Source organism: Phragmitibacter flavus (genome assembly GCF_005780165.1).
Classification (GTDB): domain Bacteria; phylum Verrucomicrobiota; class Verrucomicrobiia; order Verrucomicrobiales; family Verrucomicrobiaceae; genus Phragmitibacter; species Phragmitibacter flavus.
In genome coordinates this window covers 1-49,234 of the sequence record NZ_VAUV01000027.1, presented here as the reverse complement: position 1 = coordinate 49,234, position 49,234 = coordinate 1, and the positions used below count along the sequence as shown (strand labels likewise).

At 55.9% G+C, this 49,234-nt stretch carries 48 protein-coding genes and 1 tRNA gene; 30 read left to right on the top strand and 19 right to left on the bottom strand.

Translation table 11 applies throughout. The annotated features are described in order from the left end of the window. The first annotated feature begins 128 nt into the window (after positions 1-128). Positions 129-596, top strand: a complete 468-nt coding sequence (locus tag FEM03_RS23370) for a hypothetical protein (protein ID WP_138088744.1) — start codon at positions 129-131, stop codon at positions 594-596. 230 nt (positions 597-826) lie between these two features. Here FEM03_RS23370 and FEM03_RS23365 read toward each other — a convergent pair whose 3' ends face one another. Then, entirely contained in the window at positions 827-1,570 is a 744-nt protein-coding gene (locus tag FEM03_RS23365; protein ID WP_138088742.1) for a polysaccharide deacetylase family protein, read from the bottom strand. A gap of 87 nt (positions 1,571-1,657) precedes the next feature. Between FEM03_RS23365 and cdaA the strand changes: the two genes are divergently transcribed. The 6 genes from cdaA to FEM03_RS23335 all read left to right on the top strand — a co-directional run bounded on the left by cdaA (position 1,658) and on the right by FEM03_RS23335 (position 6,759). Beyond that, positions 1,658-2,443: a diadenylate cyclase CdaA gene (gene cdaA, locus FEM03_RS23360; protein ID WP_138088740.1), complete on the top strand. Its 786-nt coding sequence runs from the start codon at positions 1,658-1,660 to the stop codon at positions 2,441-2,443. Further along, a complete protein-coding gene (locus FEM03_RS23355) occupies positions 2,443-2,670 on the top strand; it encodes a hypothetical protein (RefSeq protein WP_138088738.1) in 228 nt (75 codons plus the stop codon). The genes cdaA and FEM03_RS23355 overlap by 1 nt, the downstream gene beginning before the upstream one ends. Before the next feature lie 23 nt (positions 2,671-2,693). Next, positions 2,694-4,112, top strand: a complete 1,419-nt coding sequence (gene glmM, locus FEM03_RS23350; protein ID WP_240772886.1) for a phosphoglucosamine mutase — start codon at positions 2,694-2,696, stop codon at positions 4,110-4,112. Positions 4,113-4,141: 29 nt separating this feature from the next. Beyond that, positions 4,142-4,609 carry an EVE domain-containing protein gene (locus tag FEM03_RS23345; protein ID WP_138088734.1) on the top strand — a complete coding sequence of 156 codons (468 nt, stop codon included), beginning with the start codon at positions 4,142-4,144 and terminating at the stop codon, positions 4,607-4,609. Between the two features lie 17 nt (positions 4,610-4,626). Continuing rightward, on the top strand, positions 4,627-5,250 hold the full coding sequence (locus tag FEM03_RS23340) for a LamG domain-containing protein (RefSeq protein ID WP_138088732.1): 624 nt from the start codon (positions 4,627-4,629) through the stop codon (positions 5,248-5,250). Positions 5,251-5,340: 90 nt separating this feature from the next. After that, positions 5,341-6,759, top strand: coding sequence for an MFS transporter (locus tag FEM03_RS23335; RefSeq protein ID WP_138088731.1), 1,419 nt, complete (start codon positions 5,341-5,343; stop codon positions 6,757-6,759). 41 nt (positions 6,760-6,800) lie between these two features. On the opposite strand, the gene FEM03_RS23330 is transcribed toward FEM03_RS23335, so the two are convergent. The 6 genes from FEM03_RS23330 to FEM03_RS23305 all read right to left on the bottom strand — a co-directional run bounded on the left by FEM03_RS23330 (position 6,801) and on the right by FEM03_RS23305 (position 13,796). Next, entirely contained in the window at positions 6,801-8,372 is a 1,572-nt protein-coding gene (locus FEM03_RS23330) for an ATP-binding response regulator (protein WP_138088730.1), read from the bottom strand. Position 8,373: 1 nt separating this feature from the next. Continuing rightward, positions 8,374-10,602, bottom strand: a complete 2,229-nt coding sequence (locus FEM03_RS23325; RefSeq protein WP_138088729.1) for an ATP-binding protein — start codon at positions 10,600-10,602, stop codon at positions 8,374-8,376. 30 nt (positions 10,603-10,632) lie between these two features. Further along, positions 10,633-11,232, bottom strand: a complete 600-nt coding sequence (locus FEM03_RS23320; RefSeq protein ID WP_138088728.1) for a biliverdin-producing heme oxygenase — start codon at positions 11,230-11,232, stop codon at positions 10,633-10,635. Between the two features lie 107 nt (positions 11,233-11,339). Beyond that, on the bottom strand, positions 11,340-12,023 hold the full coding sequence (locus FEM03_RS23315; RefSeq protein ID WP_138088749.1) for a DedA family protein: 684 nt from the start codon (positions 12,021-12,023) through the stop codon (positions 11,340-11,342). Between the two features lie 50 nt (positions 12,024-12,073). Further along, complete coding sequence (locus FEM03_RS23310; RefSeq protein ID WP_138088727.1) at positions 12,074-12,661, bottom strand: HAD family hydrolase; 588 nt, start codon at positions 12,659-12,661, stop codon at positions 12,074-12,076. Positions 12,662-12,701: 40 nt separating this feature from the next. After that, entirely contained in the window at positions 12,702-13,796 is a 1,095-nt protein-coding gene (locus tag FEM03_RS23305; protein WP_138088726.1) for an MGDG synthase family glycosyltransferase, read from the bottom strand. Positions 13,797-13,891: 95 nt separating this feature from the next. Between FEM03_RS23305 and FEM03_RS23300 the strand changes: the two genes are divergently transcribed. Genes FEM03_RS23300 through FEM03_RS23290 form a run of 3 tightly spaced genes read left to right on the top strand, consistent with a single transcriptional unit; the run spans position 13,892 to position 18,076 of the window. After that, complete coding sequence (locus tag FEM03_RS23300; protein WP_206171124.1) at positions 13,892-14,791, top strand: TIGR01777 family oxidoreductase; 900 nt, start codon at positions 13,892-13,894, stop codon at positions 14,789-14,791. Positions 14,792-14,829: 38 nt separating this feature from the next. Then, entirely contained in the window at positions 14,830-17,145 is a 2,316-nt protein-coding gene (locus FEM03_RS23295; protein WP_138088725.1) for an exo-beta-N-acetylmuramidase NamZ domain-containing protein, read from the top strand. A gap of 52 nt (positions 17,146-17,197) precedes the next feature. Beyond that, positions 17,198-18,076, top strand: coding sequence for an HAD family hydrolase (locus FEM03_RS23290; protein ID WP_138088724.1), 879 nt, complete (start codon positions 17,198-17,200; stop codon positions 18,074-18,076). A gap of 80 nt (positions 18,077-18,156) precedes the next feature. Here FEM03_RS23290 and FEM03_RS23285 read toward each other — a convergent pair whose 3' ends face one another. Further along, complete coding sequence (locus FEM03_RS23285; protein WP_138088723.1) at positions 18,157-19,224, bottom strand: lipid A deacylase LpxR family protein; 1,068 nt, start codon at positions 19,222-19,224, stop codon at positions 18,157-18,159. Between the two features lie 238 nt (positions 19,225-19,462). On the opposite strand from FEM03_RS23285, the gene FEM03_RS23280 reads away from it, so the two are divergent. Next, positions 19,463-20,662 carry a pectate lyase family protein gene (locus FEM03_RS23280; protein ID WP_138088722.1) on the top strand — a complete coding sequence of 400 codons (1,200 nt, stop codon included), beginning with the start codon at positions 19,463-19,465 and terminating at the stop codon, positions 20,660-20,662. 37 nt (positions 20,663-20,699) lie between these two features. After that, entirely contained in the window at positions 20,700-21,113 is a 414-nt protein-coding gene (locus tag FEM03_RS23275) for a hypothetical protein (RefSeq protein ID WP_138088721.1), read from the top strand. Positions 21,114-21,165: 52 nt separating this feature from the next. On the opposite strand, the gene FEM03_RS23270 is transcribed toward FEM03_RS23275, so the two are convergent. From FEM03_RS23270 to FEM03_RS23260, 3 genes are all read right to left on the bottom strand, one after another. Next, positions 21,166-22,485 (bottom strand): S41 family peptidase, encoded by a 1,320-nt coding sequence (locus FEM03_RS23270; RefSeq protein WP_138088720.1) that lies wholly within the window; start codon positions 22,483-22,485, stop codon positions 21,166-21,168. A gap of 30 nt (positions 22,486-22,515) precedes the next feature. Further along, positions 22,516-22,761, bottom strand: coding sequence for a hypothetical protein (locus tag FEM03_RS23265; protein WP_138088719.1), 246 nt, complete (start codon positions 22,759-22,761; stop codon positions 22,516-22,518). Between the two features lie 103 nt (positions 22,762-22,864). Beyond that, positions 22,865-23,488 (bottom strand): YMGG-like glycine zipper-containing protein, encoded by a 624-nt coding sequence (locus tag FEM03_RS23260; RefSeq protein WP_138088718.1) that lies wholly within the window; start codon positions 23,486-23,488, stop codon positions 22,865-22,867. Between the two features lie 229 nt (positions 23,489-23,717). Between FEM03_RS23260 and FEM03_RS23255 the strand changes: the two genes are divergently transcribed. Beyond that, positions 23,718-25,421 (top strand): ABC transporter ATP-binding protein, encoded by a 1,704-nt coding sequence (locus tag FEM03_RS23255; RefSeq protein WP_166443097.1) that lies wholly within the window; start codon positions 23,718-23,720, stop codon positions 25,419-25,421. 92 nt (positions 25,422-25,513) lie between these two features. On the opposite strand, the gene FEM03_RS23250 is transcribed toward FEM03_RS23255, so the two are convergent. Then, positions 25,514-25,981 (bottom strand): hypothetical protein, encoded by a 468-nt coding sequence (locus FEM03_RS23250; protein ID WP_138088716.1) that lies wholly within the window; start codon positions 25,979-25,981, stop codon positions 25,514-25,516. Positions 25,982-26,481: 500 nt separating this feature from the next. On the opposite strand from FEM03_RS23250, the gene FEM03_RS23245 reads away from it, so the two are divergent. Continuing rightward, on the top strand, positions 26,482-27,924 hold the full coding sequence (locus FEM03_RS23245; protein ID WP_138088715.1) for a neutral/alkaline non-lysosomal ceramidase N-terminal domain-containing protein: 1,443 nt from the start codon (positions 26,482-26,484) through the stop codon (positions 27,922-27,924). 198 nt (positions 27,925-28,122) lie between these two features. Then, positions 28,123-29,073 carry an alpha/beta hydrolase gene (locus FEM03_RS23240; RefSeq protein ID WP_206171123.1) on the top strand — a complete coding sequence of 317 codons (951 nt, stop codon included), beginning with the start codon at positions 28,123-28,125 and terminating at the stop codon, positions 29,071-29,073. Positions 29,074-29,242: 169 nt separating this feature from the next. Here FEM03_RS23240 and FEM03_RS23235 read toward each other — a convergent pair whose 3' ends face one another. Both FEM03_RS23235 and FEM03_RS23230 read right to left on the bottom strand, forming a co-directional pair. Further along, on the bottom strand, positions 29,243-30,289 hold the full coding sequence (locus tag FEM03_RS23235; protein WP_138088714.1) for a transposase: 1,047 nt from the start codon (positions 30,287-30,289) through the stop codon (positions 29,243-29,245). A gap of 215 nt (positions 30,290-30,504) precedes the next feature. Further along, positions 30,505-31,629, bottom strand: a complete 1,125-nt coding sequence (locus FEM03_RS23230; RefSeq protein ID WP_138088713.1) for a toll/interleukin-1 receptor domain-containing protein — start codon at positions 31,627-31,629, stop codon at positions 30,505-30,507. Positions 31,630-31,705: 76 nt separating this feature from the next. On the opposite strand from FEM03_RS23230, the gene FEM03_RS23225 reads away from it, so the two are divergent. Next, entirely contained in the window at positions 31,706-32,344 is a 639-nt protein-coding gene (locus FEM03_RS23225; RefSeq protein WP_138088712.1) for a hypothetical protein, read from the top strand. A gap of 116 nt (positions 32,345-32,460) precedes the next feature. Further along, positions 32,461-32,727 carry a hypothetical protein gene (locus FEM03_RS23220; RefSeq protein WP_206171122.1) on the top strand — a complete coding sequence of 89 codons (267 nt, stop codon included), beginning with the start codon at positions 32,461-32,463 and terminating at the stop codon, positions 32,725-32,727. A 453-nt stretch (positions 32,728-33,180) separates the two neighbouring features. On the opposite strand, the gene FEM03_RS24600 is transcribed toward FEM03_RS23220, so the two are convergent. The 4 genes from FEM03_RS24600 to FEM03_RS23205 all read right to left on the bottom strand — a co-directional run bounded on the left by FEM03_RS24600 (position 33,181) and on the right by FEM03_RS23205 (position 36,083). After that, a complete protein-coding gene (locus FEM03_RS24600) occupies positions 33,181-33,351 on the bottom strand; it encodes a hypothetical protein (RefSeq protein WP_166443093.1) in 171 nt (56 codons plus the stop codon). 321 nt (positions 33,352-33,672) lie between these two features. Further along, positions 33,673-33,747, bottom strand: a tRNA-Arg gene (locus tag FEM03_RS23215). Positions 33,748-34,020: 273 nt separating this feature from the next. Next, positions 34,021-35,448: an ATP-binding protein gene (locus FEM03_RS23210; RefSeq protein ID WP_138088710.1), complete on the bottom strand. Its 1,428-nt coding sequence runs from the start codon at positions 35,446-35,448 to the stop codon at positions 34,021-34,023. 59 nt (positions 35,449-35,507) lie between these two features. Next, positions 35,508-36,083: an anthranilate synthase component II gene (locus tag FEM03_RS23205; RefSeq protein WP_138088709.1), complete on the bottom strand. Its 576-nt coding sequence runs from the start codon at positions 36,081-36,083 to the stop codon at positions 35,508-35,510. A gap of 312 nt (positions 36,084-36,395) precedes the next feature. Between FEM03_RS23205 and mpl the strand changes: the two genes are divergently transcribed. From mpl to FEM03_RS23170, 6 genes are all read left to right on the top strand, one after another. Further along, the gene (gene mpl, locus FEM03_RS23195) at positions 36,396-37,778 is read left to right on the top strand and encodes a UDP-N-acetylmuramate:L-alanyl-gamma-D-glutamyl-meso-diaminopimelate ligase (RefSeq protein ID WP_138088707.1); all 1,383 of its coding nucleotides are present in this window, start codon (positions 36,396-36,398) and stop codon (positions 37,776-37,778) included. Positions 37,779-37,808: 30 nt separating this feature from the next. Next, on the top strand, positions 37,809-38,582 hold the full coding sequence (locus tag FEM03_RS23190) for a M14 family metallopeptidase (RefSeq protein WP_166443096.1): 774 nt from the start codon (positions 37,809-37,811) through the stop codon (positions 38,580-38,582). A 100-nt stretch (positions 38,583-38,682) separates the two neighbouring features. Further along, on the top strand, positions 38,683-39,576 hold the full coding sequence (locus FEM03_RS23185) for an alpha/beta fold hydrolase (RefSeq protein WP_166443095.1): 894 nt from the start codon (positions 38,683-38,685) through the stop codon (positions 39,574-39,576). Between the two features lie 97 nt (positions 39,577-39,673). Next, a complete protein-coding gene (locus FEM03_RS23180) occupies positions 39,674-40,030 on the top strand; it encodes a hypothetical protein (protein ID WP_138088704.1) in 357 nt (118 codons plus the stop codon). A gap of 37 nt (positions 40,031-40,067) precedes the next feature. Further along, complete coding sequence (locus FEM03_RS23175) at positions 40,068-41,051, top strand: endonuclease/exonuclease/phosphatase family protein (RefSeq protein WP_206171121.1); 984 nt, start codon at positions 40,068-40,070, stop codon at positions 41,049-41,051. A gap of 50 nt (positions 41,052-41,101) precedes the next feature. After that, complete coding sequence (locus FEM03_RS23170; RefSeq protein WP_138088702.1) at positions 41,102-42,034, top strand: S1 family serine peptidase; 933 nt, start codon at positions 41,102-41,104, stop codon at positions 42,032-42,034. 25 nt (positions 42,035-42,059) lie between these two features. Here the strand turns inward: FEM03_RS23170 and FEM03_RS23165 are convergent, their stop codons facing one another. Beyond that, complete coding sequence (locus FEM03_RS23165; RefSeq protein ID WP_138088701.1) at positions 42,060-42,386, bottom strand: DUF4282 domain-containing protein; 327 nt, start codon at positions 42,384-42,386, stop codon at positions 42,060-42,062. A gap of 329 nt (positions 42,387-42,715) precedes the next feature. On the opposite strand from FEM03_RS23165, the gene FEM03_RS23160 reads away from it, so the two are divergent. Genes FEM03_RS23160 through FEM03_RS23130 form a run of 7 tightly spaced genes read left to right on the top strand, consistent with a single transcriptional unit; the run spans position 42,716 to position 49,089 of the window. Next, the gene (locus FEM03_RS23160) at positions 42,716-44,002 is read left to right on the top strand and encodes an NAD(P)/FAD-dependent oxidoreductase (RefSeq protein ID WP_138088700.1); all 1,287 of its coding nucleotides are present in this window, start codon (positions 42,716-42,718) and stop codon (positions 44,000-44,002) included. Then, positions 43,999-44,799 carry a DUF1365 domain-containing protein gene (locus tag FEM03_RS23155; RefSeq protein WP_138088699.1) on the top strand — a complete coding sequence of 267 codons (801 nt, stop codon included), beginning with the start codon at positions 43,999-44,001 and terminating at the stop codon, positions 44,797-44,799. Before FEM03_RS23160 ends, FEM03_RS23155 begins: the two co-directional genes overlap by 4 nt. 3 nt (positions 44,800-44,802) lie before the next feature. Further along, positions 44,803-46,101 (top strand): SAM-dependent methyltransferase, encoded by a 1,299-nt coding sequence (locus FEM03_RS23150; protein ID WP_206171120.1) that lies wholly within the window; start codon positions 44,803-44,805, stop codon positions 46,099-46,101. Further along, on the top strand, positions 46,098-46,433 hold the full coding sequence (locus FEM03_RS23145) for a DUF1475 family protein (protein WP_138088698.1): 336 nt from the start codon (positions 46,098-46,100) through the stop codon (positions 46,431-46,433). Before FEM03_RS23150 ends, FEM03_RS23145 begins: the two co-directional genes overlap by 4 nt. Then, positions 46,423-47,232, top strand: a complete 810-nt coding sequence (locus FEM03_RS23140) for a DUF1295 domain-containing protein (protein ID WP_138088697.1) — start codon at positions 46,423-46,425, stop codon at positions 47,230-47,232. The genes FEM03_RS23145 and FEM03_RS23140 overlap by 11 nt, the downstream gene beginning before the upstream one ends. Before the next feature lie 48 nt (positions 47,233-47,280). Beyond that, on the top strand, positions 47,281-48,324 hold the full coding sequence (locus tag FEM03_RS23135) for an SAM-dependent methyltransferase (RefSeq protein WP_138088696.1): 1,044 nt from the start codon (positions 47,281-47,283) through the stop codon (positions 48,322-48,324). A 12-nt stretch (positions 48,325-48,336) separates the two neighbouring features. Next, positions 48,337-49,089, top strand: coding sequence for a tetratricopeptide repeat protein (locus tag FEM03_RS23130; RefSeq protein WP_138088695.1), 753 nt, complete (start codon positions 48,337-48,339; stop codon positions 49,087-49,089). The last annotated feature ends 145 nt before the right edge of the window (positions 49,090-49,234 follow it).

Sequence of the window (49,234 nt, the reverse complement as noted above, 5' to 3'; positions counted from 1 at the left end):
TTCTTCTCGGACTTTTTGACTCATCGGCATGGGTATGGGTTGCCGGTGTCATCCTTTTTGAGTCAACGACCTTTTTTCCTCCGCCCATCCACCCCGCCCCCGGTGTCAAAACTTTTGAGGCAACAGGCATGGTGGCATCGTTCGAACGTTTTGTAGACGGAGATGAGCATTTGTGGGAAAATGCTGAAACCAAGATTAGCAGACCTATGAATAAAACATTTTCGAGGGCAAAACATTCAAGCATTCAACGCCCTATTGTGGTGGGGCTCAGTTCACTGATGCTGATGTTATTGGTGTCAGTTGCCTCTACTTCGCCGATTCAAGCGGAGCAGAAGTCTGACGGCACGGAGGGGGTGGGGCAACAAAAAGCCCTGCTCGGTCGGTTGGTGACTGAACTTCAAATCAGTCCGAGGTCGTTCGTCTATTTGCGTTCCAAGGGTTTTACCCAAACGGATCAAGAGTTCGAGCAGATCATCGCGAAGAACGACACGATGTTTCGCCGGACGCGAATTGTTCGGCGGGGTGAGGATGGCGTCAGGCAAATCCCCGGCTGGCCCGGCATTGCGGTGACGGCGGCCTATAAAGCGTCCAAATGAAGTCAAGTCGCCAAGTCTAAGGTTCGAGATGAAGTCCGAAGGGGTTGTGTAATTGAGCCCAGGGTTCGATACAACCCTGGGATTCAGTGGCCGATGAACATATCCCCGATGGATTGCGGATGATGGTGAGAATGATGACCCAGGGTTCAAGAACCCTGGGCTGGAAAATGTGAGATGAATTTCACTTTAAGGAATCTTCCCGTTGGATGGTTGGGATTCTTTTTGGATGCTTATGAAGCGGGCAATTGCGACAGGAGTTTTTGGTCTTTTAGATGCTTCAAAAGTTGTGCGAGAACGTTGGGGGCGAGGCGATTGCCATCAAGGTCGAGGCGGGATTCGTGAAGGAGGATGATGGAGCTGGGACGAATTTGGGATTTGAGTCGGGTGAGGATTTTGTCGGGGTCGCGTTCGGTGCCGTCGAGACCGCGGGCGTTCCAGCAGGCGAGGGTGAGGTTTTGTTGTTTGAGGATGGCGTGGATGAAGGGGTTTTTGAATCCGGCGGGGGCGCGGAAGAAAGATGGGGGATGATCGGGGGCGAGGGCGGTGAGCGTTTTTTGGCAGTCGATGATTTCGCGGCGGAGGAGATGAGGTGGATAACACCAGAACCAGTATTGGGGATGGGTCATGGTGTGGTTGCCGAGGGTGTGGCCACGACGAATGACTTCTTCAACGAGGTGGGGGTATTGTCGGGCTTTGGCACCGATAAAGAAGAAGGTGGCTTTGGCGTGATGAGTATCGAGGAGGTCGAGCAGGATGGGGGTGTCGATGGGATCGGGTCCGTCGTCGATGGTGATCCAGACAAAGCCGGAGGTGGAGGCGGGGAGTTGGGTGAGGACGGGGCCGCACCAGGCATTTTGGGGAATGAGGGTGGGGATGAGAAAGAGGGAGTGGGCGGTGACGAGCGTGGCGAGGGCGAGCCAGGGGTGCCCGGTGAGGATCAGGCAGAGGGCAGCGAGCGGGGCGATCGCGTTCATCGTGAGGATCGAGCGACGGATAAGGCGCTGCCATTTTGATTCCGCATGGTTGCGTATTCCCAGTGACTGGCTAGGTTGGGGAAAACCATGTGGGAGTTCATTACATTGCATTGGAAGGACGGGATTGAGATCCTGATTCTGGCGGTGCTATTGTATCAGGGCTACCGGTTTCTGAAAGCGACTCGTGGCGCGCGCATTCTGACGGGGTTGCTGACTTTGATGCTGGGGCTGACGTTGATTTCGCAGCTATTGGAGCTGGATGTGATGAACTGGTTGTTGAGCCATTTCTCGGTGTTTCTGGCGGTGGGCTTGGTGGTGATTTTCCAGCCGGAGTTGCGAAGGGTATTGGCGGAGCTGGGGTCGCACCGATTTTTTTCGCTGAACTCGGCGGAGGCGGCGAATGTGGATTTGCTGTTGGAGACGATGGTGGAGCTTTCGCACAAGCGGCATGGGGCTTTGTTTGCGTTGCAGCGGGGGATCGATTTGAAGCAGTTTGCGGAGAGCGGCGTGATGATGGATGCGAAGTTGTCGTCGGAGCTGATCCGGACGGTGTTTTTCCCCAAGACGGCGTTGCATGATGGGGGGATGATCGTGGAGCAGGGGCGGATCGTGGCGGCGGGATGTGTGTTTCCGGTGAGCCAGAAGGAGATGTCGGATCGGAGCATTGGCTTGCGGCACCGAGCTGGCCTGGGGGTTTCCGAGGAGTCGGATGCGGTGGCGCTGATTGTAAGCGAGGAGACAGGTGCGTTGTCGATGTGTTATCGCGGGAAGCTGGAGCACGATCTTGAGTTGAACAAACTGAAGTCGCGGTTGCAGCAGATCCTGATGTTTGGGGATGATGAAGACGCGGATAGCGAGGAGGGGGCGAAGTGATGTCGACGGAATCGAAATGGAAGCGGCTGATCACCCATGACTGGGAGGCGAAACTGATCTGCCTGGTGCTGGCGATGTTGCTGTGGTGGGTGGTGTCGGAGGAGATCAATCGCGGCAAGGGTCCGACGAGGAAGCCGGAGATGCCTGCGGGATGGCCGATGCAGACATTGCCGGTTCCGGATAGTCCGCCGACGCCGACGCCATTGCTGCCGCGCATCGGACAGTGAGGATGATTGATGATTGATGGTTGATGGTTGCAGTTGAATCGGTGGCGCATCCGCGTTATGGGCGCAGCTTCATGGCTGCAAAAAAGAGAAAATACTTTGGAACGGACGGGGTGCGTGGCGTGGCGAATCAAGTGCCGATGACGCCGGAATTTGTGCTTCGATTGGGACAGGCGGCGGCGCAGGTTTTGGTGACCAAAACGAGAGGTGAGGGAAGATCGCGGCCACGGTGTGTGATCGGCAAGGACACGCGTTGTTCGGGGGGGATGCTGGAGGCGGCTTTGACGGCAGGATTGAATTCGGCCGGAGTCGATGTGGTGTTGTGCGGGGTGTTGCCGACGCCGGGCGTGGCGTATTTGGTGACGCAGGAGAAGGCGGACTTCGGCGCGGTGATTTCGGCTTCACACAATCCGTTTTATGACAACGGCGTGAAGTTTGTTGGTGGTGATGGCTACAAACTGACGGATGAGCAGGAGCTGGCGATTGAGGCGGCGATGGAAGTGGAACTGACGGACCGGGTGCGGAATGGGGAGGTGGGCGGAGTGAGTGTGCTGGCGGATGCGCAGGAGCGGTATATTCAACTGGCGATTGGCAGCATGCAGGGTCGGAGACTGGACGGTTTACGCATTGCTTTGGACAATGCCAACGGGGCGGCCAGTGTGACGAGCACGGAGGCGTTGCGTCGTTTGGGAGCGGAGGTGCAGGTGTTTCATTCGTCGCCGGACGGGGTGAACATCAATGAGAATTGTGGTTGCACGCATGGGGAGATCATTGAGGGGATTGTGAAGTCGACGGGAGTGCAGGTGGGGGTGTCGCATGATGGGGATGCGGACCGGGTATTGCTATGCGATGAGACGGGCTCGCGCTTGAGTGGGGATGAGTTGATTGCGGTGGCGGCGGCAAGCATGTTGCGGAAGGGGACGCTGAACCAGAATACGGTGGTGGCGACGGTGATGAGCAACTACGGGTTGGATGAGTTGATCAATGGATTGGGTGGGCGGGTGATCCGCACGGGCGTGGGGGATCGGTATGTGATCGCTGCGATGCGTGCACAGGATCTGAATTTTGGAGCGGAGGAGAGTGGGCACATCGTTTTTCGCGATCACGTGACGACGGGGGACGGGTTGATTGCGGCGTTACAGGTGCTGCGGATCATGATGGAGACGGGCGAGCCGTTGAGTGAACTGCGCAAGGTATTGACGCCGTTTCCGCAGGTGAAGCGCAATCTACGGGTGAAGGCCAAACCGCCGGAAGAGGAGCTGGTGAAAGCGCAGGCGCTGGTGGTGGAGACGGAGCAGAAGTTAGGCGGCCTGGGGAGGGTTTTGTTACGATACTCAGGGACGGAACCGTTGATCCGGTTGTTGGTGGAGGGGCGAGATCCAGAGTATATTGAGCGTCAGGCGGATCGGATTGTGGAGGCGATTCGCGAGCAGATTGGGGAGTAAAGTTTGAATTTTTGCAAGGGAGACGTGTGATGAAATATTGGTTACTGAAGTCGGAGCCGGATGTGTTTTCGTTTGATGATTTGCGCAAGCTCGGGAAGAAGACCGAGCCGTGGAGTGGAGTTCGCAATTACCAAGTGAGGAACATGATGCGCGATGAGATGAAGGAGGGGGATCTGGGTTTGTTTTACCATTCCAGTTGTCCGCAACCGGGGGTGGCGGGAGTGTTAAAGATCGCGAGTGAGGCGAAGGCGGATCCGACGCAGTTTGATGCAAAGTCGGAGTATTATGACAAGGGCAGCAAGAAGGAGGAACCGCGATGGTTGCTGGTGGATGTGGCTTGGGAGAAGGATTTTAATGAGTTCGTGACGCTGGAGGCGTTGCGTGGGGAGCCGAGGCTGGCGGAGATGCTGATTTTGCGGAAGGGCAATCGGTTGAGCATCACGGCGGTGACGAAAAAGGAGTTTGATATCATCTGCAAGATGGGTGGCAAGGCATGAGGCACTTTTGCTTTTCGATGCTGATCCTGCTGCTGATTTCCGGTTGCAGGGAGGCTCGGGTGACGGAGTGGCGTTTGTTTGATGAAGAGTGGCGGGGTATTTGGGTGGATGCGGCGTTCGAGGGGAATGGTGGGATGGAGGCGATGGAGGATGGGTTTGTCTTGAAGGAAGGCAGGCCGATGACGGGGATGGTGTTGAAGGCGTGGTTGGAGAAGGGACTGCCGGTGGTGGATTACTCGATTGAGTATGAGGCGATGCGGGTGGGCGGAACGGATTTTTTTGGAACGGTGACGTTTCCCGTGGGGAGTGCGGAGCAATGCGTGAGTTTTGTGTTGGGAGGCTGGGGTGGCGGGCAGATGGGGATTTCTTCGGTGGATGGTCAGGATGCGGCGGGGAATGAGACGGGGAGCAGTCGGGTGTTTGAAAATGGGGTTTGGTATCCGGTGAAGATCGTGGTGCGCGCCGGGCTTTTGCAGGTGTGGGTGGACAGGGCACCAGTGGTGCATTTGATGACGAGGGACCGGATTTTGGGCCTGCGGGCGGGGATGGAGGTGTGTGCGCCATTTGGATTTGCGACTTATGGGACGGAGGGGCGGATCAGGAACGTTGTGGTGAAGGTGCTGCCGGTGGAGGGATGGTGAAAGGCTCCTGGTTCCTGGTTCTTGGTTCTTGGTTCTTGGTTCTTGGTTCTTGGTTGATTGGGAGAGGGTTTGCTTTAAGGAATGGGGTTCATGTCTGTGCCTCCTCAACGTGCTCTGGGAATGACCTTGCTGGTTGCGGGCACGTTTTTCATGCAAATCCTGGATGGCACGATCATCGCGACGGCGTTGCCGTTGATGGCGAAATCGTTTGGGGTGGAGGCGGTTTCGATGAGCATCGGGATGAGTGTCTACATGTTGACGCTGGCGGTGTTCATTCCGGTGAGCGGGTGGTTGTCGGATCGGTATGGCGTGCGGACGATTTTCTGTTCGGCGATCGCGATTTTCACGCTGGCTTCGATGTTGTGCGGGTTGAGTGAAAGTCTGGCGCAGTTCACCGGGGCGCGGATTTTACAGGGATTGGGTGGGGCGATGATGGTGCCGGTGGGGCGGCTGGCGGTGTTGCGCAACACGGAAAAGAAGGACTTGGTAAAGGTGATTGCGTTGCTGACATGGCCAGGGTTGGTGGCGCCGATTTTGGGTCCGCCGTTGGGTGGGTTCATTGCAACGACGTGGTCGTGGCATTGGATTTTTTTGATGAATGGTCCATTGGGCGTGCTGGCATTGGGGATGTCGTGGTGGTTGTTGCCGAGGGAGTTTGAGCGGGTGGAGCAGCGCTTTGACTGGTGGGGTTTTGTGTGGAGTGCGCTGGCTTGTGGCGGGTTGGTGATGGGGATTGAGATGTTGAGCGAGGGCTCGGACGGGAGGGTGTTGATCGCGATCTGGCTGGTGGGAATGGTGGCCGGGGTGCTGGCGGTGCGGCATGCGCGCCGAACGGCGGAGCCGCTGCTGGATTTGTGGGCGCTGCGGGTGAAGACGTTTGCGATTTCGTTCTGGGGCGGGTCGCTGTTTCGGATGGCGATTGGGGCGACACCTTTGCTGCTGCCGTTGATGTTTCAGGTGGGGTTTGGACTGGATGCGTTTGAATCGGGCAAGCTGTTGCTGGCGGTGTTTGTGGGGAATCTGGCGATGAAGCCGGCAACGACGTGGGTGTTGCGGCGCTTTGGGTTTCGCGGGGCAATGGTGGGGAATGGCATCCTGGCGGCGGTCAGCATGGTGGCGTGTGGGTTTTTGACGCCGGAGATGCCGCGCTGGGGTTTGCTGACAGTGCTGTTTGCGGGCGGGCTGTTCCGCTCGATGCAATTCACCAGTTTGAACACCTTGGCGTTTGCGGATGTGCCGAAGGAGAAGATGAGCGGAGCAAACGCGCTTTACAGCACGGTGCTGCAACTGACGTTTGGAATGGGGGTGGCGATGGGGTCGATGTGGCTGCGATTGGGATCGTGGTTTTACGGGGAAGGATCGCAGGCGGCTGTGCTGGGGGCTTTTAAGCTGGCGTTTTTTGGCGTTGGGGCGGTGGCGCTATTGTCGGCGCTGGACTGTTTGAGGCTGGCAAGGAACGCGGCGGCTGAAGTCAGCGGGCACGTTGAAAGAATGAAGGATGAAGGATGAAGGATGAAGGCGAAAGGATAAAGGCTAAGGGCTAAAGAGCTTCATTTGGTTTCGGCGAGGACTTCGGCGAGAATTTTTTTAAGTTTGTCCCACTGGACGGGTTTGGTGAGGTGGTGTTTGAAGCCGGCGCTGCGGGAGCGCTGGATGTCTTCCTCCATGCCGTAGCCACTGAGGGCGATGGCGGGGACGGGACGAATCTGGGCGAGCTTTTTCATGAGGTCGGTGCCGCTGCCATCCGGGAGGCCGATGTCGCTGACAACGCAGTCGATGGATTCTTTTTCAAAGATGGCTAGGGCTTCGGCGACGTTGGGGGCAATGAGGACGCGGCAGCCGCTTTTCTCCATGATCTTGGCGAGGAAAAAGGCGCTGTCGGCATGGTCTTCGACAAGAAGGATGGTGGATGAAAATTGAGTTTTAGGGGTGATGGCGGAAGCGGGGTTATGGGTGGGCAGGGAAACAGTCGGGCCTTTTTTGAGGGTGACGATGAAGGTGGCTCCAGGAGTTTCGGGGGAGCTTTGGGCGCAGACAGTTCCGTGATGAGCTTCAATGAGGGCTTTGGAGATGGCGAGACCAAGACCGAGTCCGCCGAAGCGGCGGGTGATTTCTGAGTTGCCCTGTTCAAAGGCATTAAAGATCTTGTCGAGATGAGCAGGTTCGATGCCGATGCCGGAGTCGGAAACGCGGACTTCAATCTGGTGGCTCTCGGTGTCGCGGGTGTTGAGGGTGATATGGCCGCCGACGGGAGTGAATTTGACGGCGTTTTTGAGGAGGTTCCAGAAGACTTGCTGAAGGCGGGCGGCGTCGACCTGAACGATGGGGGTGGCGGCGTTGAGCTGCCAGTCGAGGGTGAGCTGTTTTTGCTGGATGTCTTCGCGACAGGTTTCAACGGCGTGGGTGAGGATGCTGTGGAGGTCGGCGGGATGGAGGTCGACTTCGAGTTTGCCTTTGGAGATGCGGGTGAGGTCGAGGAGGTCGTCGATGAGTCGTGCTTCGAGTTCGATGTTGCGACGGACGACGGCGACCATCTCGCGGAGGTCGGTTTCGTCGGCGGTTTCAAGGTCGATGGAACTAACGGCGGCGAGGACGGGGGTGAGGGGGGTGCGGAGTTCGTGGGAGAGGGCGGCGAGGAAATGATCTTTGCGGGCGTTGGCTTCGTGGGCCTGATGGAAGAGGCGTTCCATTTCGAGACGCTGCTGGTCGAGGAGCCGCTCGGCCTGGGCTTTGTAGATGGCGGCTTCGACGGAGCGCTGGAGGACTTCGGGGTTGAGCCCGTCCTTCATGAGGTAGTCCTGGGCTCCAAGTTTCATCACTTCGACGGCGATGGCTTCATTGCCGGTGCCCGTGAGCATGACGACAGGAAAGATGCGGGGGCCACCGATGCTGACGAGTTCGTTGAGGAATTCAAGGCCGTTGCCGTCGTGGAGATGGTAGTCGAGGAGAATGCAGTCGGGTTTTTCGGCGCGGACCACATCGAGTGCGCCTTCGACGGCGTTGTGCTCGACGAAGCGATATTCGTGAGTGCTGCTTCGGGAGAGGTAGCGCTGGCAGGTTTCGCGGTCGATGTCGTTGTCATCGAGGATGAGGATGTGGCGCGGGCCGGGGATGGGTTCCATGTTATTGGAGAGTGAAGTAGAAGGTGGTGCCCTGGCCGGGGGTGGACTCGAGCCAGATGCGACCGCCGTGTCGTTCGACGATGGATTTGGTGATCGCTAGTCCGGCGCCGGTGCCGGTTCCGAAGTCGCCATGGGCATGGAGGCGGCGGAAGATGTCGAAGATGTTATGGAAATGTTTCGAGTGGATGCCGATGCCATTGTCGCGAACGTAGAAGGCACCGCCGGGGGCGTTTTCGGGATCGGCTGTGAGGTCATGACCGATTTCGACCCACTTTTTGGTGCTGGTGTTGTAACGAATGGCGTTGGCGACGAGATTGAGGAGAATTTCGCGAAGCAGGATGGGATCGCAGTTGATGATCGGGAGGGGGTGCGGGCGGATGACTTGAAAGTGATTTTCGCGGATGGTCACTTCGAGCAGGGCGAGGACTTTGTTGAGGATGTCGTCGAGCGAAGTGGGTTTGCGGTGGATGTCGATGCGGCCGAGTCGGGAGAAGCGGTTGAGGGCGTCGAGGAGTTCGCTGGAGTGGATGGCGAGGTCGCCGATGGTCTCGAGTTTCTTGATGGCGTCGGGTTTGAGCGTGTCGGCGTGGTCTTCGCGGATGAATTTGCTGTAGTGGGCGATGCCGCGGAGGGGTTCCTTGAGATCGTGGGCGGCGATGTAGGCGAAGGAGTTGAGGTCGGTGTTTTTGCGTTCGAGTTCTCCGTTGAGACGGATGAGGCGTTCGGTGCGACGCAGGACGAGGGCGTTGAGGGCGGTGAGGAGTTCGGTGGCACCTTGAAGCTCGGGGGAGGTCCAGGGGAGGGAGTGACCGGTGACTTCCTGCTTCCAAGCGCTGAAAGATTTGCGCGGGTGGAGGGTGGAATCCGAGGCGATGATTTTTTCGGGGTTACCGGCCCAGGTGACGGTGGTGATGATTTCAGGTCGGAACCAGAGGACAAAATGGGGATCGACGCGGGAGAGTCGCAGGGCAAGGAGGCCGCTGGCGGTGGCGGTGAATTCGGCGGCGGCGGGGGGGAGGTTGCTGAGGTGGTCGGGGGCGAGGTGGGGGTTGACGGACTCGTCGCGGAGCCAGTCGATGATTTCGTTGACCTGCGCTTTGGAGGGGGTGGTGCCAAGGAGGTTGAGCTGGTCGTTGACGTAGATGGCGGCACCGTCGGCGCGCATGAACTCAAGGAGTTCGGGGGTGTATTTGATGAGGGCTTCGACGAAGTTTTGCTCGCGTGAGATGACGTCGAAGAAGCGGGTTTGGATGCGGGTGGCGTGATTGAGTTCGCGGAGGCGCACGGCGTCCTGATGGCGGGCGATTTCGAGGGAGGCGACCTGGCCGAAGATTTCGCAGGTGGAACGGACGGAATAGGGCAGGGGACGCGGCGTGCGGTGGTGGCAGGCGATGAGGCCCCAGAGCTGCCCGTCGATGATGAGCGAGATGGACATGGAAGCTCCCACTTCCATGTTGCGGAGGTATTCGAGGTGGAGGGGGGAGACGCTGCGCAGGACGGAGTAGCTGAGGTCGGTGGGGCGTTGGGTGAGGGGGTTGATGGCGGGGAGGAGCTGGACGGGGGTGTAGGTGGAATTGGGGATGATGCGCAGCCAACTGCGTGTGTAGAGGGCGCGCGCCTGGGCGGGAATGTCGTTGGCAGGGAAGTGGTGGCCGAGGTAGGAGTCGACAGGGGAGAGGAGGCTCTCGGCGACGACTTCGCCATGCCAGTCGGCGTCGAATTTGTAGACCATCACCCGTTCAAAACCGGTGAGGGTAGAGACGAAGGTGGCAATGGTTTGGTAGAGATCCTTGAGCTGCAGGGTGCCGCGCAATTCGCCGATGGCGCTTTGGAGCAGCCGGTGGTGTCGGGAGAGGGGGGCGTGGGTGGCAGATTCAAGTTCGGCGATGAGGACGCCGTCGTGACGGTGAAGGAGGCAGTCGAAGCTGCGTCCGTCGATTTCCAAGTAGAGGGGGGATTCGGTCGCGGGATCGCCGCTGGCGATGGCGGCGAGGATTTTGTTGGTCTCGGTTTCGGATTCGCTGCCGAAAAGGGCGCTGATGGGCTGGTTGAGGATGGCGGCGGGGTCGCGTCCGGTGATCTCACGGAGGTTGTTGCTGGCCTGGAGGCAGATGAGGTCGGGTTCTTGAAGGACGAGCATGGCACCATGGGGTTGGATGGCGCCGGGGATGTGAATGGGTTCTGAGTGGCAGCTGTTGAGGGCCGCCGAGTCCAGCGTTGATGGGTTCATGCGTTGTTTGGTCCTGTCCTAGTCCTAATCCTAATCGCGATCTCGATCCCGGTCCATCCAGCGCTGGAGGTGCGCGAAGGTTTGATTGGCGGCTCCGATAAGTTCGTCGGTTTGTGAGGTGGATGCGTTCAAATTGAAATTTTCCATGGCGGAACAGAAGGCTTTCCACATGGGCAGGACCTGGGCTCCGTGGCTGAGGAAAAATCGCCGGGCCCCAGGAGGAACCGGGCTGCCGTCGAGCATCACGGAGATGTGGCGTCCGCCGAGGGTGGAACCTTCGAGGACATAAGCGCAACCGAACGCCTGGGCAAGGCTGCGGGTTTCTGGGAGCAGAGAGGGCGGGCAGCGGGGGAGGTGACGGATTTCTTCCGGGGAGAGGCCGAGGGCGGAGAGGTCGTGCTGAATCCAGGGGGCTTTGCGACGTTGGGAGAGGTCGATGTCCCAGTCTTCCCAGCCGGACACGTTTTCCAGGGCGGTTTCCAGGGGCTGGTAATAGCCGAGGAATTGTTTGAGCAGTTCGCGGTAGCAGTCGAGATCTTTGATGCAGTCTTCGATGAGCACGGTGGCCTCCAACCGGGCATGGGCCTGTGCAGTTTCTCGGCGGAGGCGGGGTAGGAGCGGTAAAGGCATGGTTCAACGATGATGCTTCGCCTGCCGTGGGGGCAAAACGTCGTCAAAGGTTCGCATGTAAAGATGCGAAAGGTTCTTTTTTTCTCAGTTTTGGTCCCCGGGCTTTTTCAGAGACTGGTCTGAGCGTCGGCACGGTCCTTGGCGCTTTCTTTGCGTGCTTTCCACCATTCGAAAACGATCGGCAGGATGGAGAAGATGATGATGAGGATGATGACGGCTTCGAAGTTGTTTTTGATGATCGGGATGTTGCCGAGGAAATAGCCGAGGAGGGTGAGGCTGACGACCCAGATGATGGCACCGCTGATGTTGTAGTAGGCAAATGAGGCGTAGCGCATTTTGCCGATTCCGGCGACAAAAGGGGCGAAGGTGCGGACGATGGGGACGAAGCGGGCAAGGACGATGGCTTTGCCGCCGTGTTTTTCGTAGAAGGCCTGGGCCTTGAGGAGATAGTCTTTGCGGAGGAAACGACCGTCTTCGCGGTTGAAGATGGCGGGGCCGACACGTCTGCCGATGGAGTAGTTGACGGCGTCTCCGATGATGCCGGCGACGATGAGAAGGGGGATGATGTATTCGAGGCGGAGGGTGTTGCCGAAGGCTTCATTGGCGGCGATGGCTCCGACGGCGAAGAGAAGGGAGTCGCCGGGGAGGAAGGGAGTGACGACGAGGCCGGTTTCGCAAAAGATGATGATGAACAGCAAGGCATAAATCCACACCCCGTAGTTTTCGATGAAGGCGGGCAGGCTCTCGTCAAGCTTGAGCACGAAATGGAGAAATTGATTGAGAAGGTCCATCATGAGGCGGGGAGGCTAGAGGCGATTGGTCGGGGGCGAAAGCTGAAATTTTAGGGGTTGCCGAGTTGGGCGAGAAGAACTTGATGATTTTCGTGGTGGTAATGATGGGCGACAAAGCCGAGGCGTCGGGCAGTGGCGATGTTGTCGGCGAGGTCGTCGATAAAAACGGTGCTGGCGGGATCGAGGTCGAAGGTGACGATGGCGCGCTGGAAGATGGCCTCACCGGGTTTGGCGCAGCGCGCTTCGTGGGAGAAGATGCCGCCTTTGAAGTGGCTGAAGAAGGGATATTTGGCGAAGAAATAATCTTTGTGCAGGCCGCTGGTGTTGGAAAGAAGGTAGAGCGGGTGTTGTTGCGCGAGGGCTTCGATGAGGGGGATCATCGGTTCGTTGGGCGTAAAGATGTCGTTCCAGATGGCGGCAAACTCAGCGCTGGTGCCCCGAAAGCGGATGAGATCGGAACTTTGCTGGATGAAGTCGGCGTCACTGATGCGACCGGATTCGAGATCGTCCTTGAAGGGGGCGAGAAGGGTAAGGATTTCTTCGGTGCTGGCTTCGCTTAGGAGGGCGAGCTGCCGGGCGGCAGGGGTGAAGTCGAAGCGCAGGAGGACGTTGCCAATGTCGAAGAGATAAGCGGTCAAAACTTGGGATTTGAAATTTGAAAATTTGAGATTGGAACCTTCAGAGGGTGTCGAGGACGTGCTGGGCGATCTTGAGCGCGGCGTCGGGTTCGCTGAGCTTCTGCATGTTGCGCTTCATGTTTTTGGCGACTTTGCGATCGTCGGCAAGGAAGCGGGCGGCTTGTTCGCCGGTTTCTTGAGGGGTTTTGGTGGTGATGCCGCAGCCGTGATGGGTGAGAAGTTCGGCGTTGCCCTCTTCCTGACCGGGCACGACGTAGTCGATGATGGCGGGACAGGTGGCGGCGAGGGCTTCGTGGAGAATGGCTCCTCCGGCTTTGCAGATGACCAAATCGTGGGTTTGGAGGAGATGCGGGATGCGGTTGGTCCAGCCGATGATCTCGATGTTGGCACCGGGCAGGGAGTCGATGTAGCGGGTGATGTAGAGGTAGAGACGGGAGGCGTGTTTGCCGACGGGAAGGGTGAGTTTGACACCGCTGGCGATGAGAGGGCGGAGGGCTTCGAGCGTTTGGGCGAAATGACGAGCATTGGTGGAGGGAAGATAAAGGATCTGACCGTGGGGCGTGGTGGCGTCGGCGGGATCGACCGGATTCATGAAGTCGAGACTGACGGGAAAGCCGCTGGTGTGAATGAGGTCGGCCTGGGCACCGACGGAGATGGCGCTTTTGCGGGAGTCGGCATCGGCGACGAAGTAACCGTCGCTGGGGCTGACCATCCAGATGGGATGGATGCTGATGGAGTCGGTGATGACGGTGTAGACGGGTGCCGTGGGAAAGCCTTGGTCGGCGAGTTCACGGATGAGCTTCGGATAGATGGGGTAGGTGCAGATGATGGCGCTGGGCCGGGTGCGTTTGAGGACTTCACCAAGGGCGCGACGCAGGGCGATGAGAATGTCGGGTCCGGAATCGAAGTCGGCGGTGGCGGCTTTTTTGTAGATGCCGGCCCAGATCGAGGGCGCGCGGGTGATGAGCATCTGATAGCCCTGCTTGAGAGCGGGGGCGAGCAGTGGATGGGCGAGGTCGAAGAGGTCGACGACTTCATTGGGCATGTCGGGACGCAGGCGGCTGAGCGCCTCGGACACATTGCGGGCGGCGGTGTTGTGGCCGTCGCCAAATCCAGCTGTCAGTATGAGTATCACAAGTAAGTGTCATAGCTTTCATCCACGTCTGCGCGAACGGAAAATGACTTTTCTGTAAGGCTGCGTTGCGGACGAGGGGCGTAAGTTTAGGTTGAATGATGCGAATTGGGATTACTGGAGCGACAGGATTTGTGGGCCGGGCACTGGTGGCCGGGGCGCTGGCGCGCGGTCATGAGGTGGTGGCTTTTTCACGGGGCAAGGACGTGTCGATCCCTGGAGTTAAGGAGGTGCGGCCGATTTTGACCGAGGGAGCAAAGGCTTTGGATTTGGCGGGATTGGATGCGCTGGTGCATCTGGCGGGAGAGAATGTTTTTGGCGTGTGGACGACGGAGAAGAAACGACGGATTTACGACAGCCGGGTGGATTTGACGCGGCGCATTGCGGCGGATGTGTTGAAGGCGGAGTCGTTGAAGGTGTGGGTGAGCGGATCGGGTTCGGGAGCTTATGGGGATCGTGGTGATGAAATTTTGACGGAGCAATCGTCGGCACCTGGGGCGGGATTTCTTGCCGAGGTCTGCCGTGACTGGGAGGGCGCGGCCTTGGCGGTGGCAGCAGATTCGGAAAAGACGCGGGTGGTGGTGATTCGGACCGGGATGGTATTGGGCAAGGATGGCGGGGCGTGGCCGATGTTACGAAAGGTGTTTGCGATGTTTTTGGGTTCGCCATTGGGCAGCGGCAAACAGTGGGTGCCGTGGATTCATCTCGACGATGAGGTGGGGATGATTTTGCACGCGCTGGAGCATGAAGGGTGCAAGGGCCCGATGAATTTGGGATCACCGAATCCGGTAACAAATGAGCAGATGACTCGGGAGATGGCGAAGCGGATCAAACGTCCCGTGATGCCGAAGGTGCCCAAGTTCATGCTGAAGCTGGTGATGGGCGATTTGTCCGAAGTGGTGCTGGCGAGTCAGCGCATGGAGCCGAAGCTGGCGCTGGAGACCGGGTATCAGTTCAAGCATGTGCGGCTGGCCGATGCGTTGGCGACATTGGATTAATGCATTGATGGATCGTTGGGTTTCCTGTTGGATGAGGGATGCTGAGGGCCTGCGCGATTTTATTTTGGGTTGCACTGTTTGAAAGCCAATCATTGGCGGCGGGCGCCTTTCGTGATGATGTGATCGAGTTGATGAAGAAGGCCGTCCAGCGGGCGATGGATGAGGGGGAAGCTCCTGGGGCGGTGGTGGTGGTGGGATTGGGGGAACAACGGGAGATGCTGGTCATGGGGCAACGCGCGGAGCAGCCGCAGAAGGCGTTGATGAGCGCGGATACGATTTTTGATGTGGCTTCGCTGACGAAGGTGGTGGCGACGACGTCTGTTGTGATGAAGTTGCTGGAAGCGGGCAAGTTGGAGTTGGAGTTGCCAATCAAGACATGGTTGCCGGAGTTTGTCGGGGAGGGACGGGATGAGGTGAAGCTGCGGCATCTGTTGACGCATACTTCCGGGCTGGCGGCGGGAATTGCGTTGAATCCGGGGTGGATGGGACGAGAGGCGGGAAGGAATCTGGCGTTGACGGCGCGGCCTCTGCGGGGAGTGGATGAGGTATTTCGCTACAGCGATCTGAACTACCTTTTGCTGGGGGAGATCGTGGAACGGGTGAGTGGGGAACGATTGGACAGGTTTGCGGAGAAAGAAATTTTCGCACCGCTGAAGATGAATTCGACGGGGTTTGTTCCCGCAGAGTCATTGAGGGGAAGGATTGCACCGACAGCGAGGGATGAGGCGGGAGATTGGTTGCGCGGGGTGGTGCATGATCCGACTTCACGAAGGATGGGCGGGGTGACCGGGCACGCAGGTTTGTTCTCGTGTGCGGAGGATTTGGCGAGGTTTGCACAAATGCTGGCGAATGGCGGGGAGCTGGATGGGGTGCGGATCTTTAATGAGGAGACGGTGAAGCTAATGACATCGGTGCAATCGCCGCCGACGATTTTCGCGCGACGTGGATTGGGCTGGGATCTGGATTCGGCCTACAGTCGTTCGAGAGGGAAAATTTTTCCGTTGGGGACTTTTGGCCACACGGGTTTTACCGGGGTGAGTTTTTGGGTAAATCCGGCGACCAAAAGTTATGTGGTCGTGCTAGCCTCAAGATTGCATCCGGATGGAAAGGGGAATGTGATTCCGTTGCAGGAGGAACTGGCGACGCTGGCAGCGGAGAGCTTGTTGAATGTGGATTTCGAGCGGGTGGCGGATGCTTTTTCGCCGCGATTAAGCGAGGATGAAGTGCCCACGGTTTTGAATGGGATTGATGTATTGCGCCGGAGGGATTTTGCTGAGTTGAAGGGATTAAAGGTGGGGTTGGTGACGAATCACAGTGGCATTGATAACGGAAGGCGGTCGACGATTGACTGGATGCATGAGGCGAAGCACGTCAATCTGGTGGCGTTGTTCAGTCCGGAGCATGGGATTCGCGGGATGGAGGATCGGGACAAGATCGCGGATGGTCGGGATGCAAAAACGGGGCTGCGGGTGTTCAGCCTTTATGGGGAGAGGCGGGGTCCGTCGGCAGAGCAGCTGGCGATGCTGGATGTGCTGGTGTTCGACATTCAGGACATTGGTTGCCGGTTTTACACTTACATTTCAACGTTGCAAAAATGCATGGAAGCGGCGGCCAAGGCGGGGAAACGGGTGCTGGTGTTGGATCGGGTGAACCCGATTGGTGGCGAGGTGGTGGAGGGTCCGGCGGTGTTGGATAAGGAAACCTTTGTGGGGTGCCATCCGATGGCATTGCGTCATGGCATGACGGTCGGCGAGCTGGCGATGATGATGAATGCGGAGCGTGGGTTGGGCTGTGACCTGGAAGTGATCAAAGTGGAAGGGTGGAAACGCGGCATGGAATTTGACCGCACCGGACTGCCGTGGTTGAATCCGTCGCCGAACATGCGGTCATTGAATGCCGCGTTGTTGTATCCGGGCGTGGGTTTGCTGGAGAGCGCGGTGAGTGTGGGACGCGGGACGGATACGCCGTTTGAAGTCATTGGAGCACCGTATGTTGATGATGCGCGACTGGCGTTTGAGTTGAATCAGGCGGGATTGAAGGGAGTGAGGTTTGTGCCGGAGAGGTTCACGCCAAAGGCAAGTGTGTTCAAAGACCAGGTCTGCGGTGGGGTCCGAATGGTGATCACTTCGCGGGAGGATTTGAGGTCGGTAGACGTGGGCATGGCGCTGGCTTGCACCTTGCAGAGATTGTATCCGAAAGAGTTCAAGTTGCAGGCGATGGGGACGTTGCTGCTGCATCCCACCACGTTGAAGGCAATCAAGGAAGGGCAAAATTGGAAGGCGATTGATGCGGGTTGGAGTTTGGAACTGGAGGCGTTCAAGAAACGGCGCGAGGCGTTTTTGCTTTATCCATGAGCTGTCCCTTTCAAAGCGGGGCGGGTTGCGCTAACGTCGAGTCCGCTTAATTATGTCTTCCGCACAAACAATCATCGGGCTGGTTTATGATTATGATCAGACGCTAAGTCCGAGCTACATGACGGATGAGGTGGTGTTTCCTCATTTTGGGATCAATGGGGCGCAGTTCTGGAAACGGACGAAGGAGCTGGTGGATGAGCAGGGCTATGACAACGAACTGGCGTATCTGAAGGCGTTGCTTGACTACCTTTCACCTGATCGACCTTCGAATGCCGAACTGCGGACGCTGGGGGCGAAGCTGCAATTTTATCCGGGACTGCCGGGGATGTTTGATGAGATGGAAAAGGTGTTGAGGCCTGAGCATCGGGCCTTGGGGATCCGGCTGGAGCACTACATCATTTCGGCGGGATTGAAGGAGTTGCTGGAAGGGAGTGCGCTGAGGCCGCATGTGAAGGCGGTGTTCGGCAGCGAGTTTGCGGAGGATCGTGAAGGGCGCATCAGCTTTCCAAGACGGGTGATCAGTCACACCACGAAGACGCAATTTTTGTTCCGGATCAACAAGGGCATGCTTCTGCCGCATGAGGATGTGAATGACCACATGCCATCGGAGTTGAGGCCGATCCCGTTCAAGCACATGATTTATATCGGCGATGGTCCGACGGATGTTCCGTGTTTCACGTTGATGCGCCGGTATGGCGGGAACGCGGTGGCGGTTTACAATCCCGAGGATCAGACGCGTGGCAGTTTCCGCAAATGCTGGCAGTTGAGTGGTCAGGCCGACCGGGTGCGCCACATTGCTCCCAGTGATTACCGGCCGGGCAGCCATCTTCGCCTTTTGGTGGAGGAGATGGTCGAGGAGATTGCCGACGGGATTTTGCGACGCCAGCGCGATGAGGTGGAGAATGCCACCATCAGCGCTCCGGGGTATTAATGGGAAAGTAGAAGGCTCGTCTCGAGCCTTGCTTGAAATTGGAATGAAAGGCTCGGGACGAACCTTCTACTTTGCTGGGATCAGAAATTGACCGTCAGCGTCATGGAGCCGAAGACCTGTTCGTCCTCCTGTTGTTTGAATTCCTTGGTGCGGTAGATGTAGGCGTAGGTGAGTTTGGTGTTGCGCCAGTTGAGCGAGGCACCGAAGACGGCATCGGCGACGAAGTGTTCCTTGTCGACGGAGTGGCTGTCTTCAAAAGTGTTGCCATCAAGGAAGATGTCGCGGGCGACGGCGCGGCCTTCGATGCGGGTGAACAAATGGAAACCCATGTTGCTGTGCCAGCGTTTGGCGGTGTGGTCTGACTCAACCGGCGTCGAGGCAACGGCGGCGGCGTTGATGGCGGCGGTGCCAAAGTCATCGGGCAGGTTGTAGCCGAGGCGGAATTCGGCACCCACACGGGCGTTGATGGCGACGTTGCCGAGTTCGGCTCCGGCATAAGGGAGCACGTCCCAGTCGATCCCGCCTTGGTCAAATTTGCGCAGACGCCACATGCGTTCATAGGCAAGCACCACGCCAAGTTCGTTGTCGAGCTGATTGTTCCATCCGTTCGGCATGGGGATGTCGCGGGCTTCGTGGACCAGGCGCTGAGTTTCTTCGGCAAATGACCAGGGGCCGACGACGCCGATGTTGATGATAAACGTGTTGCGCACTTTTTCGTTCTTCCACACGAGGCCGATGCCGCCGTAGAGCCAGCCGGCATACGGGCGATCGTCTCTTACGAGATCTTCACTGACCGTGTCGCTTGGGGTATACATGTTTTGGCCGAGGCTGATGGCGACGTTGCGTTCGTAGCCTGGTTCGCCAATCCACGGAATCTCATCGAATCCACCAACAAAACGACCGACGTTGGCATCGTCAGCGAAGGAATCGAGCTTGGGTGAGGTGATGGTGATTCGGGCACCGTTGGTGTATTGCTGGTCGGTGTCGGCGAACAGGTCGTTTTCAAAATAGAAGGAGATCACGCCGAAACGCGGCACGCTGGTTTCGACGGGCTCTTGAGACGCAGCAGGGGCAGGGGCGGTATTTTGGCCGGAAGCAAGATTGACCAGACCGAGGGAGAGCAGCAGAGCGGCTAGTTGAAGTTTCATTTTAGGTTGGGTGGTGATGGGAGCAGGGGGGATGAGGTGAAGTGAAGGGATGGATTTGGAATGAGTGTGACGAAGTGGACGGATCAATTCAATGCCGAATCGTGGGGGCCGGTTTTTTGGCCGGGTATTGTTGGGACGGATTTAAAAGGTGGTGCAAGCGCGGGAGATGAGGCGATGTTGCTACGTGGTAAGACTGTTTTTCGTTGCTGTTGTCTGGCTGATGTTTGGCCATTTGGAATTGAGTGCATTTCCTGGAGCCGTTGGTTTTGGAGAGGTGACCCAGGGTGGTCGCGGGGGCGTGTTGGTGAAAGTCACCAATTTGAATGCCTCAGGCAAAGGGTCGCTGGCGGCGGCTTTGGCGATGAGGGGCAAACGCATCGTGGTGTTTGAGGTTGGAGGGGTGATTGATCTTCGCGGGAGATCGCTCAAGATCAGTCAGTCGCAGGTGACAGTGGCAGGTCAGACCGCCCCTTCGCCTGGCATCACATTGATTCGCGGTGGCTTGTCGGTGGAGGCCAATGATGTCATCGTGAGGCATCTGCGGGTGCGCTCGGGCTCGCTGGGACGGAAGAAGGGGAGTGGTTGGGAGATCGATGCCATCGGGATGAACGGCGCGGCGCGGGTGATCATTGATCAATGTTCGGTGAGCTGGGCGACGGATGAAAATCTGTCCGCATCGGGTCCACGATTTCAGGGGAAAACGCTGCGTGACTGGCGGCGCAACACCTCTCGGCAGGTGACCATATCCAACTGCATCATTGCCGAGGCGTTGTCGGATTCCACCCACAAAAAAGGCGAACATTCGAAGGGGACGTTGATCCATGACAACACCAGTGACATCGCCATTGTCGGCAATCTTTATGCCAGCAATGTGGATCGAAACCCGCTGGCGAAGGGCGGCGTGCAGGCGGTGATCGTGAACAACTGGATCTCCAATCCGCAACGTCGCGCAGTGCATCATTCGCTGAATCCGAAAGAATGGCGGGGGCACAAACTCGAAACGAGCGAGCTGGTGGTGGTGGGCAATGTGTTGGAGCATGGTCGCGATACCGATCCCAATCTGGCGTTGTTTGAGAACAGTCCTGGCAGTCCGCTGCGGCTGTTCTTCAAAGACAACCTTGCCTATGATCGTGAAAACCGGCGCAAACCGCTGTTGAAAGAAGAGGGGGCGATGATGGCGGACGAGCCAGGTTTGTGGCCGGGGAAATTCAAGGCGATACCGGTTGGGCAGGTGCGTGATTCAGTATCGGCTAATGCAGGGGCGCGTCCGTGGGATCGCGATTCGGTGGATGAACGCATCGTCAAGGAGGCAATGGACCGGACGGGACGGATCATTGATCGCGAAAGTGAGGTGGGGGGTTATCCGAAGATGAAAAGTCGGCAAAAGGCGTTCAACCCTGACGAATGGAACATGGAGACCATGGAACCGAAGCGCTGACTTGAGTTGAGTCCTGAACAGCACCATGCAATGCGCAATGGCCAAGGCCAAAAACCCACGCGTTTTGCATCAAAACGTTCAGCATTACCAGGAATCGGATGGTGATATTTTGTTGATGATCAACGGCTTGCGCAACATTGGGGCGCGCTGGCCAGGATCATGCACCTATACGATGACAACCTCCAGACTAAACACATCAAACACTTCCAATCCTATGAAAAATACTATCTTCTCTGGTCTCCTTTCCACCACTCTTGTGTTCAGCGCGATTGCCGCCACCTCGCTGATGACCAGCTGCGAACGCAAGCCTGAAACCGTCGGCGAAAAAATCGATGACGCTCTCGACAACCGCCCTGCAGAACCTGCCAGAGATGCGGCTGAAGACGTCGGTGATGCCGTGAAAGATGCGGCTGAGGATACCAAGGACGCGGTGAAAGACGCGACCAATTGATCCGGGACGGCTTAAAATCCCTGAACTTCCCCGAATCGGAACTGCCAAAGATCTAAGGCAACCCGGCCTCGGGGAAAATTTTGCCGTTGTTTTCGAGGGAAGGCAGGAGACCGATGCCGTCCCAACCACGGCCTTGAGGTGCGATCATTTCGGAGCTGGTGACGAGCAAAGAGCCGCCGCCTTTCAGTTCGAGAGAGGTGAGAACAACGCCTTTCCCGAATGTTTTGGAGCCCTGACTGGTGGCGCGCTGGGCTTTGGTATTGATGAGCGCGGCGATGACCATTTCAGCGGCGCTGGCGGTGCCTTCGTCCTGAAGCAGGATGATCGCGGCCGCCTTAAATTCCGGGGCTTTGGTGGCTTTGAAGATTTCATCCGAGGCGTCGCGCATGCGCAAACGGACCACTTCTTCGCCGCTGTTGAGGAACAGCTCGGCAAAACCCACGGCGACGGACACCTTGCCGCCTGCGCAACCGCGAAGGTCGATGGTCAGGGTGCTGCTGGGCTTTAAGGAGGCAAGGGCTTTACGGGTGACTTCGAGTAAATCGTCATCGAAGCGGCGCACGCGTAAAACGAATCCGGTGATCTTTTTTTCCACCGTGACGGATGGCATTTCGAGGGTTTCGCGGGTGACGGTGATGGATTCGGCACGGCCAAAGCGGTGTTCGACACGCAGGGCGACTTTGCTGCCGGGAGCACCGCCTTTGATGAGGCTGGCGATATAGAGCAGAGGTCGACCATCAATGGCGCGACCATCGACCGAGATCAAACGGTCACCGGCTTTGATCCCGGCAACCTCAGCGGGGCTTTGGGGCATCGGGTAGCAGAAGTAGGATCCATCTTTTTCGTGAATGGACATGCCGACCTGACTGCCTTTGCCTTTGTTGAGCAGGTTGATTTGATGGTATTCCTCGGAGCGGGTGTAGCGGGTGTAGGGGTCGTGCTGGCGGCAGTAGCGTTGCAGGGCGCTTTCGGCCAGTTCGCGCAGAGAACGCCGCTGGCCCGGGGCTTTGGCGAGTTCGTTGATGGCGCTGATGAAGGTTTTGAGGGATTGCGCGCTGGACATGACGGTGAAGTCATGTTCTGCGGCGAGTTCGGATCGACCCATTTCCAGCAGCAGGCCAAGCCACGCTTTCTGATAAATGACAGGTTTGGGCTGGGGATGGAGGGCGTGTTCGTCCAGTTTGTCGACGACCTCCTGCACCAGCTTGGTCACTGCGGCCAAATCCTGGTCCGACTGCGCCTCTGGTTGCTGAGCCAGGCTGGCGGAGGATGAAAACGACAGCCAAAGTCCGCAGGCCAAAAGATGGGAGGCACTTCGCCGTAGCAGGTTCAGCACTGCTGATGGAATCGGAAACGACGAGGTGCTGGTCATGCAGGGGAGCGGGGCGCGGCGCGGCGGAAATTAATACTTCCGCAACTGCCGCCGTTGGTAGGCTTCTTCATCGCGCAGGGCGCTGGTGCGACCGCGCTGGTAGGCGTTTTCGCGTTCAAGGTCTTCGAGATGATCTTCGCGGTCGGCGATGCGATCGTCGGCCATGGACTGGGACCAGCCAAACAGTCCGCCTTCGTTGGGGTCACCAGTGTAGGCGCAGGAACTGAGGCTGAGCAACGAGGCGGAGATCGCCAAAAGTAGCAGGGAGCGGATCATAAGATGAATGGGAGAAAAAGGGATTTGGAATTTAAGAGAAAGCGGAGGCCAATGGCCAAGAGGACTGGCCCCCGCTGGGATCTTTGATTAGACGATCATCAACTTAGACGTCGATTTGGTTACCAAGGTCGGCGAGGCGTTCTTCGTTGCTGCGCAGCGAGGAGCGGGTGCTCTTCAGGCTGCTGACGCGGGAACGAAGGTTGCTGCTGCCGGTTTCGCTGACCACTTCGCCCTGGGCGTCGATCTCGGTGTCCACCAGCTCCACCTGTTCGCGGGTCTCCCTGCGAAGGGTAACCACGGTGGTTTGAAGGCGACGAAGTTCGCTGCGGTTGTTGCTGGCGCGGGCGGCGGCGACCTGCGAGCGGAGGCTGGCGATGCGGTTGCTCAGGCGGTTGTTGTAAGCGACGGCGTCACGGTTGACCTGGGTGGCCCGGGCAATGCAGGCGTCGAGCCAGGCTTCTTCGTCGCGATAGGCGGCTTTTTTGTTGGCGACGTGGTTGCCAATGGCGAGTCCGGTGAGTCCACCAGCAGCGGCACCGATGGCGGCACCTTCCCAGCCGCGTCCGCTTTGGTGTCCGATGATGCCGCCGGCGATCCCGCCGAGAACGGAACCGGCGAGTGCGCCTTCGGTGCGGGTGCGGGTGCCGTCATCCTGAATGTTGGCGCACCCTGACAGCAGGGTGAGTGCGGTGACGGCGGCGATGGTCTTTGGCAAACAGATATTCATGATTCGATAAGCTAGGATGATTTTACTAACCTGCTAATGTGGGGGACAGCCGCAGTGTGACAAAAATACCTTTGTGGCCCGGGGTTGTGCAAACGATTTCCTTGTCAAGTTCGCCAAAAGTAGGGAATGGGCGTAAGTGGCGGTTGTTTCAAAGGTGGATTCGGAGGATGCTGGGCGACTGATGTCTGATTCTCCTGTTCCCACGCCCTCCCGGGCATTGCTGCGGTTCATGAAACGTTATCCCTGGCGGGTGGGTGCCGGACTGGCGATGGCCATCGCGGGCACTTTGCTGGGTTATGTGTTTCCCGGGCTCACGCAGTGGTTTCTGGATGACATCATACCCAACCGCAAGGTCTCTGCCATCATGGGCGTCTCGTTGCTGGGCTTGGCGGCGTTTGGATTGCGACAGGTTTTTTATTCGATCCGCACCCTGGCGAACAACGCGTTTGAATTGCGCATGACCTATGACCTGCGCAGTGAGTTGCATCACAAGATTCAGCATCTGCCGTTGAAGTGGTTTGACCGACAAAGCACCGGCGACATCCTCACCCGCATGGCGGATGATGTGCCGGCGACCCAACGCATCATCATCGACAGTGTGGATCAAGGCGTGCCGGCAGTGTTACAGATCGTGTTGACGGCATCGGTGATGTTCTGGTTGCATCCAAAACTGGCGCTGATCACCCTGTTGCCGGTGCCTTTTATCATCATGGGCGGCTGGATTTATGCCAAGTGGGTCTCACCTCGTGCGACCCAGGCTCGGGAAGCGGCCAGCGGGTTGAATTCGATTCTGCACGACAACGTGGCGGGCATCCGTCAGATCAAGAGCTACACGTTGGAGGACGAAACCCAGCAGGATTTTGACAAATCGAGCAGTCACTTCCGCGCGCAGCAAACCAAACTGCAAAAGGCGTGGGCGGTCTATGGACCCGGTATGGGATTTTTCGGGGACACCGGGCTGATTCTGCTGATGGGCTTCGGGTCCTACTGGTGCATTCAGGAAGAATTGAGCATTGGTCAGCTCGCCCAGTTTTTGCTGTTCATCGGCATGTTGTATGAACCGATGGGAAGACTTCACGGCATCAACCAGACGGTGCAAACCGGGCTCGCATCGGCGAAACGCATTTTTGAGGTGTTGCAGACCGAGGGGGCGGAGGAACTGGAGCAGGGCGAGACGCTAACAAACGTTCGCGGCGAGATCCGGTTTGAGAAAGTCAGTTTCCGTTATGATGAAAATCGTCCGACCTTGAACAACGTCAGCATTCTCATTGAGCCGCAACAAACCGTCGCGATTGTCGGCGCGACCGGCGCCGGGAAAAGCACCTTGTTTCAACTGCTCACCCGGTTTTATGACCCTGAGTCGGGCGACATTTTTCTGGATGGTGAATCGATCACCCGATTCAGCAAATCCAGCCTGCGCGACAGTCTGGGATATGTGACGCAGGAGAGTTATCTGTTTAATCAGACCATTCGCGAGAACCTGAAGCTCGGCAATCCGAACGCCACGGATGAAGAGTTATGGCATGCATTGAGTCAGGCATGTGCCAGCGATTTTGTGCAACGCATGGAAGGTGGACTGGATGCCATGGTCGGCGAGCGGGGTGGGAGGCTTAGCGGCGGTGAAAAACAGCGAATCTCCATCGCACGTGCTTTCCTGAAGAACGCCCCGATTCTGCTGCTCGATGAAGCCACCAGTGCGGTCGACAACAAGAGTGAGAAGCTCATCCAGCAAGCCATTGATCAGCTTCGCCACAATCGCACCTGTCTGGTGATCGCCCACCGGCTCAGCACCATCATCAACGCCCATCAGATTTATGTGATGAAACAAGGCGAAGTGGTGGCGCACGGCACCCATACGCAATTGTTGGCGGAGAATGGCTATTATGCCGAGTTGGCGAAACTCAGTTTCCAGGAAGAAAAGGTGAAGGGGTAGGTAGGAGCACGGACATTCGCTTCACGGCTGCGCAGCTTGTCCGCTTGGTTGGTGAGAGATGCGGACAAAAGTGTCCGCGCTCCTTTTCATCATCAAATCTTCCCACAGTAAACCGATTTAATGAGCGGTTTTTTTGGTTTCGATTCGAGGATCATCAAGTCCGTTTCGCGTCCTTTGACGAGCCCAAAAACAAACCCTGAGTTCGGGATTTTGAGCTTAATTTTTTGGTCCGCACCGCGCCAGGAGTAGCTGAGGCGCACATAATAAGAGCGACTGTAGGTGGTCGTCGAAGGCGTGTCAGTGTCGCTTTCATTTTCCCGAAGATGAACATCCAAGGATTCGACCATCCCTTTGACGGTCTCACCGTGGGTGAGGATTTTTTTGACCAGCAGGTAGCGCCGCACCAGGAAAAGCAGTGCGAGCGCCGAGAGAACGAATCCACCCATGGTGATGTAAGGGACCAGGGACATGTCGAACGCCACATTTTCTGGAACCGGCATATCGGCGGGCATATTGGGGTGTGGGTGGGGGGCCCATTGGATGCCAGCGGCCAGGAGCAATCCAAAAACAACTGCGTTGGCGGAGCGTCGGATGGTGAAGTCGTTCCAGTAAAGCGTTTTGAGACTGGGCAGGGATGGGGAGGGTGAGTTCATGAAAAGGAGTTGATGAGGATGATTTAAACGGTGATGAGATGCGATCCGATGTGATCGTTTGGTCCATGAAAGCAAAGAATCGATATGAGGTGGAGTCGAGCAAACTCTTCGTCCAATTCATGGAAAAATCAACGATAGGTGACGCTGCGCTGCGTCGCGTCCGAAGAAAATGGGGAGGCGAGCTCGAAGGGGACTGGGTCGAGTGTGCGGTTTCAATCTTTTTGCATTTCCCGGACGTTTGGGCCACCACCTCCGCCCCGAATAAATGGGACACGACGCAGCATTTCCGAATTTGGACAGGCCCAATTCAGCCCCGGTCTGGAGGCGCGATTCAGCAATCCTGTATTGATGGGCCCACTTCGTTCGCCTCCTTGAGAAAATCGGTGGGATGATCCCGTATCCTGTGGATGCGCTGCTTATGGATCACTCTTGTTTTGGTGTCGGGCGTTTTCAACACCGCCTCTTTGGTCCACGGCCAGGGGTTTCGTGCAGGAGCCGCCACCAGCAATATTACGCCTGAGTTGGGCATCGACATCGTGGGCAACTTTGCAGCAAGTTATGCCATTCATGTGCATGACGAGCTGCATGCCCGCTGTCTGGTTCTGGATGATGGGAACAGCAAATTGGCTTTCGTCGTCTGCGATCTGCTGGGCATGCACCGGCAGGTCAGCATCGAAGCGCGACGGCTGATTAAAGAGGCCGTGGGAATTGAGCCAGAGAACGTGATGATTTCCGCCACGCATACCCATTCAGCGGGCAATGCGCTGGGTGACAGCCGTTATGTGGTGGATCAGCCTTTGAACGACTATCAGCAGTTTGTGGCGCGCCGCATTGCCGATGGCGTGAGACGCGCTCATCATTTATTGAGGCCCGCGCAGCTGGCCTTTGGGCGTGTGGAAGCACCTGAGCATGTGTTCAACCGGCGCTGGCTGATGCGAGAGGGCACCGCTCCGGTGAATCCGTTTGGGCAAGTCGACAAGGTGAAGATGAATCCTCCACGCGCCCACCAGGATCTCGTGGAACCGGCCGGACCCATCGATCCCACGGTGTCGTTCATCGCCCTTCGTGAACCTGAGGGGCCGCTCATTTCGGTCTTTGCCGCCTACTCGCTCCACTATGTTGGCGGAGTCAAAAGCCACGAGATTTCGGCAGATTACTTCGCCGTGTTTTGTGAAGCGCTCAAAAAATTCCAGCCTGAAATCGACCCTGTGACCGGCATTCCTTTTGTGGCGATGATGGCCAATGGCACCAGTGGTGACATCAACAATGTCAACTTCCGTGAGCCGGGAGAAAAACGCCAGCCTTATGAACAGATGCAGCAGGTTGGGCAGGATCTCGCGAAGAAGGTCCATCAGGCCATCGGTCAACTGTCTTGGAAAGATCAGGCGAAGTTGTCCGCACGTTATCGGGAAGTCGAAATCGGCAGGAAGCCGATCAGTGAGGATCTGATTGCCTGGGCAAAAGAGACGCGTGCCAAGGCCGATACCAACGCGAACCGCATCAAGGGCAAAACCGACCTGTCCCAGATCTATGCCACGCGGGTGCTGGCCCTTGCTGAGGTCACCAGCAGGACGGTGCCCATCATTTTGCAGCATTTGAAGATCGGCGACATCGGCATTGGCACCTTCCCTACCGAGACCTTTGCCGAGACCGGGCTTGAGTTCAAAAAACTCAGTCCAATGCCGAACGCCTTCATGGTGGAACTGGCGCACGGTTATCACGGCTATCTGCCAACCCCGCGCCATTTTGAACTGGGCGGTTATGAAACCTGGCCCGGCACGAATCACCTTGAGGCACAAGCCAGCGTCAAAATGCTGGAGGCCTTGCTGGAGATGGCTGGAGAGGAGTGATTGGAAGTAGGTGAACATCAAGTGAAGCTAACGAAACACCAAGGTAGGGATGCGCTTTGTCGCGTCCGAAGAAATGGGGAGGGGGAAGGCGACCGAAATTTTCTCATCATCATTTGGACATCTCGGGAAAGACATGGCTGATAGCGCACAAAAGTTGTCCTCCACCACCGGCATCCCAAGACGGTATCTATTCTTCTTATGACGCGTTTCGCCCTCATCCTCGTGATGCTTCTTTCTCTTCCCCTGCCAGCCATCTCCCTGGCCGAGGAACCCACCGGCCCGGCATTGGGCAACCCAGCACCTCCTCCCCAGCAACCCCGCGCGGCCTGGCAGGCCATCACCCTCAACGCCGACGACCAACCCGCCTTCCCGAGACCTCCGACAGGCTGGGACACCGCCCGCGAAGGCATTCCGCATGGCAAACTGGAGCTCATCGAATATGATTCCACCACGGTCGGCACCCGGCGCAAAATGAATGTCTATACCCCGCCAGGCTATTCAGCGGATGCAAAATCAACAATCAAACTGCCAGTCCTCTACCTCCTTCACGGCATCGGCGGCGACGCAACCGAGTGGTCAAGATTTGCCCAACCGAATGTGCTGCTCGACAACCTCCTTGCCGACCGCAAAGCCGTCCCCATGATCATCGTCATGCCCAACGGTCGGGCGCAAAAAGATGACCGGCCAACTGGCGACGTCTTCCAACACGCGCCCGCCTTCACCGTATTCGAGCAGGACCTCTTGAACGACATCATCCCCACCATTGAAAAGCGCTACCACACGCGCACCGACCAACCACATCGCGCCATTGCTGGCCTCTCCATGGGCGGCGGACAAGCCCTGAACATCGGACTCGGCCATCCCGACAAATTTGCCTGGATCGGAGGATTCTCTTCCGCCCCCAACACCAAAAAATCCGCCGATCTATTGCCCGATCCCTCCGCCGCCAAGCAATTGAAACTTCTTTGGCTGTCATGCGGCAATCGCGACGGCCTTTTCCACATCAGCCAGAACGTCCACGCCCGACTAAAACAATACCAGGTTCCTCATGTATGGCATGTGACCGATCACGCACACGACGCCGAGGAATGGAAACAAGCCCTGTATCATTTTCTTCAGCAGCTGACCTTCCCCTTCCCAGCCGAATGATCGGACTAGGGAACTTAAGCAAAAAATTGACGATAGGCACCCGCAGTGTATCAAAACCGGGGCTTGGGAAGATTGTTCAAACTCAATGGGAAAGCCAAAATATTGCATCGCGCGAGTTGAAACCGGGCAATACCCTTGGAGGGACATGCCCGTTGCAAGGTTCGGCAACTCAGCCAAAGACCGCTTTGCGAAGATCCCGCATGGCGCATAAACCGCCGAAATCAGCTCCGCGCATCAGCCTCGCCCCATCCACCCTCTTTGTTCCAAAGCGGTCACGTTGCCCCTCGAACACACGATCTACAAATCCACGACTCCCAATCACCGCTCCATCAACAAAATACCTGACCCGACACCGCAGCATCTCAGCCCGGGTCAAACATCCTTTCCGCTCACGTTCCATTTCGACTTCCTTGCGAACAAATCCACGCCGGTTGCCTTTCGCGCCCCTGCCCAATCTCGATTGAATCATGCGAGATTTCGCATCTCCGGTATCCGCCGCTCCATACACCGCCATCCGATACAGCGCCAGCGCCTTCACCCCTTTCGGCGGCGTCTTGTCCGCGCGTTTCATCAATGTTTCAATCCCGCGCACCGCCACCTTCACTCCTGCCACGGCGGCCCCATATCCGCACCAGCGGTAGTCCTTCGGATCCTTCACCAAGGCGGCGCGCACCGGGTTCAAATCAATATAGGCCCCCACCATCGCCAGCGCATTCAAATCACCCTCCACGAGCGTGCTGCGATAACGATCCTCCCACAGCGTTCCTCTGCGGCCGTGCCGCTTGTTATACCATTGAGTGAAGCGTTGTTTCAGTGTCTTCATGAACTGGCTGATGTCCCACATCCTTGTCAGCCACTCATCGATCACCTTCTGTGCCGCCTCATGCGCCCCCGCCGCGCGAAACTGCCGGATATGTTCCGCCACCAGGAGCGCCCGTGATTTTCCATGGCAGCCCGCAATCAGGTTTAGAAGATCTGCTTCAGACATGCCAGCGTCCGGTCGCTTCGGCACCTCAACGAGCATATGGAAGTGATTGGACATGAGGCAATAAGTGACCACTCGCACCTGACAAACCCGTTCGTATAGCCGCATGAGCGAAACGAACTCCGCCTTTTCCTCATCTCCCAGCACAAACTGCCGATCAACCACACGCGAAACGCAGTGGTAGTAGGCCACCTCCCAATCCTTAGGAGCCTTGAGTCTGGATCGCCGCATAGGAGGAGTGTAATGAGACGAAATTCGGATGCAAGCGAATTTTTTTTAAGGGACAGACACATTGAATTAAATGAAGGACATATTATTAAGGGACAGACACATTGAATTACCCCTCGGCTTTGGGGATGTCGGATGCCGTCACAGTTGATCAGCCTGTTTGCTGGTTGGCTGTGGCGGTTTTTCAAAAGGGAGTGTGAACCGCCCGAAAGTTTCCGCTAATCTTTTTCTAAGTCAAACCCGGCTCTTGATGCTGCCTCAATCATGGCTGAGATGTATTGCTTGAATTGAATTGCAGTCATCTTATTGTGCCGAGCGCGATAGGCATCGAGTTCCCCACTCGCGGAATTGTAATAACTGCCTTTGGCAAAGATGACAAAACTCCCGCTGAAGTGCCGAGTAATCACTCTAGATCCTTCTGGAATGCGAATTTCATTTCCGCTCTCGTCGTGGTCATAATACCCTGCATCAAAAACATTTCTGTTGTGATATTCCATTGGGAAAAGCTCCGCGAGTTCTTCGGACTGATACTCTGTTAAATCGATTCCATCCGACCATGGCTTCAGGAATTTGAGATCTAGGCGAAAGTAGGAAAGACTCGGCGCATTCAGAAAGCTTTCAAAACTCAGAGACGATGGTTTTACGATTGATGCATAGTTGTGTCCCCACAAAAGTTCAATACAATCCGCTTCTAGGGACTTTTTGCAGCCAGATAAGTCTTGCCCTCCACCTTCTGGGAAAAAACTGTGATTAAGGTTTGGTGATGACAATTTTTGAAGAATTGAAACAATGTCTTCAATGTTGTGCCACGCGGCAGATGCTGGCTTACCTTGTGGAAAGATTTCACCTAGGAACTCTTGCCACTGACGAAGATTTCGTTCTTTAAAACTGAAAATTGCATTGTCTTCGTCCTGAGCCTCGATTCCTGGCTGATCGGGCGATCCAATAACATCGACAATTTGCTGGATCACAGGACCTAGTCCATCTGAGGTGGACACGCCCAGTCGATCCGCTAGCATTGGAGAAAATCCGGCAATTTCGTTGGCTGTCACACTATGCCAAACAGGAAGGATAATCTTCTGACTTTGGTGGGTCTCACGTGCATTAAGCGCATCCAATTCTTTCTTCGGCCACTCCTTTGAGAAAAATGCTTTGCTTAGGACCACGATTCCGAAAGAGCACTGAGCCAAGCCCTCATCGATTCTCCGTCTTAGGCTGTCACCGAGTTTTAAACTATATTCGTCATACCAAACGTCATAACCGCGATCCTTGAGAGCTTTTGCGAGGGGTCTGGCAACTGCATCTTTATCCTCAGTGGCGTGCGAAATGAAAACGGAACTCATATAATTTACTTAGAGAAAAAAAGAGACTGTCTACAGAATCGCATTGAGAATCACTTGAACAAAGTAAAATACGACCATGAACCCGCAATTGTTTATTAACTATTCCGACGAGCAAAAATTTTGGAGGTCTTGTGTTCAGAAGGCCGTTTTCTTGTTCAACAGGAAAGATAAAAACACCCTTTTGTGCCCGCGAAAGGTTAATGGCGTAGATGTTAATAAAACACATCGCGCATGGGGGGCAGCGAGTGAACGCGCAATTGCACATAGATTGGCCATATACCTTGAACAAGTGCTGATCAGACAAGGGCTTGTTGGAAGAGGATCAAGTCTTGCTGTTGATTGTGAATACAATCGGCATCTTGATAATGTCAAAACCCAACGAATTCCTCATGAGCTGAGTGATATTGTGGAAAAAGCTAAACGTAAAATGATTGAGTCAAACACTGAAGAATATGGCATGATTTCTGTCGCCCCAGATATTGTAGTCCACAGACGTGGTGATGACGCCGACAATTGCCTAGTTATTGAGTTAAAAAAGCGGAGTAATCCTGAAATCAGGGAATACGATGAGTTGAAATTGAAGACGTTCACGAAGGCAACATGCGATGGGTTTGGCTATAAATTAGGGGTTGCCGTCGAAGCGATTGATGATGTCAGAGTAGAGAAAAGGAAATTAGCAATAGCGAAATGTTTCGCGAACGGCTCAGAATTATGAACAACTCCTTCGACTGGGAGCATCTCAAAAGGCATAGTAAACACTTCGTTCTCGGTGGTGGACGAGTTTGCGGCGCTTGACGATTCTGCGCATTGGGCTAATTTGAATCTGTGGATGTGTCGATTAAACGCCAGATGCAGCTAGATGAACTCGCCAAGGCCGCTTGGTTTAGTGAGGGATGGACACGTTTTCAGAGAAAGGCTGATGCAAAGAAAAACAAACGCTCTCACACCAAGGAGTGGAAGGCATCCTCTCGATATTTGTCTGCCGTCGGCGCTATCCAATATTCAAAAAATCGACTTCCAGATTATGTTGGTCTGATTCATCTGCGTAATCAGAGCTATCATGAGGAGCGTGCTATTAACGCAAAAAAAAAGAGATGATGAGGCAAGAGTTTCTAAACGTGATCAGGAAACTCTTACGCAAAAAAAAGTTCGGGAAGTTGGGGAGACAGCCTCAGACGTTTTTTTGAACATTGCGCAATGGACTTGCGGTATTATCGGTGTCCTAGGAATAATAATAATCTTGAGCCGCTGTGGATCAATGAATCATTGAATGCTTCAGCATTCATTTGCCCTATAACTGATTGCTTGTCGTTGATGACGTCAGCCGGAATTCTTCAAGAGCGGTCATAAGCCGACGACTCGGTGCAAGGGAATTGTATAATCCACGGTCAGTCCAAGAGAATGTGTTGAGCCAATTGGTGTGCAAGGCGACCACAGTCACCAAATGATCGTGTTCTACCAAATACCAAGTGCCGAAGTAGGGGAAAGCCATGTGTAGATTCTTTCCTACATATTTGCGATCAATACTCAGTCGGCCCTTGAGTTGCACTCTTATATAGTGTCATTGCCGTTGACGTGGTAGGCAAGGAAATCAACCCCTTGCCAATCATCAGCAAGCTTGATGCAGTTGAAGCCGTAGTCAGCCAGGATAGCGGCAACCTTTTGAAAATTGTAAATTTCCTGTTGTTTAGCGTTTAGGTCTTTATAGCTGATGAGTTGCATAGTTGTTCGCTAAACTAGTGGTAGGAAAAATTACGATTCCATAATTCTTTGAACTTGTGGGAATGCAACAACGTTCAGCGGCGCACATGATGATTTTCTGCTTTTGCAATATTTCCCTGCCACCGAGTCAACGCGTATAAGGATCGGCAACCAGTATTTTTTCTCCACCCCTCACCCCGTTTCCGTAGACAAATTGTAGACAGATTCTTGGCTAGATTTGGCAAAGCAGGGCCACTTTTGGCAACTTGGACCACTTTGGCGGTCAGGTCATTCCGGCACCCATTCGGTGCGTAACTCGCTCATATCCAGCTCGTTATGAGGTGGTGCACCCAGTAGGAATCGAACCTACACCAGCAGTTCCGGAAACTGCAGTTCTATCCATTGAACTATGGGTGCGTTTGGACGTCGGACGTCGCAGGGAGGGAATGGTTACGCCAAGGTTGGGGGGATGGCAAGTGGATTGAGTTGGGGGGGATTTGGGGGAGGGGGCAGAGGTTGATGGGGGGTGGAGACCGACGACACGTCGGTGGTCCGAGGTTTGGGACGATGAGTGCAGACCGAAGACACGTCGGTGGTCCGAAATTTTTCGGAGGGATGAGTGATGGCCGATGATACATCGGGGTGCTCCACGGGTGATGATGCGGACAGGAATGTCCGGGCTCCTTATAATCAGGGCTTTTTGGAGGCGGTTTGTTGCATGAATTTTCTGACCTCGTTGTAGAGGGCGTCTTGCGTGGTGGCAGGGATGTGCTGCTTCATGCCGTCCATCCAGGCTTGTGAAGAAGGGACATGCTCTCTGGCGATGGTTTGCAGGAGCTCCATGGTGATGGGGACGGTCTTTTTGGCGTGCAGGGCGTCGGCCAACGCAAGCTCGGCGGCGCGGTTGAAGACCCAATGGAGGTCGGCTCCGGAAAATCCTTCGGTGGCGGCGGCAAGGGCGTTGTCGTCGAATTTGGCCAGGGGTTTTTCGCGGGCGAGCAGACGGATGATTTCCATGCGCGCGGCGTGGTCGGGTGGCGGCACGAAGATGGCCTGATCGAAACGACCGGGGCGACGCAGGGCGGGGTCGAGCTGCCAGGGGGCGTTGGTGGCGCCGATGACGAGGATGCGATGGTTGTCGCTGCGCAGGCCGTTGAGTTCGCTGAGGAACTGGTTCACGACATTGCGCATCTGGGTGTCGCGGACGGTGCGGCGGTCAGGGGCGAGGGAATCGATTTCGTCGAACACCAAAACGCAGGGGGAGTTGGCGCGGGCGGTTTCGAAGATTTGATGGAGGTTGCGTTCGATGCTGCCGTAGTAGGGATCGAAGACTTCGTGGATGCCCACGGCGAAGTAGTTGCAGGAGACTTCTCCCGCAGTGGCGCGGAGAAGGAGGGTTTTGCCGCAGCCGGGAGGGCCATAGAGGAGAATGCCGCCGCCGGTTTTGCGTCCGTAGGCTTTGTAGAGCTCGGGATGCTGGAGGGGATAGATGATTTTGAGACGGATTTCCTCCTTGAGGGCTTCCATGCCACCGGCATCGGAGAAGGTAACGCGGAATCGCTCGGAGTCGCCGGGGGCGAAGAAGGTTTCGGGGCGCCAGTCGCTGATCGGGGCCTCTTCAAACGGATCGTCGAAGAATTCCTGCTGGAGTTCGCCGGTGTCTTCGTCTTCGAAAACGTCGATGGGCGTGCTGATGATGCGGTCGCGCAAAGCAGGTTTGCCCTGGGTGCGACCGAGGTCGGCTTCAAGGGCGGGATCGGTCGCGGAAGAGTTGATCTCAATGGCGCGATTGTAGAACTCGAGCGCTTTGGCGCGGTTGTTCTCCATCATGTGGATGCGACTGAGGAGAAGATAGGCGGAGGTGTTGACGGGATCGCGCTGCAGGATGCGCTCAGCGCGCACGGCGGCCCCGCTGGTGTCACCCTGGAGGAGCATGACGCGGGCGGCGCAGATTTGCGCCTCGATGTGGTCGGACTCAAGGGTGAGGATGCGTTCGAAGGTCTCGAGGGCTTCATCCAGGTGCAGTTCATCCAGGCACCCGTGACCATACAACAGCAGCAGGGCCGTGTTGTCCGGAGCATGGGTGAGGGCCTCGCGAAGGGTTTGAAGACGTGACATGTCGTTAGTCTTGGTGGTGAAATTGTCCGAACAGTTCACTTTTAGCAACTAGAATGCCGCTAGGGGTGCATTTCCAGAAAATTCTTTAGCAAGTGTTTACCGTCCTGAGTGAGAATGGATTCGGGGTGAAACTGGACGCCGTGGATGGGCAGGGTGCGGTGGCGCATGCCCATGATTTCGGATTCGTCATCGGCAGCGACGGCGGTGATTTCGAGATCGGCGGGCAGGGTGTCGCGTTTGACGAGCAGGGAATGGTAGCGGGTGGCTTCGAAATTGGCGGGCATGCCGGCGAAAACGGAGGTGCCGGTGTGTTTGATCGAAGACACTTTGCCGTGCATGAGGCGGTCGGCACGGACGACATCGCCGCCGAAAACGTGGCCGATGCACTGGTGGCCGAGGCAGACGCCGAGGGTGGGAATGCGCGAGCCAAAGGTTTTGATGATGTCGTTGCTCAGTCCGGCCTCAAGCGGGGTGCAGGGGCCCGGGGAGATGCAGAGGTGGCTGGGGGCGAGTTTTTCAATTTCGTCCAGCGAAGTCTGGTCGTTGCGACGGATCTCCATGGTGGCACCCATCTCGCCGAAGTATTGGACGAGGTTGTAGGTAAAGGAATCGTAGTTGTCGATGATGAGGAGCATGGAGGGCGCGAGTGCTAACGAGCACTCTAATGCATACGAACGGTGACGCAAGGGGAGGTGGGCAGTGGGCAGTGGGCAGTGGGCAGTGGGCAGTGGGCAGTGGGCAGTGGGCAGTGGGCAGTGGGCAGTGGGCAGTGGTGGAATGCGGAATGCGGAATGCGGAATGCGGAATGCGGAATGCGGAATGCGGAATGCGGAATGCGGAATGCGGAATGCGGATGTGGGCGCGCGGGAAATGGTTTGACAATGAAGGGGGTGGAGGGCTTGGGTTGATTTTCTTACAGGTGACCCGATAGAGGCAGGAAGGTTTTCATGATCAAGTTCAAAAAATTTCATTTCATTGGCATTTGCGGCACGGCGATGGGCTCGGTGGCGGCGGCGTTTCGTGAGCGGGGGTATGCAATCTCGGGTTCGGACGATGCGGTTTATCCACCGATGTCGACGCTGCTGGAGAATCTGGGCGTGGAGATCGCCAAGGGCTACAAACCAGAAAATTTGCCGCCGGATGCGGACCTTTATGTGATTGGCAATGCGGTGTCGCGCGGCAATCCAGAGGTGGAGGCGGTGCTGGAGCAGAAGCTGCCGTATACGTCGCTGCCGGAGGTGTTGCAGTGGGAGGTGTTGCAAGGGAAACGCAATTTTGTGGTGTCGGGCACGCACGGGAAAACGACGACGACCTCCATGTTGACCTGGCTGCTGGAGGAGAATTTGAAGAATCCGGGGTATATGATCGGCGGGGTGCCGGGGAACTTCGAGGTGGGGGCGCGGTTTACGGATTCGGAGTTTTTTGTGATCGAAGGCGATGAGTATGACTCGGCGTTTTTTGACAAACGCTCGAAGTTTTTGCGCTACCTGCCTGAGGTGGTGATCGTGAACAACATTGAATTTGATCACGCGGACATCTTCAATTCGCTGGATGACATTTTGTTGTCGTTTAGCCGGTTGCTGCGGGTGGTGCCGAAGAGCGGGTGCGTGTTGTTGAACGGGGATGCGGAAACGTGCCGGTCGTTGATCGCGGCTTGTCCGGCTCCGGTGGTGACGGTGGGGCTTGGAAAAGATTGTGATCGGCGGATTGTGATCAAAAAGGCGAAGCCGGATCATACGGATTTCACTTTGAACGGCGTGGCGTTTACGGTGCCAATGGTGGGGGAATTCAATGTGCGGAATGCGGCGATGGCGATTTGCGCGGCGCAGTTCGCGGGATTGGACGATGAAGAGATCCGCGCGGCAATGCTGAAGTTCAAAGGGGTGCAGCGTCGGCAGACGGTGGTGGGCGAGGTGAACGGGATCACGGTGATCGATGACTTTGGGCATCATCCGACGGCGATTCGCGAGGCGTTGAAGGGGTTAAAGCAAATGTATCCGAAACGTCGTTTGTGGGCGTTGTTTGAGCCGAGATCGAATACCAGCAAGCGCAACACCTTGCAGGCGGAGTTGATTGAGGCGCTGAGCGAGGCGGACGGGAGCATCATTGCGTCGGTGCATGCGCCGGAGAAGGTGGCGGAAGGGTTGAGGCTGGACGTCGATGCGGTGGCGGCGGCGGTGAAGGCGAACGGACGGGAGTCGTATCACGAGACTGGAGTGGACGCGATCATTGAGCGGTTGAAGAAGGGCGCGAAGAGCGGCGATGTGGCGGTGGTGTTCAGCAATGGCGGTTTTGATGGCATCCACAAGAAGCTGCTGGAGCGTCTATGATGGAGACGATCAACCTACGGCATGCATGGCATGGAAAAAGTCCCCTCGGCGCTCACGCTGGCGCAACATCGCAGTCATGATTACCGGTTTTTGATCCGGTGCTGGCGGGAGCTGGTGGAGGAGGCGGGGTTGCGGATGAGGATTTTGACGCGGGTGGGCGGAATGCCGGTTTATGGGTTGGAATCAAAATCGCCGGACGACGGCAGGCCGGAGATTTACATTTCGGCGGGGGTGCATGGAGATGAGGTGGCGGGGCCGTGGGGATTGCTGGAATGGGCGCGCGAAAATGGGGCGCTGCTGCGGGAGAGGCGTTTTTTATTGTTCCCGGCGATGAATCCTGTTGGAATGATTTTAAACACCCGCATGGATCATCAAGGCCGAGACCTCAATCGCTCCTTCCACGAATTGGAAGATGAATTGATGGTGGCGTGGCGGAAGTTGATGGAGGGGCGGAAGCTGGCGATCGGATTGTGCCTGCATGAGGATTATGATGGTCAGGGTTGTTACCTTTATGAGTTGAACAAAACCAGGAAGACCATTGGCAAGGCGGTGCTGCAAGATTGCGCGGAGGTGATCGCGGTGGATGGTCGGCGCAGCATGGATGGGAGTCGTTCGAATGAAGGGCTGATCGCGAAACGCAAGATTCCGGTGTTGCCGGGTTTGCCGGAGGCGATTGTGCTGCATGAGCTGGGAGCACCGGTGGCGCTGACGTTTGAGACACCTTCGGAGTTTTCGTTGGTGGACAGGGTTCGTGCGCAGAAGACGTTCATTACCTCGGCCTTGAAACATGCTTGCGTGTTATGACACAGTGCTGGCGAGAGGGTCGCGTTGGCTGGTTTCGTTGGTTTTACTGCTGATGTCGATGAGTTGTGCCAGTTTCAAAAAAGGATCGCCGAGTTTGTCAATGGAAGACAAGACGTGGAGCAGTTTTGACGGCAAACAGATGCCGTGGACGCTGGCGGCAGGAGTGCCGGATTCAGAGGAGAAGATGAAGGCGGTGGTGATTACGATTCACGGGTTGAGCGGGGCGGCTTCGGATTTCTGGATGCTGGATGAGGAGTGGCCGAAGCTGGGGGTGGCGGTGTATGGTTTGCAGTTGCGCGGTCAGGGCAATGATCCGGAGGTGAAGAAGCGCGGGCATGTGGCGTCGTCGCGATTGTGGCAGCGGGATTTGCTGGCGTTTCATCGACTGGTGCGCAAGCGGCATCCGGGGAAGCCGGTGGTGTGGTATGCGGAGAGTTTGGGAACGTTGATTGCGCTGCATACGGTGACGGATTTGATGGAGGATGAAGATCGCGAGCGTGATCGTGAACTTCCGGCTGGGATCATCATGAGTGCGCCAGCGGCGGGATTACGAATGCAGGCATCGCAACTTCGTTTGCGGATCATTCACACGCTGGTTCAGATGTTTCCCTGGGTGCGGGTGAGTTTGACGCAGATGGCGGGGTTGGATGAGAAGCAGATTCAAGTGACGGCGGATTCGACGCATGGAGGGCAGATGGCGGTGACACCGCATCATGTGTCGAAGTTTTCGCTGAGGTTGCTGGGAGAGGTGGATGAGATGATGAAGTCGTCCCGAAAAGCGGCACGCGAGCTGCGGATGCCGGTGCTGGTGCTGGCGAGTCCACATGATGTGATTGCGGATGAAGGTCAGGTGCAGGAGTTTTTTGAGAGCATCGGGTCGAAGGACAAGGAGATCCGCTGGTATCGCGAATCGTATCATCTGCTGTTGCATGATCGGGAACGGGAGCAGGTGATGAAGGATGCGACGGATTGGTTAAACCGGCAGGTGCGTTGAGGAAAGAGACGCAAAAACAGACTTTTTCCGGCGTCGTGCGTTGACATCTGGATGCCATGGCGGCAACGTGGCGTCCGTCGCAGAAAGGTTGCCTATCATGAACGAACGACGGAATTCAACCAAGCACAAGCAAGACGGGGGAGTGGCACAGTTGTCCTCCATTTCGGACACAGGTCTGGTATTTCATTCGCCGCAAGCGCTGGTCACGGGAACGGAGGTGGGGCTGACGATTCAGACGAGTCTGCTGGGGTATTTGCGTGAGTGGTCGGTGCAGGGTTGGGTGGTGGAATGTGAGTGCGAGTCCGATGAAGCCAACGAAGAGCTGGGCTTTGCGGTGACGCTGTTGTTTTCCGACATGCCGCAGGGTTTAAAAACGTTGCTGGGGCAGGTGAGCGAACAGCGTTTGTATGCTTATCCACCGGTGAAGGGTGAGGAGTTTTTTGGGTTAAATTGATCCGCTTGGTCTCGGCGGATGGATGGGGAAGAGGGTGATGTGGAAAAAATTTCCAAGGGCATCAGTGGGAGTGGGATTGATGCTGGGCACTCTGATGTGCCTGGCAGTGAGTTTGGCAGCATTTGGTGGCAGGTGGTTTTGGTGGCTGGATTTGCTGGCGCATGGCCGGCCGCAGTATCTGGTCGGTGCAGGGATGTTGATGACGATATTTTTGGTGAAGAGGAAATGGCGATGGGCGGTAATGGCGGGGCTTGCCTGCGGGCTTAATGCGATCGTGGTGCTGCCTTATGGGGTGGAGAAGGGAGAGGTCGTGAGGCAGATGGGTGGGAGATCTGACGAGGTGTTCAAGGTGGCGACCATCAACTTGTTGCAGCTTGGTCCGCCGGATCGGGATTACGGAAAACTTCGTCGCGATCTGGAGCCTTGGCAGCCGGATGTCGTGGCGTTGCAGGAGGTGGGGGCGGAGTGGGCGGTGGAAATTGAGCTGTGGAAAGATTGGTTTCCGTATCGGAGCTTGGGAATGCCGGTGACGAGGTATCATGGATTGGGACTGGTGAGCCGGGTGCCTTGGAGACGGGTGGAGCGCGTGGTGTTGGGACCGGTGTTGATCACCATGGGTCTGGCGGCAGAATTGGAGGTGAGTGGCAGGGTGGTGAGTGTGCTGACGGTGCATGCCTTGCATCCGACTGACACGGTGAAGGTGGAGATATTGAAGTCGTGGCACGAGGCGATCGTGAAATGGGTGAAGGACAAGCGGTCGGCGGGGCATGCGGTGATCGTGATGGGCGATTTCAACAGCACGCCGTGGTCTGTGTTTTATCGCGATTTGGTGAGGGCGACGGGTTTGCGGGAAGCGGGCAGAGGGCATCCCTTCAGCGCGACATGGCGGGTGGGGTGGCCGCAGCAGATGATGATTGATCACGTGCTCTACAGCGATGACTGGGGGAGGGCGAACTGGTCAGTGGGCGAGGATTTTGATTCCGACCATCGACCGGTGCTGGTGGAATTTTGGTGGAGATGATTGACGTAATCGCTGAATCCAAGTATTTAATAGAGAAAGGTTTTCCCCCCATGCACAAGTGCTTTACCCGCTTTCGATCAGTCGTGTGGATCACTTTGCTCGGGGCGATGTTTCCGGGTGTCGCTTCGGCACTGATTTTGTATGGAGGGGACACACCCGAGTTCAATGCCGATGCGCCGACGGGAATTTATGAAGATTCGGGCTGGCAGTATCAGGGAATTTATGCGCAGGGACTTGGGACGGCCATTTCGCCCACCCACTTCATCACGGCAGCCCATTTGCCGCTTTCCTCGTGGTTCTTTTATGATGGTCAAAGTTACACCGTTGATTTTGTGAATTATCAGGACATCTCAGGCACAGACTTGCGAATTTTCCAGGTGACCGACGGGACCTTTGCGGATTACGCGCCATTGTATGACGGTGCGTTGAGTGCTGGGGACGAATTGGTGATGATGGGGCGGGGGGCGTTTCGCGGCGACGAGGTGATCGTGGCGGGCGACGCGAAGGGGTGGGAGTTGGGTTCCTCCGATTTCTTGCAGCGTTGGGGCACCAATGAGCTTGAGGACTTGTTGCCAACCGGCGTGGGGCCCATGTTGCTGTCCACTTTTGATGATTCAGGCGGTCCAAACGAGGCGAGTTTCAGTCCGGGCGATTCGGGCGGCGGAGTTTTTGTTTATGATGCAGTCGATGGCCGATGGGAGCTTGTTGGAATGAATTATGCGGCGACGCTGGGGCCCTATCGCGAGGACCCGTTGGTTCCAGGCGAATATTATGCAACGCTCTATGACACCAGTGGAATGTATGAGTATGACTTTGATACGGCGAGCTGGGTGCCGTCGGTTGATCCGACCGGTTACATGCTGATGTCCGATCTCACCGCCAATCGGTCGACCATCCAGGCCATGTTGGTGCCGGAACCGGGCAGCGCGTTGTTTTGTCTGACCAGTTTAGGGATATGGGTGATGGGACGCCGGCGTCGGTGATGGTTGAGCGGTCGGGAGCGCGAATTCAGCGGTTGCGTTCGATCTTCTTGAGGGAGTCGGCCATCTGGAAAATCGCGAGGGCGACTTCGAGGGTGACCCTGGCGACCAGCACGTAGATAATGAAGACGATGGGAGCGATGAATAGCGAGACCAAACCCGCCATGATGCCGGCGGAGAAGCCGCTGAGGATTTTGCTCAAGGCGACGAGGCCGGCAGCGACGATGCTGATGATGTAGAGCCATTTGACCACCCTGGGGGTGATGGGGGTGGCAAAACTCAGGTCGAATACGGCGTCGAACAAGGTGAGGCCGGGATTTTTTTCAACGACAGGTGGTGGATCGATGGGGTCCATGAATGCTGAGGGTGGTCGGTTGTTTGAGGTGAGATGATGTTGACAACGGGGGATTGAAGCGCCTTGGCTGCACAGGCTGTGAACAGCTGAACGAATGGCCCGCTGATTGCTGATCAATTTAGCTTAAATCATTCTCCGCCGGAAGCACGGCATTCCAGCGAAGATGAGCGTTAATATGATGTGAATATGAATCCATTTGGGGTCCTCTGTCGAAATATTCCGCGTGAGGAATAACGTTAAAAAGTGCGATTTGACCATGGTTTGCGGTGGGCTTAGGAGGCCGGCGCAATCTGGCAAGAACGATGAGACCCATGGAGCCTTCACCACGCATGAGTAAACCCAAACTGGCCATCATCGGCACCGGCGTCGCGGGGCTGGGCAGTGCCTGGTTTCTGCATCGGGACTATGAGCTGACGCTCTTTGAGCAGAACGATTACATCGGTGGCCATACCAACACGGTATGTGTGGAGGAGGACGGTCGACAGTTGCCGGTCGACACCGGGTTCATGGTTTTCAACTACGTAACGTATCCAAACCTCACGCGTCTGTTCAAGGTGCTGGATGTTGAGACCAAACCCACTTCGATGTCCTTCAGTGTAACTCATTGTCCTACCGGGATTGAATACAACGGGGCTGATCTGAATCACCTGTTTGGGCAGCGGAGAAATTTGTTCAACCCGCGCTTCTGGCGCTTTTTGATGAAGATCAATCGCTTCAATCAGGAAACGGTGGAGGCACTGGATGATCCTCAATATGCCACCATGACCTTGCGCGAATACGCCAAGGTGCGCGGGTATGGAGAGGATTTTCTGAACCTTTACATCATCCCGATGGGATCGGCAGTGTGGTCGACGCCGCCTGAGCAGATGCTGGAGTTCCCTGCGGTGACGCTGATGAGATTCTGGCACAATCATGGATTTCTCGGAATGAAAACGAGGCATCCCTGGCGGACCGTGTGCGATGGTTCGAGGTCTTACGTGAAGAAGATCATGGTGCCGTTCAAAGACGCGATCCGGTTGAACAATCCTGCGCAACGGGTGGAGAGAACCGCTGATGGCGTGAAGGTGCATGCGCGCGATGGAACGGTTGAGGTTTTCGACAAGGTGGTGTTTGCCTGTCATGCGGATCAGGCTTTGAAGCTGCTCGCTGATCCGACGGACATGGAGCATGAACTGCTCGACTGTTTCAAGTATCAGCCCAATGTGGCGACGCTGCACACTGACGAGAGTTTTATGCCGCAGAGTCGGCGTTGCTGGGCCTCGTGGAACTACCGCCTGGAACCGGGGGCGGGCGGCAAAAATTCCGTCATCCCCAGCACGCATTATTGGATGAATTGTCTGCAAGGAGTTTCAGACAAGGTGAACTATTTTGTGTCGATCAACGGCGATCATTCGAAAGCCCCCGAGAAAGTGATCAAGACCATTCAGTATGAGCACCCTCTGTTTGACCTCAAGGCGATTGCGGCGCAGAAGGATTTACCGGAGCTCAACCGTTTGTCCCGTGACCAGCGGACTTATTTCTGCGGGAGTTACTTTCGCTACGGTTTTCATGAAGATGCATTTTCTTCGGCGGTGCAATTGAGTTGGGATTTGCTGGGAAGGGACCCTTGGGAATGATGGAAACGTCCGCCATTTATGAATGCAAGGTGAGTCATCACCGACTGAAACCGAAGCAGCATCGCTTCAGTTATCAGGTGTTCTATTTGTGGCTGGATCTGGACGAAATCCCGAAGCTGAACAACCGGTTGAAATTCCTTAGTCGCAATCGGTGGAATCTGTTTGGTTTTTATGACCAAGATCATCTGGACAATGGAGCGGGAGATACCAAGCGCTGCATTTTGAAGTATCTTGAAGACAACGAGGTGGATACCAGTGAGGTGGCGTCGATCCGGTTGCTGACTTTCCCCCGGGTGTTTGGCTATATCTTCAATCCGGTGTGCTTTTATTACACTTTCGACAAATCGGGCAAGCCATTGCATGCCCTTGCCGAGGTGACCAACACGTTCCACGAACAGAAACCTTTTGTTTTGCGCGAGCATGATGCGGAGGGGAGATTCAGGTTGATGACCCCGAAGCACTTTTATGTCTCGCCGTTTTCCCCGTTGGATCTTTGCTTCGATTTCAAACTTAAAGTTCCAGATGAGGGTCTCGAAATACATATTGATGACCGTGATCAAGGCGACCGGGTGTTGTTGACGACCTTGACGGGCAAACGGCGCCCGCTGACGGATGGTGCACTGCTGGCATGTGCGGTGAAATACCCTTTGTTGACGCTGAGGGTGATCTTTCTGATTCACTGGCATGCGTTGCGCCTCTGGATGAAGAAGCTTCCCTTGCATCGAAAAGCGGATCACCCAGAACACCAGCAGGGCGTGCTTCGCCCTCATCATTCTCTTACTTCATCGAAATCATAAATCATGAATACTGCTGTAGCACTTGATAAAACGGATCAGTCTCCACCTGTGGCAGTGGCGAGGAGGGCGGGTTTTTACGAAACCATGGTGATGCGGACGTTGAGAAAGTTTGAGCATGGTGGACTGCGCATGGAGTTGCCGGATGGCAGGGTTCATCAAATGGGGTCACCCTCAGCCGAGGTGCAGGCGGAGATGCGTATTCGTTCGATGAGTTTCTTCAAACGGTGTGCGTTGTATGGAAACATCGGCTTTGGCGAGGGTTACACGGAAGGGGACTGGGAGACGGATGACATCGCAGCGGTGGTCTCATGGTTCATCACCAATATTGCCAGGACCCCGGGATTGAAAAGATCCTCCAATCAGATTCCTTTGGTCAATCTATTGAAGATGGTCAATCGATGGCGGCATCTTCTCAGGCCAAACAGCGTATCAATGAGTCGCCGGAACATCGCGGAACACTATGACCTGGGGAACGATTTTTATTCGTTGTGGCTTGATAAGACGATGACTTATTCATCCGCCAGATTTGAATCGGACGATCAAAGTTTGGAAGAAGCGCAATCGGCCAAGTATGATGCGTTGTGCCGGAAACTGGAACTAAAGCCCGGCGACCATGTGTTGGAGATCGGCTGCGGTTGGGGGGGATTCAGTTCCCACGCGGCTTCGCGATATGGTTGCCGCGTGACCGCCGTAACCATCTCGCAGGAGCAACACAAATTTGCCACCGAGCGCATGGCGAAGGAGGGGCTTTCGGATCGGGTGGAGATACGACTTCAGGATTACCGGCACATCACCGGCCAATTTGACAAGATTGCTTCGATTGAAATGCTCGAGGCGGTGGGCAATGATTTTGTGGACGGATACTTTCGGAAATGTGCGGAGGTGTTGAAACCTGAGGGACTGCTGGGGTTTCAGGTGATCACCACACCGGATGGAAACTTTAAGCAGTTGTTGAAGGGGGTCGATTGGATTCAAAAGCATATCTTCCCGGGTTCATTGTTGTTGAGCATCGCGCGCATCAATGAGGCGGTGAATCGCAGCAGCGGTTTGTTTATGCATGCGCTGGACGATTTCGGACCCTCTTATGCGAAAACGCTGCAATTATGGCATGAGCGGTTCAATGCGAGGATCGATGAGGTGAGGGCGCTGGGCTTTGACGAGCGATTTGTGCGCAAGTGGAACTACTACCTCAAGTATTGTGAAGCGGCATTCGAGACGGGAAATATTTCAGTGGTGCAGGCAGTTTACAAACATCCGAACAACGCGGCGTTGAGCCGAAATGCGATTTCATCCTGGTCATGATCATTATTCTAAGAATCTTTTTTATTGTCGTGTTGCTGTCAATGTTCGCAGTGACGGGGTGGGCGAGCACGCAAGTGCCGCTTTGGAAAATTCCAGCATCGGTGGGCGGGCATCCGTGGTTCATCGCCACCTTGTTCGATGCCTACTGGGGTTTCCTTACCTTTTATGTGTGGATCTTCTACAAAGAGACATCCGCGCTATCTAGAATTGGCTGGTTGATCGGCGTGCTGTTGTTGGGCAACATTGCGATGGCGATTTATGCGTTGATCCAATTGTTCCGTGTGCCAGCCGATGCGAAACTCGAAACCGTGTTGTTGCGTCATGGCCGCTGACTACCATTTTTGGCAATTGCTCGGTCTCGGGGCATTGATGGCCTTTGGGTTGTTTGCGCTGACCTGGCTGGTGAGCTTGAAGTTGAACAACTTCAGTTTCGTGGACGCGATGTGGGCTTACAGCCTGCCGTTGGTGGTGGTCATTTATGTCTGGTTGGGGGCGGGGAATTCGTCGAGACGTGGGATGGCCATGGTGATGGCGGGGGTGTGGGGACTTAGACTGGGGAGTTATCTGTTGATCCGGATTTCCAAACATCATCCGCATGAGGACGTGAGATATGAGGTGTTGAGACAAAAATGGAAGGGCAATTTGGCGGGCAAGTTTTTTATCTTTTTTGAGGCCCAGGCGTTGCTGTTGGTGTTGTTATCGGTGCCGTTGTTGCTGGCTTGTTTGAATGGCAGTCCGTCGATTCACTGGATTGAGTGGGTGGGGTTTGGTGTGTGGTTGTCGGGAATTGTTGGCGAGGCGATGTCGGATGCGCAGATGGGCAGGTTCAAGTCGAATCCGGCGAACAAAGGCAAGGTCTGTCAGGAAGGACTGTGGAAATGGTCGCGGCATCCGAACTACTTTTTTGAGTTTGTGACGTGGGTGGGTTTCTGGCTGTTTTCCTGCGGATCGCCCTGGGGGTGGGTGACGATTTTTGCACCGGCGTTGATTCTCTATTTCCTGCTGCGAGTGACGGGGATTCCATTGACGGAAAAATGTTCCGTGGAAAGCAAGGGGGAGGCCTATCGGGAGTATCAACGCACGACCAGCGCATTCATTCCGTGGCCGAGAAAGTCAAAGGCATCCCACTAATTTAAAACAGATCAGATCAGACCAGTTTAGATTTATCAAATCGTTATCATGAACATCACCAATACTCTTCTTGCGAAAGATATTTTGCCTGACCCGTTGCTTCGTTTTGGAATTCGTCGGAGGCTGGACAACACCTTGCGCAAACATCGTCGGCCTGACGAGCAGGGGAGGCGGGAAGCATTGAGGCAGCATGTGGAAGGTTTAAAGCAGAGTCCCCTGGCCATTGCGACGGATGAGGCAAATGAGCAGCACTATGAAGTGCCGACGAAGTTTTATCAATTGGTGCTGGGCAAGCATTTGAAATACAGCTCGGGTTACTGGCCGAAGGCGGACACGACGTTTGATGAGTCGGAGGCGATCATGCTGGGCATGACCTGCGAGCGGGCGGAGCTGGTCGACGGGATGAACATCCTGGAGCTGGGATGTGGCTGGGGATCGCTTTCTTTGTGGATGGCGGAGCATTATCCCAACTCGAAGATTACCTCGGTTTCGAATTCAAGAACTCAAAAGGAGTTCATTGATGGTGAGGCGGCGAAACGCGGGTTGAAGAATTTGACCATTCGGACAGCCAACATGGTGCATTATGAAGGGGAGGGGGCGGGGGTGTTTGACCGGGTGGTGAGCGTGGAGATGTTTGAGCACATGAAGAACTACCAGGAGTTGCTGCATCGGGTGTCGACGTGGTTGAAGCCGGGTGGGAAGTTGTTTGTGCATATCTTCACGCACAGGGATTGTTCCTATCATTTTGAAGCGCAGAATGAGAATGACTGGATGGCCAAGTATTTTTTTACAGGTGGGCAGATGCCGTCGGATGATTTATTGCTGCAGTTTCAGGATGATTTGAAGATTGAGGAGCATTGGCGGGTCAATGGCACGCATTACAGTCGGACTTCTGAAGCCTGGCTGTCCAACATGGATTCGCACAAGGAAGAGATTCGGGGATTGTTTGCCGAGACCTATGGGGCCGATCAAGTGACCAAGTGGTGGGCCTGGTGGCGGTTGTTCTTTCTGGCCTGTGCTGAGTTGTGGGGATTTCGGGAAGGTGAGGAGTGGCTGGTGTCGCACTACCGGTTTGTGAAACCTTTAAGCTAAGTCTCTTATTTTATGAAACGATTGATGGGTGGGTTGATGGCTTTGATGTTGGGTGGGATCGCTTTCGGCGCGGAGTTTGATGATCTGGTGGCGAAGGGCGACGAATATGACGTGACGTTCAAGTCGGACGAAGCGCTGAAGTATTATCTCCCTGCCGAAAAGCTGAACCCCAATGACGCGTCCTTGTTGATCAAGATTGCGCGGCAGTATGTGTTCCGAATGGATGGATTGGGATCGAAGGCCGAGAAGGTGGAGTCTGGACGAGTGGCTTTGAGTTATTCGGAAAGGGCGGTCAAGCTCGCGCCTGACATGGCGAACAGTTATTTGTCTGTGGCGGTTTGTTGGGGGAAGTTGACCCCGCTGTTGGGAAGCAAGGAGAAGGTGGAGGCGTCGAGGGTAATCAAACAATCAGCGGAGAAGGCAACAAAACTGGATCCATCGAATGATTACGCGTGGCACATGCTGGGGCGCTGGCATTTGGCGCTGTCGGATGTCGGCGGCATGGTGCGGGGGATTGCGACTCTAGTTTACGGTGGAATTCCCGATGCGTCTCTGGAAGAGGCGGAAAGATGTTTTAAGAAGGCGATTGCGCTGAATCCGAATCGGTTGATTCATTACGTGGAACTGGGGCGAACTTATGCGCAAATGGGGCGTAAAGCGGAGGCGATCAGTAATCTGGAAAAGGGGTTGGCGATGCCTAATCAGGAGAAAGATGATGGGGAGACCAAAGTGCGTGGTCGTGATGCGCTGGCAAAGTTGAAGTAGGATTTTGAGCGCTTGGGGCTTGTTGCCTCAAAAGTAAATGACACCGGGGAGGTGTAGGAAAGAGGGTGTCGTTGACTCATTAGGTGTGACACCGTGGTTAGGGGGTCATCATTGCTTCGGCGGGCTCGGAATGCAAGGAGCCCGT

What these genes read in the sequence shown, in the direction of transcription:
- FEM03_RS23210 (WP_138088710.1), bottom strand. Translation starts at nt 35,448, where the DNA reads ATGTCACGTCTTCAAACCCTTCGCGAGGCCCTCACCCATGCTCCGGAC.
- FEM03_RS23240 (WP_206171123.1), top strand. Translation starts at nt 28,123, where the DNA reads ATGACGCGTTTCGCCCTCATCCTCGTGATGCTTCTTTCTCTTCCCCTG.
- FEM03_RS23315 (WP_138088749.1), bottom strand. Translation starts at nt 12,023, where the DNA reads ATGGACCTTCTCAATCAATTTCTCCATTTCGTGCTCAAGCTTGACGAG.
- FEM03_RS23300 (WP_206171124.1), top strand. Translation starts at nt 13,892, where the DNA reads ATGATGCGAATTGGGATTACTGGAGCGACAGGATTTGTGGGCCGGGCA.
- FEM03_RS23330 (WP_138088730.1), bottom strand. Translation starts at nt 8,372, where the DNA reads ATGGAACCCATCCCCGGCCCGCGCCACATCCTCATCCTCGATGACAAC.
- FEM03_RS23255 (WP_166443097.1), top strand. Translation starts at nt 23,718, where the DNA reads ATGAAACGTTATCCCTGGCGGGTGGGTGCCGGACTGGCGATGGCCATC.
- glmM (WP_240772886.1), top strand. Translation starts at nt 2,694, where the DNA reads ATGGTTGCAGTTGAATCGGTGGCGCATCCGCGTTATGGGCGCAGCTTC.
- FEM03_RS23325 (WP_138088729.1), bottom strand. Translation starts at nt 10,602, where the DNA reads ATGAACCCATCAACGCTGGACTCGGCGGCCCTCAACAGCTGCCACTCA.
- mpl (WP_138088707.1), top strand. Translation starts at nt 36,396, where the DNA reads ATGATCAAGTTCAAAAAATTTCATTTCATTGGCATTTGCGGCACGGCG.
- FEM03_RS23130 (WP_138088695.1), top strand. Translation starts at nt 48,337, where the DNA reads ATGAAACGATTGATGGGTGGGTTGATGGCTTTGATGTTGGGTGGGATC.
- FEM03_RS23170 (WP_138088702.1), top strand. Translation starts at nt 41,102, where the DNA reads ATGCACAAGTGCTTTACCCGCTTTCGATCAGTCGTGTGGATCACTTTG.
- FEM03_RS23155 (WP_138088699.1), top strand. Translation starts at nt 43,999, where the DNA reads ATGATGGAAACGTCCGCCATTTATGAATGCAAGGTGAGTCATCACCGA.
- FEM03_RS23285 (WP_138088723.1), bottom strand. Translation starts at nt 19,224, where the DNA reads ATGAAACTTCAACTAGCCGCTCTGCTGCTCTCCCTCGGTCTGGTCAAT.
- FEM03_RS23335 (WP_138088731.1), top strand. Translation starts at nt 5,341, where the DNA reads ATGTCTGTGCCTCCTCAACGTGCTCTGGGAATGACCTTGCTGGTTGCG.
- FEM03_RS23295 (WP_138088725.1), top strand. Translation starts at nt 14,830, where the DNA reads ATGCTGAGGGCCTGCGCGATTTTATTTTGGGTTGCACTGTTTGAAAGC.
- cdaA (WP_138088740.1), top strand. Translation starts at nt 1,658, where the DNA reads ATGTGGGAGTTCATTACATTGCATTGGAAGGACGGGATTGAGATCCTG.
- FEM03_RS24600 (WP_166443093.1), bottom strand. Translation starts at nt 33,351, where the DNA reads ATGCAACTCATCAGCTATAAAGACCTAAACGCTAAACAACAGGAAATT.
- FEM03_RS23270 (WP_138088720.1), bottom strand. Translation starts at nt 22,485, where the DNA reads ATGACCAGCACCTCGTCGTTTCCGATTCCATCAGCAGTGCTGAACCTG.
- FEM03_RS23290 (WP_138088724.1), top strand. Translation starts at nt 17,198, where the DNA reads ATGTCTTCCGCACAAACAATCATCGGGCTGGTTTATGATTATGATCAG.
- FEM03_RS23165 (WP_138088701.1), bottom strand. Translation starts at nt 42,386, where the DNA reads ATGGACCCCATCGATCCACCACCTGTCGTTGAAAAAAATCCCGGCCTC.
- FEM03_RS23275 (WP_138088721.1), top strand. Translation starts at nt 20,700, where the DNA reads ATGGCCAAGGCCAAAAACCCACGCGTTTTGCATCAAAACGTTCAGCAT.
- FEM03_RS23140 (WP_138088697.1), top strand. Translation starts at nt 46,423, where the DNA reads ATGGCCGCTGACTACCATTTTTGGCAATTGCTCGGTCTCGGGGCATTG.
- FEM03_RS23340 (WP_138088732.1), top strand. Translation starts at nt 4,627, where the DNA reads ATGCTGATCCTGCTGCTGATTTCCGGTTGCAGGGAGGCTCGGGTGACG.
- FEM03_RS23260 (WP_138088718.1), bottom strand. Translation starts at nt 23,488, where the DNA reads ATGAATATCTGTTTGCCAAAGACCATCGCCGCCGTCACCGCACTCACC.
- FEM03_RS23145 (WP_138088698.1), top strand. Translation starts at nt 46,098, where the DNA reads ATGATCATTATTCTAAGAATCTTTTTTATTGTCGTGTTGCTGTCAATG.
- FEM03_RS23175 (WP_206171121.1), top strand. Translation starts at nt 40,068, where the DNA reads ATGTGGAAAAAATTTCCAAGGGCATCAGTGGGAGTGGGATTGATGCTG.
- FEM03_RS23230 (WP_138088713.1), bottom strand. Translation starts at nt 31,629, where the DNA reads ATGAGTTCCGTTTTCATTTCGCACGCCACTGAGGATAAAGATGCAGTT.
- FEM03_RS23370 (WP_138088744.1), top strand. Translation starts at nt 129, where the DNA reads ATGGTGGCATCGTTCGAACGTTTTGTAGACGGAGATGAGCATTTGTGG.
- FEM03_RS23245 (WP_138088715.1), top strand. Translation starts at nt 26,482, where the DNA reads ATGCGCTGCTTATGGATCACTCTTGTTTTGGTGTCGGGCGTTTTCAAC.
- FEM03_RS23190 (WP_166443096.1), top strand. Translation starts at nt 37,809, where the DNA reads ATGGAAAAAGTCCCCTCGGCGCTCACGCTGGCGCAACATCGCAGTCAT.
- FEM03_RS23180 (WP_138088704.1), top strand. Translation starts at nt 39,674, where the DNA reads ATGAACGAACGACGGAATTCAACCAAGCACAAGCAAGACGGGGGAGTG.
- FEM03_RS23365 (WP_138088742.1), bottom strand. Translation starts at nt 1,570, where the DNA reads ATGAACGCGATCGCCCCGCTCGCTGCCCTCTGCCTGATCCTCACCGGG.
- FEM03_RS23225 (WP_138088712.1), top strand. Translation starts at nt 31,706, where the DNA reads ATGAACCCGCAATTGTTTATTAACTATTCCGACGAGCAAAAATTTTGG.
- FEM03_RS23265 (WP_138088719.1), bottom strand. Translation starts at nt 22,761, where the DNA reads ATGATCCGCTCCCTGCTACTTTTGGCGATCTCCGCCTCGTTGCTCAGC.
- FEM03_RS23150 (WP_206171120.1), top strand. Translation starts at nt 44,803, where the DNA reads ATGAATACTGCTGTAGCACTTGATAAAACGGATCAGTCTCCACCTGTG.
- FEM03_RS23320 (WP_138088728.1), bottom strand. Translation starts at nt 11,232, where the DNA reads ATGCCTTTACCGCTCCTACCCCGCCTCCGCCGAGAAACTGCACAGGCC.
- FEM03_RS23345 (WP_138088734.1), top strand. Translation starts at nt 4,142, where the DNA reads ATGAAATATTGGTTACTGAAGTCGGAGCCGGATGTGTTTTCGTTTGAT.
- FEM03_RS23205 (WP_138088709.1), bottom strand. Translation starts at nt 36,083, where the DNA reads ATGCTCCTCATCATCGACAACTACGATTCCTTTACCTACAACCTCGTC.
- FEM03_RS23160 (WP_138088700.1), top strand. Translation starts at nt 42,716, where the DNA reads ATGAGTAAACCCAAACTGGCCATCATCGGCACCGGCGTCGCGGGGCTG.
- FEM03_RS23135 (WP_138088696.1), top strand. Translation starts at nt 47,281, where the DNA reads ATGAACATCACCAATACTCTTCTTGCGAAAGATATTTTGCCTGACCCG.
- FEM03_RS23355 (WP_138088738.1), top strand. Translation starts at nt 2,443, where the DNA reads ATGTCGACGGAATCGAAATGGAAGCGGCTGATCACCCATGACTGGGAG.
- FEM03_RS23235 (WP_138088714.1), bottom strand. Translation starts at nt 30,289, where the DNA reads ATGCGGCGATCCAGACTCAAGGCTCCTAAGGATTGGGAGGTGGCCTAC.
- FEM03_RS23185 (WP_166443095.1), top strand. Translation starts at nt 38,683, where the DNA reads ATGGAAGACAAGACGTGGAGCAGTTTTGACGGCAAACAGATGCCGTGG.